Source organism: Rhizobium sp. ZW T2_16, from assembly GCF_044987325.1.
GTDB lineage: Bacteria > Pseudomonadota > Alphaproteobacteria > Rhizobiales > Rhizobiaceae > Neorhizobium > Neorhizobium cellulosilyticum.
Map to the genome: position 1 here is coordinate 1 of NZ_JBJDRG010000021.1, position 57,027 is coordinate 57,027.

Below are 57,027 nucleotides of genomic sequence, written 5' to 3' on the forward strand. Positions count from 1 at the left end.
CTTCTAAACAGACCGTCCCTAAACCATAAAGCTCAAGAACCGTCCGCGAAAACCCGCCGACCACGTTTCTCTTTCTTCTCATATTCAATTGTCAAATAACCGACGATCCAAAACCCGAAAGCCTAAATCGTCACAAAAAACAGAGCCAAACCGTAACCCGGTCCTAATCAGTATTTGCTGATTATTGGATGTTTCCAAAGCGACAATCAGCTTGCTTGCCGATGCCCCGCTTCAGTGGTGCGGCTTATAAGGGCGAGGCCGCGGCGCCGTCAATGGGGAAAAGTGCGAATGTTGAGAATAAATTTATAAGAGATTGATTTGAAAAGATAATGTCCGTTCCGCCGTGTGAGGGTGATAATTTCGGCCATTTGCAAGCGCCATTCCAGGCACTTGGTCTATGCGAATGCAGTCGAAACTTTTGTATGAAAGGAAGCCCGTTTTCAGTCTTCCCTAAGCCGCGTTGAATTCGCATGAATGTCGACCACGCGATGGCTGGAATGGCAGGGCTCGAACCTGCGACCGGGCGATTAACAGTCGCCTGCTCTACCAACTGAGCTACATTCCAATGCACTTTCCTGACGCAAATGCTCGTGCCTCAGTGTTGGGACGCGCTGTCTACATGCACATCGTTTGACAATCAAGCGTCGATTTTCCCCTCGGCGTGTAGGTGTGACCATATGGGTGGAGTTGGAGGTAACGTCTGAGTTCGGGGAGAAGCACACTAGCCTGAGGCTTCGCGACGACGCGATCCCTCTCAATTGCGCAGGCAGCCGGCCAACAGTTAAAAACTCAGCGGAAGGTTCATATGAGATGCTGTCCCTCATCACATGCTGCAGCGCACGATCCAGTCTGGACAAACCCCTAGGTCCATTCTATAGGGCCATCTGTCACCACTTAGATGGTGACGCGGGTGATTAGCTCAGTTGGTAGAGCAGCTGACTCTTAATCAGCGGGTCGTAGGTTCGAGCCCTACATCACCCACCAGTCTTATTCTTTTCATCGACGTTTCAATGTTTCACGTTCTGACCGCCACGGAAACTCCAGTTCCCTGCGAACCAACCTTTGGGATCAGAGCACGAAGAGCAAAGACCTTGCGAAAGCCCGGGGGGACACTTGGGTCTCGGGTCACTTGTTACGCTCTTGATGGGACTAGAACCTCCAGCCCTCTAAAACTACATGGACATTACACCTCGTAGGACGAAAGAATACGCTTCAAGGCCGTAACGGCGCCTGGCTGGCCGTCGTCCGAATAAACGCCCAACAACACAACATCCCGGATGCCGCGTCGGACTATATCCTCCAGCACCGCAAGAAATGCAGCATGGCTCTCGTTGAACACCCGCGTGGATGCTATCGTGTCTTCGAAGGTGCGAAGGGCAATGTCGCCACTACCCTCCTCTATCCATCCATAGCCGCCGTAGAGATCATGGAGATGAACATCGGCAACGACTCCAATCTGCATCAGGCGGCAACTCCATTCATGTCACCGCGGGCAGCATCGAACAGGTCGGGACGGTCGAGATTGATGTAATCGACGCCGGCGGAAGCGATCTCGCGGTGAACAGCAATGTCATCGCCCCCGTAATAGACCATGATGTCCAGACCGGCCTTGCGGCTTGCCTCGATGATGGCAGGGCGGCGCATTTGCTCGGGTGTGATCTCGATGATCAATGCATGATGCGCTGCACCGACCAGAGAGGGAGACTTGGCGATGTTGAGCGTCATAATCTTTATTAATTCCGGTGCAATGATTTGCAGGTCGCGGCGCATTTCCTCGGAGAAGGAGAAATAGAATGTGTCGCGCACCATGCCGAGATCGCGCACCAGTGCCACGACCTGGCCGGGTCGCAATATTTCAGTTCGATATAGACACCGGCGCCACCGCGCAGATGCTCGAGATAGACATCGAGCCGCGGAAGTTGGCACCCTTGAATTGGTCATCAAACCAGCTGCCTGCATCGAGCGTGTCGATTTCGCCTGATAGATATGGCCGACCGGACTTTTGGCGTTGGTGGTGCGGTCCAGCGCTTCGTCATAGATGACATAGAGGACACCATCGGCGCTTTCGCGCACGTCGAGTTCAATATAATCGGCCCCTTGCTCCAACGCGAGATTGGCCGCAGCAAAGGTGTTTTCAGGCGCAAACTTATTTGCGCCTCGATGCGATACGATTTTGCTCACTGAAGATTCCTCTCAGTTTGCGGGTTCGAGCACGCGGGCGCGACCTGCGGCATGGTGTAAAAAATCGGCATTGAGATCGGCGATGCGATTGCCGGACGCATCGAACACGAGCGTCAGTTCGGACTTGGCTGTAATGCCCACCTTGGTGTCCGGCGCATGCCGAACCGCTTCACCATATTCAAGCGCGTGGATAATGCCTGCTGGCGTGTCGATCGTGTAAAAGACTTCACTGCCCATCGGCTCGACAGTGACTATCTCTCCATGAAATAGCGCTATCTCAGCCGACGTTAGCGTGATGTCTTCCGGGCGAAGACCGAAGGTTACGGCGCCGGAGCATTGCGCGTTGAGATCAAACGAGGCATTGGCGACCTGAAGGCGACGGCCATCAGCATTGCCCTTCAGGAGGTTCATCGGCGGTGTGCCGATAAAGCCTGCCACGAACAGGTTGTTGGAACGGCGATACAGATCGTCCGGCGTGCCGATTTGGGCATTCTCGCCATTGTTCATGCAGATGATCCGATCCGCCATGGTGATCGCCTCGATCTGGTCGTGGGTAACGATCAGCGTGGTGAAACCGAGGCGTCTGGATGCTTTTCAACTCCGCCCACATGGTGATGCGCAGCGTGGCATCGAGGTTAGAGAGCGGTTCATCGAGCAGAAGAATGTTCGGCTCCTTCACCAGCGCGCGGGCAAGAGCTACGCGCTGCTGCTGGCCGCCGGAAAGACGCCGGCAAGCATAAAAAAATTTCCCACAGTGGTTGCTGACAGTATGCGCGCTTTTAAGCCCGGCGGCAGTCTTCGCTTCAGGGGCCTACGCCATGAATTTGGCAGTCCCATCACTACTCCCGATCTGGTATTTCCAGGAAAGTTAAACCGACGGCAACGAGATACGCAAACCCAGAGCGGAAGCGAACGTGAGCGCGGCATGCGCGAGCACCTTGCTCACAGCATCAAGCTGCTGGTTGCTATGGGAAACTCTCAGAAACAGTATGCCATCCTGCAGAGATCTGCCCGAAATTAGGTGCGTCGCATGGGCCAAATATGGTGTGAAAGGTGTCTTCACCAAACAAACAAGAAAACATAGCGAGCCTCACCGAGATCCGTGCGCTACTGACTTTCCGATGGTAAGGACATGACCCCGTGTATAACGGCTCCGAATTCAAGCATAAGAAATTCTGCCCTACCGGCGCCAGATCGCAAACCGGCAGGAGGACCTCCGCAACCTCGACTATCGAACTCTTGCTCCCGCCCAAATTGCCACCCCTTGAGCCATACGGCAAACCCGTGCCGTATGGCGTTCCGTCAACGGGTACATCCTGCAGGCAAGAGTCAGGCCGGGAGCGCTCCGGATTTTTTCGCCACCCATGTCGCGACATAATCCATCAGGCCGGGCGAAAGGCAGTCATAGGGCTCTAGTCCCAGCTCCTTGAGCCGGGCCCTGACACCGTCCATACGCTCCGGATTGACTCCGGATTCGATGATCGATGATACGAAAGCAGCAAACCCCGGAGGTGCCCAACCGTTTTCCTGGAACCGCTCCGGATGGATGAAATCCAGTCCCTTGAATGCGTGGTCCCGCTCGACCGGACCATACATATGAACACCGCATTGTTTGCAGGCATGTCTCTGGATGAGCGCGCTGGGATCAACCACCGCGAGCTTGTCGCCGTTTTCAAGCACCGTCACCTTATTGTGAGGCACAACGGCGACGATCGAAAAGTCGGCGCCCTTCGGCTTCCAGCATTTGGTGCAACCGCACGCGTGGTTATGTGCCACCTGCCCTTCGATCTTCACCTTCACCGGTCTGTCGGTGCACTCGCACACCAATGTGCCGCCGGAAAAGCCGGCGCCGGCGGGTTTCACGCCGCCATCCACCGCGGGATGGATGCGAACTTGAACTGCACTGTCCATTGCAAGTCTCCTCCTCTGTTTAAAATCCTGTGCCGGTTACCGGCGTCTGCCCGAAGTCTCTTCGTCTTGTGGCAAAGAACCGCTCAATAGATGACCACGCCGCGGATGCTTTCGCCCTTATGCATCAGCTCGAAGCCCTTGTTGATGTCTTCGAGCGGCATTGTGTGAGTGATCATCGGGTCGATCTGAATCTTTCCCTCCATGTACCAGTCGACGATCTTCGGCACGTCGGTGCGGCCGCGTGCGCCGCCGAAGGCAGTACCCATCCAGTTGCGGCCGGTGACCAGCTGGAACGGGCGCGTCGAGATCTCCTGGCCGGCGCCGGCAACGCCGATGATCACCGACTTGCCCCAGCCGCGATGCGACGATTCCAGCGCCTGGCGCATCACCTTCGTGTTGCCGGTGCAGTCGAACGTGTAGTCGGCACCGCCGATCAGGTCGCCATGACGCTTGGTCATGTTGACCAGATAAGGAACGATATCCTCACCGACTTCCTTCGGATTGACGAAGTGGGTCATGCCGAACTTCTCGCCCCATTCCTTGCGGTCGGGGTTGATGTCGACGCCGATGATCATGTCGGCGCCGGCAAGGCGCAGGCCCTGCAATACGTTCAGGCCAATGCCGCCGAGGCCGAAGACGATCGCGGTGGAGCCGATCTCGACCTTTGCCGTGTTGATGACGGCACCAATGCCGGTGGTCACGCCGCAGCCGATATAGCAGACCTTGTCGAAAGGTGCGTCGGGATTGATCTTGGCAAGCGCGATCTCCGGCAGAACGGTGAAGTTCGCGAAGGTCGAGCAGCCCATATAGTGGTGGATCTTGTCCTTGCCGATCGAGAAGCGCGAGGTGCCGTCCGGCATCACGCCCTGGCCCTGGGTGGAGCGGATCGAGGTGCAGAGATTGGTCTTGCGCGAGGTGCAGGAATAGCACTCGCGGCATTCCGGCGTGTAGAGCGGAATGACGTGATCGCCCTTCTTCAACGAAGTGACGCCGGGGCCGACATCGACGACGATGCCGGCGCCTTCATGGCCGAGAATGGCCGGAAACAGGCCTTCCGGGTCCGCGCCCGAGAGGGTGAAATCGTCGGTGTGGCAGATCCCGGTGGCCTTGATCTCGACCAGCACTTCGCCGGCCTTCGGGCCGTCGAGCTGAACCGTCATCACTTCCAGCGGTTTACCTGCCTGAACGGCAACAGCGGCGCGGACATCCATCTTTCCCTCACTCCCCTTTGACTGTCCCTGGAACAGGCCGTTTTTCCCGGCCTCAAGCCTGCTCATGGCTTCACTGGGTAATCCTCTGATCCCGTTCGTCGAGCAGCGGCACGCCATAATCCAGCAGCAGCTTGTCGATTTTTGCCTGGTTTTCCTTGATGAACGTATTGAGTGTGCGCTTCCAGCTCTGGTCGGAGGGGCGAACTCCCATGGTGATCCGGTAGATCATGCGCTGGCCGCCCTTTTCATGGATAAGCGGCACGAGTGTCATCTGGGCACCGGATCGAGAGGCATAATAACCGGCCATCGGCCCCCAAAGGACTGCGGCGTCGATTGCCCCTGACTGCATGTCACGCATCGCCAGCTCTGCCATGGAGGGCATGGCACGCGTATCGACCATCAGCGGATAGACCTTTGCCTTCCCCATCAGCTTAGCCTTGGCCATGTTAGCCGTCGGCGGCGTACCCTCGACAACCCCGATGCGCTTGTCTTTAAGCTTCGGGTCGGCGAGCGTTTCGACCCCCGACAGATCGCCGCCCTTCCGATAGACCAGCACATAGGACGAGCGGTAATAGGCATTGGTGTTCTGCACCAACTCATCACCCTGTGCGTATCCCATGATGACATCGCAACGGTTGGCCCCGAGCGTGTTGCGTACGAAACCATTGATCGAGGGAAACCACGTATACGCGACCGATTTTCGTCCCGTCCCCTCTGCAACAATCTGTGCCAACTTGTCCTCGAAACCCTCGCCGCTTTGATCGGAAAAGGGCATGTTGGACGGATCGGCACAGACGCGCAGAACATCCGGATCGACAAGTTCTCCCGCCGCGCCAAGACCAGCCCCTTGAGCAAGAACCTGATGTGTCATGACACTCATCACTGCTGCGAAAATCGCCATCATCCATCCGCCGTGAGCGAGATTCCGCACTACCGGAAAGATGCCGGGCAGGACACCATGCTTCATCTCAGCCTCCCATACAGGAGGTTTCGTAGTCTTTCGCCCCTTGTGGTTTATCGGCCTTTTTCGGCGGACGACCGCGGGGGGCTGCACCGACCGCACGCGCCCGCAGATAGACGTAGATGTCGTCGAGATAACAGTAGACATTCTTGTTATCGCCAAAAGCCGGCATGACGTTCTCCTTGCCGCCACCGACATTTTTGCGCCCTTCCGCCACGATCGACAGGAAACTCGCATAATCCAGCCGCTTTAAGCTGTCTGCCAAGGCCGGAGCATAACTGGACCCGACGCCGTCTGGCCCATGACAGACATGACAGTCGGAATGATATCGGCGGTAGCCGCTGAACGTATACCAATCGACCGTACCGTCCGCCTGAATCTTGAAGGTTGGATTTCCGTCCTTGTCGAGAAACTTGCCATCCTCCTCGGTCACCGCCGCCGCCTTTTCCTTGTCATCATCGGCGAAGGTCATTCCGGGTGTTAGAAACGACAATGTCACGATGCCAAATGCGATAGCTGCATTGCAAAAAGCCATTGATGAACCTCACATGTGAAACATTTCGGGAGCGATGAAAAAGCCCCGCCTTAAAGCTTCCAACCAAGTGAAGAAGCCTGCCCGCACAGTCATTTCGGATAATCATTCGATGCCCAGAGGGAACCTTGAGGGCCGCGCCACGCGAGCGCGACCCTTCGACGGAGGATTATTTCCGTGGTCAGTTGTCCGGGAGGCCGAATACTGTCAGCTGGCCGCCAAGCGTGGTGTAGTCGGCAAGCGCCGCATAACCGCCGACAGCACCGAGACCCGCCGTTCCGACGACGGCAGCCTCATCCTGTCCGCCGCGCCCCTGATCCACTGCACCATGCCATGCCGCAGCGTTTTCAGGAGACAGAAGACCACCGGCAAGACCGATGCCGGCCCAGCCGCCAACGCCCGAAAGCACGGCGATATACTGTTTTCCGCCATGTTCGAACGTGTTGATATTGCCGATAATGCCGGAAGGCGTCTTGAACCTGTAAAGTTCCTTGCCCTTCAGATCGACAGCCTTGATATAGCCTTCCAGCGTGCCGTAGAAGACCACGTCTCCGGCGGTTGCCAGCGCCCCGGACCAGACGGAGAACTGTTCGGGTATAGACCAAACGATCTCACCCTTGGCGGCATCCCAGGCAATGAAATTGCCCATGCCGCCATGGCTTTCCGGCGCCGGATACATCGATACGGTCGCTCCGACATAAGGCTGGCCGGCCGTATAGCTCACCTTGTAAGGCTCGTAATCCATGCAGACATGGTTGGTCGGCACGTAGAACAGCCCTGTTTTCGGTGAATAGGTCGCCGGCTGCTGATCTTTCGACCCGAGTGCTGCGGGACAAATGCCGGTAGCGTTGACGTCCTCACCATTCTGCTGCGTCGAATATTTCGCGACCACCTGTGGCCGGCCATATTGCTCGCTCTTCGGATCCATCACGACTTCCGTCGCCCAGTTGACCTTCGGATCGTATTTCTTGGCCACCAGCAACTCGCCGCTCACCCGATCCAGCGTATAGCCGAAGCCGTTTCGGTCGAGATGCACCAGAACGTCATGTTTCTTGCCCTTGACCTCCATGCCGTCGACGAGAATGTTCTCGTTGACGCCGTCATAATCCCACTCGTCATGCGGGGTCATCTGATAGAGCCATTTGGCTTTGCCCGTATCGGCATCGCGCGCCATCAAGGTCATCGACCAGCGATTGTCGCCAGGCCTTTGAACCGGGTTCCAGGTCGAGGGATTGCCGGTGCCGTAATAGATGAGGTTGGACTTCGCATCGTAGGAGAACCAGCCCCAGGTCGTACCGCCGCCGGTCTTCCACTGATCGCCTTCCCAGGTATTGATGCCGGAATCCTTACCGACCGGCTTGCCCAGATGGGTCGTTTTTTCCGGGTCGATCAGCGTTTCGGCATCAGGCCCGGTCGAATAGGCTTTCCACGCGAGCGAACCGTCCTTCAGGTTATAGGCCGCAGTCCAGCCGCGAACGCCGAATTCGGCGCCGGAAATGCCGATCAGCACCTTGTCCTTGACCACAAGCGGCGCAGCCGTGCCGGATTCGCCCTTGCCGCCATCGATCTGATCGCCATTCTTCACCGACCACACGACCTTGCCGGTCTTGGCATCGAGCGCCACAACCGTCGTATCGGCCTGGTTCAGAATGATCTTGCCGTCACCATAGGCGACCCCGCGGTTGACGGTGTCGCAGCACATGATGCCGATGACGTTCGGGTCCTGCTTGGGTTCGTATTTCCAGAGGATCTTGCCGTCATTCTTCAGGTCCAGCGCATAGACGATATTCGGGAATGGCGTGTGAATATACATCACGTCGCCGATGACCAGCGGTCCACCCTCATGGCCTCTGAGGACGCCGGTGGAAAAGGTCCATTTCACCTGTAGGTTCTTGACGTTGCCCGCAGTGATCTCCTTGAGTTCCGAATAACGATGGTTGCCATAGTTGCCGGTCGGCATCGCCCAGTTTTTCGGGTCTTTGGCAAGCTTGGTCAGGTCGTCGTTGGCGAAAGCCGCCCCGGAAAACCCCGTGGCCAGAACGCCCGCGGTCGCCAGTGGTAGAAATAGATTTCGTGCAATGTTGGAATTGACAGGTATCCGCATGTGAAATCCTCCCGATGCTTATTATCCACGCACGGCTCGTCGTCGCGAACCGTCGCATGCTCCAGCGCAGCCAAGTGATTTTCTCAATGTGCGGGAAACGTTTCCGTCAGCGTGTCACGGCAAAAGGATGGGCCAAGGGCACCTTTACTGCCCACCCGATAGGCCTGCGGATCTTGCCTCTCCCAAAAACAAGACCTTGAAGCCGGAAACCGTTTAAAAGATAGGGTATTACATTAATCGCGGCAAGTGTATTATTTGCGCTGACTTGATCTATAATTGAATTTGCTGCTCTGCGACATATTTTACTGCAAATGCTCAGGAGTATTACTTAGATAAAACAAATGATAATTTGAAGATGATTGCGGAATTATCTTTGAGCATTGGGAGTACAACGCCATGAACAAGGAAGGTTTTTGATGTTTATCAGAATTTTTCAGCTCTCAATCTTCTTCGTTGCACTCTGCTTCACCACAATCTCCCTGGCGCGGGACGATTACCCGACGGTTGCAATAGTCGATTATGTCCACGGTTGCATGAAAGCGAACGGCGAAACGCGAAACGCACTCCAAAGTTGTTCTTGCTCAATCGATGTCATCTCGTCGATCGTACCCTATGAGCGTTACGAGGCGGCCGAGACTTTTATGAGCCTGGGCCTGCAGACGGGCGAGCGAGGTGTACTTTTCCGACAGGGAGCTGTGGCGAAATCGGCCGTTTCCGAGCTGCGACGCGCTCAGGCGGAGGCGGACGTTCGCTGTTTCTGACCGTGTTGACAATTCGCTAGCGGCTGGAAAATCAGACCTTGCGACCCTTATCCGGAAAGGCGCATTTCCAGCGTACAATTCTTACCGCAGGGTGCTGTCCCGACCATTTCGCGATTTCCGCCGGCGCCAGGATCATGCATTGGAACAGCGAACCGCGGCTCTCGAAAAGCAGATGCTCATTGCGGCAATCGCTGAGATTGGCCAACAGACACACCGTCAGGACAAGATCGACTATGTTCATCGCAAGCCCCTCTCCTGCATCATGTGGACCGCGATTTTGTCGGCCTGCAGGGGCCGTCAGCAGGCTACAGAATACGCTTACCCGAAAAAGCCGTCAATCAGACATGCCGAACGTACGAAATCTCTAATGCAACCTTATTTTGCATACGACCTGATTTCGGGATGTTGACTTAGCGTTATGACTAACTACCCTTGCGTGTGCAGGCGTGGTGTCGAACCAAGTTACCCGTCACCGCTCATGCTTTTGGGAGGAACTCTATGCGTGCCATCTGTTATATTGGCGCCATCGGCCTTGTGTTGCCGATGGCGGGCTATGCCTTTGGCCAGGATGCGGCTGCGGGTGAAAAGGTATTTGCGAAATGCAAGGCCTGTCATGTCTCCGATACCGATCAGAACAAGATAGGCCCTTCTCTGAAAGGGCTGCTCGGACGAACGGCAGGATCCCATGAGGGCTTCAAATATTCGGCGGCCATGAGCGATGCCGGCAAGGGCGGCATGGTGTGGGATGAAGCGACACTCACCACCTATCTTCATGACCCTAAAGGCGTCGTCAAAGGCACCAAGATGGCGTTCGTCGGGCTGAAGGCGGACAAGGACGTGGCCGATGTCATCGCATATCTGAAGCAATTTTCGCCGTGACATCTGGTGTTGGCGGCCCGACCCGCTTCACTGAGCGAGCGAGGCCTCGGCAAGCGTTTTGACCAGCGCATACAGCCGCTGCTCTATCAACGTCGGCACCTCGCAGACATAAGTGAGCGACTGGACGCGTTCCTGGAAGATGCGCGTCTGGAACATCAACTGGTCGCTGCGCAGCGTCACCTGGTTCTGGTCCACATCCGGCTTTGCCCGCATGGCATCAAGCGCAGAGCCTTCCCGACGAAGGCTGGCCGCCAAATCACGCTGGCGTTGCGCATAACGGGCGATGCCGGAGATGACATGGCTGCGCTCGCCATTCATCTTGTCGAACAGCCCCTGTATCAGCATGGCAATATGTTGTGGCCGCTCGTCTGTCGGCAGCATGTTGCGATAGGCTTTGATCTTCTCCTGCGCTTCCGGCAGCGGAAGGCGCCGTGCAGCGAGATCATCCACCAGTTCCGACACCACCTCGTCCTTCGACCAGTCTGCGGCCTGTGGCGGCAGCTCTGGGCCGGTCCAGATCTGGCCGATTGACAGTTCGGGCACCTTGCGCTGGATGCAGGGCCAGTCCGGATCGTCTCCTTGAGCGGAGAAAGCCGGCGATGACAATGCTGCATACCCCAAGGTCACAGCAGCGATCGGAACACGTATGATCGGCAGCATCAGCCATTACCTCCTGTATCCCTTTTGCGGCTCAACAGTCCTTTGGCAGGATCATAGGCGAGGATGGCGCCGCCGAGAAAAAGCACCGTGAAACCGCAGACGACCGCGAGCGACGTCCAGTCGATCCGGCCGTAAAGCGCGAAGCGGATCAGTTCCACCGCATAGGTAAAAGGGTTCGCCTGGCAGATATGGAAGAGAGGTGGGCTGGATTCCTGAATTCGCCAGAGCGGATAGAGCGCCGAGGATGCAAAATACATCGGAAAGATCACGAAATTCATGATGCCCGCAAAGTTTTCCAGCTGGCGGATCATCGAGGATAGCAGCATGCCGAGCGAACACAGCATCATACCGGCCAGAACCAATGCCGGCAGAACCAGCAGGTAACCGATCACCGGCGGCTTGACGCTCCAGAACCAGGCGATGGCGAGAAACACATAGACCTGCAACACCGAGACGGCGACACCAGCGAGAAGTTTCGAGACCAGCAGAAACCAGCGCGGAAACGGGCTGACGAGCAGGGTGCGCATGTTGCCCATCTCGCGATCATAGACCATGGAAAGCGACGACTGCATGCCGGAAAACAACAGGATCATGCCGCAGAGCCCCGGCGTGATATAGACCTCATAGAGAACATAGGTTTTGTAAGGCGGGATGATCGATACCCCCAGAACCTGGCGAAAGCCGGCGGCAAAGACGAACAGCCACAGAAGCGGCCGCACCAGCGAGGAGACGAAACGTTCGCGCTGATTGAGGAAACGCAGGCCCTCGCGAAGCATGATGCCGGTGAGGCAGGCGGCGTATTGAGCGAAGCCAAAGCCGCGTGATGAGCCGCCGGAAAAGGTGTCGGTTTGGGCCGGAATGCTCATCGCACCACTCCGACCAACGGAGCCATCGCTTCAACCTCGCCGTTTGCGGCAAGGTCGCTCTTCCCCTCAATCGCCGCTGCGGTAACCACGCTCAACCCGGAACGCGAAGCTCCACTCGTCAAACCCGCGAAAGCACCGCCGATATCCCTCGCCCCCGACTGACGCACCACATCCGCAACCGCCCCCGCCACCAGCACGCGTCCCTTGTCGAGGATCACCACATCGTCGGCCCGATCAACCTCGTCGATCAGATGCGTTGCCCAAAATACGCTCAAACCGGTCTGCTTCACCAGCACCCGGATTGCCGCCAGGATGTCGGAGCGCGATCGGATATCCAGGCCAACCGTCGCCTCGTCAAGCAGGAGCAGGGATGGCCGATGCAACAGCGCACGCACGATTTCCACACGCCGCATCTGTCCGCCGGAAAGGTTGCGTGCTTTGTCATGCAGCCGGTCAGCCATGTCGACCTGCGCCAGAAGCTCCCTGATCCGCACCATTGCATCCCGCCTGCCGATGCCATGCAGCGCCGCGTGATAGGCGAGGTTCTGGCCGACGGAGAGGTCGAGATCGAGCGTGCGCGCCTGAAAGACGATGCCAAGCCGGCGCAGGGCTTCGCCCGGTTCGCGCCTGATATCCCGGCCAAATACGCGGATCGATCCGTGACGGGTGTCGTAAAGGTGGCTGACCAGCGAAAACAACGTTGTCTTGCCGGCACCATTCAGACCCAGCAGAACGGTAAAGCTACCTGCGGGAAGGGAGAAGGAGACGGCATCGAGCGCTTTCTTCTGCCCATAGGAATGGCTGACCATGGCAACCTCCAGCGCCATGGCTTGTGCTAGGCCGCCCTCGTCTTTGATACCGTGCATCATGTTTCCTCCCACGCTCGCTGCTGCGCCGGCCTGACGCCACACAAACTCATTTTCCTATTTGATAGTAATCGTCCCCTTCATTCCCTTGTCGGCGAGATCCGGCACTGACCATGTGTAACTGCCGGGACGAACAGCGGTGAATTGCACCTGCATCGTGCCTTCGCTGTCGAATTCGAGCCACGCCGGCGCGCCGTTCATATGGACCTCTAGATCGTTGATGACGATCTGGTTCATCCAGACATTGCGGAACAGGTCGGTGACGAATTTGTACTCAAGGCCCGCCGCAGAAGTGATCTTCCAGCGATAGCCCTGCCCCGCCACCAGCTCGAAATCCTTGCGGTTGACGGCAAAACTGTCCTTTGCCGAGCCGAGGATCAGTTCCGGAACATCCTTGCTCGCCCGCGTCACCTTTTCCGTCGAAGCCGCCTTGGCAGTCGTCTTGGCAGTCGTCTTGTCGTCGTCATCATCATCCTTGTCCTGCGCAAAGCCGACGCCCACAGACAGAAACACAGCCGCCAAGGCGACCAACCCCAATGTCCGATAATCCAGCATACTTTCCTCCTCCCGTTATCCCGATTTCCTAATTTGGCGAAACCACCACGCCCCACGGCATCGCTCCCACCGTCACCGATTGCACCGGTTCGTCGCTCGCCACGTCGATGAAAGTAATGTCGTTGGAAACGCCATTGGTGCTGATGATCGTCTTCTGGTCCGGTGTGAAAGCGAGCTGCCACACGCGCTGGCCGACCAGCACATATTTCTTCACCTTGTAGGTGGCCGTATCGACCACCGCGACGCGGTTGGCCGGTCCCAGCGCCACATAGGCTTTCTTGCCATCGGCGGTGATGCGCACGCCGACCGGCTGGATCGCTTCGGAGCGCAGGCCGGCGATCTCGAAAGTGATCTTCTGCTTCACTTCCCGGCTGGCATTGTCGATGACCGAAACCGTACCGCCGATCTCCGCACTCACCCACACTTCCGATCCGTCCGGTTTGAATTCGGCGAAACGCGGCCGCGCATCCACCAGCACGTTATGGGTGATCTCATGGCTGTCGGTATCGATGAAATGCGCCATGTTCGTCGTCTCCGACGTGTTGACCATGGTCTTGCCGTCGGGACTGATGCCCATGCCCTCCGGCTCCACGCCGACGGGGATTTCCGCCAGCACATTGCGGCTTTCGATGTCGATGACGGTGACCAGATTGTCGTCCTCGTTAGCGACATAAAGCGTTTTGCCATCCGGCGAGAGAACGAACAGTTCCGGGTCCGGCCCGGAGGGAAGCGTGTCGACGATCTGGAGCGTCTCGGTATCGATCACCTCGATCGTGTCGTCATCGCTGGCGCAGAGATAGATGAACCTGCCGTCGTGCGAGATGGTGATGCCGCGCGGCCGCTGCCCGACGGGAAGTGTTTTCACCACAGTCCCGGTTGCCGTGTCGACAACGGTCACCGTATTGTCCTTCTCGTTCGACACATAGGCCATGAAGGCTTCGGCCGGCTGTGCGCCCATCAGTCCGCCGCATAGCAGCGAAGCAAACGTAATGGCGACTGAAGTCGGTCTTTTCTGCATATCAGCCCCTCCCAAGGCTCCTCTGTTGTCACCTCATTTCAGCACGCACCTCGTCTCCGGCTTATCGACGCCCAATGTATCGAGTTCGGAGAACTGATGCAGAAATCCCTCCTGCGGTGAGGTCGACACCACCGATCGTCCATCGCCGAGGAAGATTGGCTGCCTCAACTGCCAATTCCAGCGCCGAAAGGTCAGCTTCTGCCCCTTGAAGGCTGCAATGGAGAATTCGTCGGAACGGATAAAACCGACGATCTCGGCCGGATCGGCACTGCGCGTACGCGTTGCCGCCTCGCCGACGATGCGTGCTGCCGTCCAAGCAGACATATCCTTCGATAGCATCCGCCGTCCCGTGGCCTTGAGAAAACGATTCTGGATTTGTGTGCCGCCCCATTGCTCGCTGGCCGGATGCCAGGCGGAAGGCATCAGCCCTGCGGTGCCGGCCACCGGTCGTGGCTGCCAGGTGCGAAACGGCACATAGGTGCCGAAAACCTCGCTTTCATCGGCGACCAGCAGAACATCATGCTCGGCCAGCCCCTGCGTAAACACCGGCATTTGCCGCTGGATCTGCACCACGCCGCTATCGGTTCGTCGCGCCGTACCGGTATCGGCAAATTCTTTTTCCGCGACAATCTCCGCGCCGAACCGCTCGGCCGCCCGGCGCAAAGCGTCGACAAACAGCCGGTCACCTTCATGCGAACCATAAATCAGCGCCCAGCGCCGCCATTGTTTCCAGATCAGGTATTGCGCCAGTCCGTCTGCCAGCATGCTGCGCGTCGGTGCCGTATGAAAGACGTTTGCGCGGCAATCCTCTTCCCGCAACCGGTCGTCCGTGGCGCCGACATTGAAGACGATTATTCCTTTGGCCTGGGCTGCATCCGCCAGCGCCAGAAGCTGCCCTGCGGAAAGATCTGCAAGAATTGTCGAGATCCCCTTGCCCACCATCGCGTCGAAAACGGCAAGCACGTCTGAATCCGGCTTCACCTCGACCACATCGAGCGAGAATTTCTGTCCCAGAAAACGACCTGTCGTGTTGTTGTCGGATATGGCGACGCTCGCGCCCGCCACCCCTTCGTCGCGCGGTGGTACATCGAGAACTGACAGCGCCAGTTGCGGCGCATAGGCGCGAATGTAGCCGAGCCTGACTTTGTATACCTCAGGTTCAGGCAGCACCTGACCTGCTGTTCCGGGTTTGGATGAAGCTTGTGCGCGAACCTCTGCGAGAGGCAAAACCGCAAGAAAAATTGAAATGAGTAAAAAGACGAAAACAGCCACCACACATCCTATATGCTCGCAAAAGAACACACATCTCCGATACTGTTCGGATCTGCCATGGATTATCGGTGCCTTGGTCAGATTAGCGCAGACGCATCGGATTACAACCTGTAAATGTGAAGCTGTCTCTAAACTTCGCATTCATCTACAGTTGTACATCGCAGGATTGCGCGTATGATGATCTTGGCCGAAGAGGCCCTTTATGAGGAGGAGAAACTTATGAAGAAGATCTGGAAGAAACCGACGATGTGCACCGTCCCCGTCGGAATGGAAATGTCACGATACTTTCCCGCACAACTTCCGTCGAAAAAATAAGCAGTTAAAGCAGCCTCATCCGGAGCCCGGATGGGGCGTCTTTCAGATATGATATTGAGCCGTGGCGAGATTTCGTCAGGGGAAGGGTTTCATGTACCTGAAGGTTGTGGGGTCCGCCGCCGGAGGTGGCTTCCCCCAGTGGAACTGTAATTTTCATTTGAGCCGCGATGCCCGAAAAGGCGTGGAAAACATCCGCCCCAGAACCCAATCGAGTCTTGCCGCTAGCGCCGACGAAGCGCGGTGGGTGCTGTTCAACGCGTCGCCGGATATCCGACAGCAGATTGCAGCGACGCCGGAACTGCAGCCGGCCGAAAACGCCCCACCGCGTTCCACCCCAATCTCCGCCGTGGTGCTGACGAATGCGGATGTCGATCATATTGCCGGTCTGCTCAACCTGCGGGAGCGGGAGCGGTTCGTCATCTATGCCACGGCACGCGTTCTTGCGGTGCTGGAGCAGAATGCGATCTTCAACGTGGTCGATCCGGCCTTGGTCGAGCGTCGTGAACTGAAGTTGCATGAAATCTCTCCCATTCTGGACTGGCAGAACAGGCCAACCGGCATTTCGGTGGAAGCATTCGCGGTGCCCGGCAAGATTGCCCTTTTTCTGGAAGATCAGGCCAAGGCCGAACAAGGTTTCGGGACCGAAGAGGGCGATACGATCGGCCTGAAGATCACGTCTGGAAACGCCGTGTCGGCCGTCTTTTACATTCCTAGCTGCGCCCGTATCGACGGCGACCTCAGACAGCGCCTGGATCAGGCCTCATGCCTTCTCTTCGATGGAACAGTTTACACCGATGACGAGATGCTGACCTCCGGGGTCGGCTCGAAAACCGGACAACGCATGGGCCACCTGCATATTTCCGGCGATGACGGCTCGATGCATGCTCTGTCCGATCTTGCGATCGGACGGCGGATCTATGTGCATATCAACAACACCAATCCCATCCTGGACAATCGTTCGCCCGAAGCGGCGGCAGTGCACAAAGGCGGCTGGGAAATTGGATACGACGGAATGGAGATCCGCCTGTGAACGAGTTCGCCGATGCCGCACACAATGGACTGACAGCGGATGAACTTGAGGGCATCCTGCGCGAAATCGGCCTTTCCCGTTATCACAACCGCCACCCGCTGCATCACAAGATGACCTCGGGCCAGCTTTCGAAGGGGCAGTTACGGGCCTGGGCGCTAAACCGCTATTGTTATCAGGCTGTTATCCCCCGCAAGGACGCGATGATCCTGTCGCATGCGGAAGATCCCGCGTTTCGGGCCGAATGGCGAAAGCGGATAGAGGATCACGACGGCAGTGACGGCTGGAATGGCGGCATTGCCCGATGGCTCAAACTTGCAACTGGGCTCGGACTTGATCGGGATTTTGTGGCGAGCCAGCAGGGCGCACTGCCGGCCACCCGCTTCGCCGTCGGCGCATATCTGTCCTTCTGTACCGATAAAAGCCTACTGGAGGCGGTGGCGTCTTCCCTGACCGAGCTTTTTTCACCCGTCATCATCGGCGAGCGGGTTCCCGCCATGCTCGCGAAGTATGATTACGTCACCGAGGATATTCTCGAATATTTCAAGCCGAGGCCGGTGCAGGCTTCGCGTGATGCCGATTATGCGCTCGCCTATGTGCGACAACATGCTCATACGCCCGAAAAACAGCAGGCGGTGATCAATGCGCTCGTCTTCAAATGCGATCTACTCTGGGCCATGCTCGACGCATTGGAACAGGCTTACGGCGATCACGGCCACATTCCGCCGGGCGCCTTTGATCCGAAACAGCCATGATGAGACCGCAAAGGCAGCGCATCGTACTTTCTTCCGGGTCGACACCGACGCTGAAGCCGCATGTGCGGCTGCAATATGACACGGTACGGCAGGCTTGGGCTTTGCTGTCGCCGGAAAAGGTGTTCTGGCCGGATGAGGTGAGCCTCGATATTCTCAACCTCTGTGACGGCACGCATTCGGTGACCCAGATCCTGGAGGAACTGTCGATGCAATATGACGCATCCATCGAAGACATAACTTCCGACGTCCAAACCTTTCTGCAGGACTGGTCGGACCGTTCGCTGGTGACGTTATGACCGAAGCGGTTCTTCCCCCGATCGGCATGCTGGCCGAGTTGACGCATCGATGTCCGCTTCAATGCGCCTATTGTTCGAACCCGCTCGAACTTCTGAAGGCAAACCGTGAAATGGCAACGGAAGACTGGCTGTCCCTGTTCGACCAGGCTACCGATCTCGGCGTGCTCCAGATCCATCTGTCAGGAGGTGAACCGACCCTACGGCCGGATCTCGAAACTCTGGTCCGCCGCCTGAGCGATCGCGGCGTCTATACAAACCTGATCACCGCCGGCGTCGGTATTCGTGAAGGACGGATCGACGATCTGGCGAAAGCCGGGCTGGATCATGTCCAGATCAGTTTTCAAGGCGCTGTCGCCGCCACCACCGAAAAGATCGGCAATTATCGCGATGCGCATGTCAAGAAGATCGGGACAGCCGAACAGGTGCGTGCAGCTGGCCTGCCCTTGACGATCAATGCTCCTATCCACCGCCACAATATCGATGAGATCCCGGCCTTCATCGAACTGGCGCTCGAACTTGACGCCGAGAGGCTGGAGATCGCCAATGTTCAATATGCCGGCTGGGCGCTTCTCAACCGCAATACCCTGATGCCGGACCGTGCCGCCGTGGAACACCAGGTGAATGTCGTGCAGGAAGCGCAGGAACGGCTTCACGGCATTCTCGCTATCGATTTCGTCACACCCGATTATTTTGCGGTTTACCCCAAGCCCTGCATGGGCGGCTGGGCACACGACGCCTTCATGGTGGCGCCGGACGGCACTGTTCTTCCGTGTCATGCGGCTGGCACCATACCCGGTCTCGTTTTCGACCGTTTCGGCGAAAAAAGCCTGACCGACATCTGGCACGGTTCCCCGGCATTCAACGCCTTTCGAGGCACGGACTGGATGGCAGAGCCTTGCCGCACCTGCGACCGCAAGGAAATAGACTGGGGCGGCTGTCGCTGTCAGGCGATGGCGATTGCAGGAAACGCTGCCGCCACCGATCCCGCCTGCATCAAATCTCCATTGCACGCGCGCATGGCAGCCTTGATCGAGGAAGCAACGGCGCCCGGAGGGGATGCCTTCCACTATCGCCGGATAGGACGCGGTATGGCTGACCACGCACCCGACTCCACCGAGGCAGTAGGCACCGAACTGAGATACTAGCCCTCTGCATGTAAATTGAGGTGCACAGGAATTTTGGGCCAGCGGAAGCTGAACTTTTGCGAGATTGTTAGGGCAGACGTGCCTGCGGAAAGGCAGGAGAGTACATAATATTTTTCGCTCCGGATGGCGCCGATCGGGCTTTCGCGAGGAGGATCGATCTTATTCCGGGAATATTGTTTGCGGAGGCAGGCTTCGACCTCTGCCATAAGACCGGGTTGCCTTTGTGTTCCCTCGGCTCTGGGGGTAAGGACGATTTCCCTGATGAGTGAGCGGAGAGCTTCCGCCGCCTGCCTGCCGCCGTCCGGGTCGCTGAGAATGTCGGACTGACGCTCAACGCGGCGGCAGTAGAAGTCGGCGAGATTAAGGTTAATATCCGGCATGTCCGCCGGCACTCGCCCAAGGCGGGCGACGATCTCCGCCTTCTATCGCTCAAGGTCGTCCATGCGGGCTTTCAAGGACGGCTGGTCACGCCGTCCTCGATGGCCGCAATGATGCCGGCGATGGCCTTCTCGACCTTGGCGAGCGACTTCCGATCGTTCTGCGCCTGCGCGCGGCGATCCCGGATCAGCCGGTTCATTTCCTCCGTGTATGCTTTGACGGCCTCCGGAAAACTCGCTGCGGGTCAGAGCGTAATTAAGCCATTAAGGAGATACGAACTTTTGACCATACCTTTCAGGCAGCAAACCGCTGTGTTGGATGAAATCATGCGGCGTGAATTCTTATCCATGGAAGTTATCTTACAAGCTCGCGCGACCATCACCCAGCCATGCGGAATTGATAAATCAAATGCGCGGTCATCCCAATGAATTTGGAATGAGCTCATGATTCAGCATTATCTGCTGTGAAGTATTCGCCATTCGCAACATCGTACGATTCCGAGATGAGACACTCTGTCCTACCGGACGATTTTTATAATCCTGCACCGGGCTTCAATGCTCTGCACACGCAACAATGTTTCCGAGAGATTACGTTTGTCTGTCGGAGATAATCCGCGATGCATTTTCTTGAAAAATATAAAAAGGGAACATGTAAAATGTGGTTCAAGACAACTCTGGTCGCCATATCTTTCGCAGTCGCCGCGCATACAGCTCAGGCGCAGACGGTCTATAAGGTCGGGTCGACACCGACGGGTACTCCCTTCACCTTCCTCGATGCTAAAACCAATACCATCCAGGGAGTGATGGTGGATGTCATCGAGGGGATCGCCAAGGACGGCGGATTCAAGATCGAGATCCAGCCGATGCAGTTCTCGGCGCTGATCGCCGCGCTGACCTCCGGCAAGATCGATATCATTTCGGCGGCCATGTATGGCTCGCCCGAGCGCGCCAAAGTCGTCGACTTCAGCCAGGATGTTTACGCCTATGGCGAAGGCCTGGTCGTATCTGACAAGGACACGACCGATTACACCAGCGTCCAGGATCTCAAGGGCAAGAAGCTCGGGGCTCAGGTCGGCACCCGCTACATCGATTACATGAAATCATCCGGCGCGCCGTCTGAGGTAAACGCGTATGAATCTCTGCCCGACATCCTACGCGATGTCACCAATGGTCGCCTCGACGGCGGCGTCGGCGACTATCCGATTCTCGCCTATAACATTGCTCAGGGACGTTTCCCGGGACTTCGCCTCGTTCAATCCTACAAGCCGGCTGTCGTCGGTCCGATCAATATCGCGGTCACCAAGGGCAATGCCGAGCTTCTGGAAAAGATCAATACCGGGCTTGCCAAGATGAAAGAGGACGGCCGCTTCGACGCGATAAAGAAGAAGTGGGGCCTCTAAGACTCGGCAACAAAGATCATGTCTCATTTCTTCGAGCAGGCGCCCGGCTATCTGCCGATCCTGATGCAGGGCGTCTATCTGACCGTGCTCGTGACCATTGGAGCATTTGTACTTGCGACCGTGCTCGGTCTGGTCTGGGCCTCGATGCGGGTGAGCGGCATTGTGCCGCTTGCCTTTACCGCCAGTACGATCATCATCATCGTCCGCGGCATCCCCGGAATGGTGATCCTGTTCTACATCTACTTCGTCATGCCGGATCTCGGCCTGTCGCTGACGGCCGTTCAGTCAGCCATAATCGGCCTGGGCATAGCCTATTCGCCTTACATGGCGGAGGTCTTCCGCTCAGGCATAGAAGCCATCGACCGGGGCCAGACGGAAGCGGCGCTTTCGATCGGCATGGGCTGGGGCCTGCTGATGCGACGGATCATCCTGCCCCAGGCGATCCGTGTTGCATTACCACCCTACGGCAGCACGATGATCATGCTGCTCAAAGATTCCTCGCTCGCTTCAACGATCACCGTCGCGGAGCTGTCGCTGCAAGGAAAGTTGCTTGCGTCCTCGACCTTCGAGAACACGATCATCTTCACACTTGTCGCATTCATCTATCTTGCCATGAGCCTGCCGCTGACGGCTTTCAATTCATGGCTTGAACGACGTCTGGGGAAATCGCGATGAGCATCATCGAACTGAAGAACATCCGCAAGAGTTTCGGCACGATCGAAGTCATCCACGACATTTCCTTCTCGGTGAAAAAGGGCGAGGTCGTCTGCATCATCGGCCCTTCGGGATCCGGCAAATCGACCTTGCTTCGCTGCATCAACGGGCTTGAGACCTATCAGGGCGGCGAGATCAGGGTTCATGGCGATCGCGTCGATACCGCCAGCAAAAGTATCAAGCGCATCCGCACCCGGGTGGCCATGGTGTTTCAGCGCTTCAACCTCTTCCCTCATATGACGGCGCTCGAGAATGTCGCGGAAGGGCCGATCTACGTTAAGAACGAACCGCGCGAGAAAGCGCTTGAGCACGCTCGCGAATTGCTGACACGCGTCGGGCTTGCGGCGAAGGCAGACAGCTATCCGCCCCAACTGTCGGGTGGCCAGCAGCAGCGTGTCGCCATCGCCAGGGCGCTCGGAATGCAGCCGGACGCCATTCTGTTCGACGAACCGACATCCGCGCTCGATCCCGAACTCGTCGGTGAGGTTCTTGCCGTCATGCGATCATTGGCCGCGGAAGGCATGACCATGGTTGTCGTTACGCATGAGATGGGCTTTGCACGGGAAGTTGCCGATCGCGTGCTCTTTCTCGACGGTGGCGTCCTGGTCGAACAGGGTCCTCCCGAAGAAGTGCTGAGCCGTCCGCAAAACCCGCGCACGCAGGATTTCCTGCGACGCGTTCTAGAAGCGTAACGGCCATGACGAAGCTGAAAAGCCGCTTTTTCACCCATGATGCCGTTAATGAACCCTATTGGTGGGAGGATGCGAAACCGACAGCAACCCTGGAAGCGGATCTGCCTTCCCATAGCGAGGTGGTCATTATCGGGGGCGGCTTCACCGGCCTCAATGCGGCCCTTACGCTTGCCAGAGCAGGCCGACAGGTTACCGTATTGGACGCCGAAGCCCCCGGCTGGGGCGCCTCTTCACGAAACGGAGGCATGCTGGGACCGGGCTGGGCAACATTCGACACGGCCATGGCCTATGGTGCCGACAAGGCAAGGGCAATCGTCACCGAGAGCTTTCAGGCTCTGCAGCACGTAACGGATGTCGTCGGCCGGGAGAAAATCGATTGCGATCTGGCAGTCGTCGGATATTTCCGCGGCGCTGTTACACCGCGTGCTTACGATGCGATGGGCGCGCAGCTGGAGCGCATCCGCAAGGTCATGCCCTGTGATGCTTATCTCGTGCCACGTGCGGAACAACACGGCGAGATAGGCACAGACTTCTATCACGGAGGCCTCGCCATTCCCGGCTATGCCGGGTTACATCCGGCCCGATACGTTGCAGGCCTGGCACAGGCTGTCAAACGAGCGGGCGTGAAAATCGTTGCTGGCGTGCGCGTGACGGCACTCGAATGGCAATCGACAGGCTTCAGGGTGTCGGACGGCAAGAGGCAGATCGAAGCAAAGCAGGTTCTGCTCGCCACGAACGGTTATACCGGCCCGCTCTATCCTTTCCTGCAGCGCCGTATCATCCCGATCCGCAGTGCAATCATAGCAACCGAACCTCTGCCATCCGCCGTCATGAGCCAATTGATGCCGAAGCGGCGCATGCTTGCCGGAAGCCAGCGTGTCGTCACCTATTTCCGGCCATCGCCGGACGGGACGCGCATCCTCTTTGGCGGCCGGGTGCTCAAGGTTACCGGTGAGGACGTAGTGGAAACGAATGCCGCGCATCTGCGTAAACAGATGCTGCAGGTTTTTCCCGAACTGGCGGACGCAGGGATTTCCCACTATTGGCACGGCCAGACCGGTTTCACCTTCGACAAGCTGCCGCATCTCGGTCAACATGAAGGCGTTTATTATGCCTGTGGTTATAACGGGACCGGCATCGCGCGCGCCAGCTGGTTAGGCCACAAGATAGCCCAACGCATGCTGGGTATCGAAGATGAACCGAGTGCCTACGCAGATCTGCCCTTCCGCAGCCGTCATCTCTATTACGGCAAGCCTTGGTTTTTGCCCCTCGCCGTTCTCTATTACGAGATGCGTGACCGCTGGGACCAGCGGTAACGCAGGCCCGAATGCTTCCATCAGGCAGTTCCGCTAACGCGCATCTTCAGCCGAAGGATTGCGAAGCCAACCCATAAACAATTGGCCGGCCGCCGTCGCTTTCGCCATAACTCGCAGCCTCGGATGTCACCATCGTTTTGACCGTGTCGTAGACGGACATGCCGGACTGCTGGACAAAATTCGCAAAGTCGCCGGTCTCGAAACGAAGGTCGATCCGCAGGAAACTCCCGACATGCGCAACGATTTGCGGACGTGTCACGACGATGGCATCCGCATCGCAGGACGCGACGATCGGGCCGATCACATGCCCGCGCCCGAACCGGCGTCTCATCGAATAGGCAATCAACCGGTCGCCGTCATAAAGACCGTAGCAGATCGAGCTTTCAAGCAGACGGATGAGATGAACCCGTCGCTCCGCACCGAAGGCGGGCGTATCGAGCGCAATCACCGCTTCAATATCGGCGCGATCCAGGCGTCTGAGCGTCAGTCCGTCGGCGATTGCGGCGGTTTCTGGCGGCGCAACGGCCTCGCCCTGACATTGAAATATCGTCCGTTGCGGGCGAAAGCCGAACGAGACGTAAAGGCGGCGTGCCTCACGGGTCGAGTTGAGACGAATATGCCGGCCGGAACAATCCGCAAGCACACGTTCCATCAGCCATCTCGCAGCGCCGTTCGCCTGCAGTCGAGGGGCGGTAATCAGCATGCCGAAAGTGGCGAACTGATCTCCATGAGGAAACCACATGGTGGATGCGGATATTCGCCCGATCTCGTCAAGCGCGACGAAGCCGTGGCCGACATCGCGTGCGTGCTGCCAATCGGGCGCCCGATGCGGCCATCCGACGGAAATCGACAATGCCTGAAGTTGTGAAAGCTCAACATCCGCGATGTCAGCCGTACGCATCTCGAACGCATCGACGTGCAATGTCTGTGGTATCTTCGTATTCATCCTTCACCCAGCCGCGACAGGACTTTCTTGCAGGCCCGGTAAAAAGCCCATCACTCCCAGTGATTATGTTAGCCCGCTCCCGGCGAAACATTTCACTGCGAAGATGAGTTTCGGCACAAGATTGCACCGTATCCCTTCGACTTTCAGCAGCCATCCCTTTTCCCGACGACTAACCTTGGTCTTCAAATCGGGGAGATGCCGCCATTACGGCACATAACAACTGGGCATGACGGCAAGATCGATGCGCACCTACGAGATTCTGGAAAAACTGGTTGGTTTCCCTTCAGTTGTCGGCACGCCCAACAACGATATCGTTGAATGGATCGCGGCTTATCTCTCCTCGTTCGGCATCAAGTCGCATATGCTTGCAGGCCCCGAGGGTGACCGCGCCAATCTTTTCGCCACGATCGGCCCGGCCGACAGGTCCGGCTATATTCTATCAGGTCACATGGATGTGGTGCCGGCCGGCGAGGCTGGATGGAACAGCGATCCTTTCGCATTGAGAGCCGATGGCGAAAAGCTGTATGGCCGCGGCACCAGCGACATGAAAGGTTTTCTGGCAGCTGTTCTGGCAGCCGTTCCCGCGCTGGTCGCTGCCCCCCTTGCACGCCCGATCCATCTTGCTTTCTCCTATGACGAGGAAGCCGGTTGCCGGGGTGTGCCGCATCTGCTTGCCCGGCTGCCGGACCTTTGCCTGGCCCCGCTCGGCGCCATCATCGGAGAACCGAGCGGCATGCAGGCGATCCTTGCGCACAAGGGAAAAGCTGCAGCCCGGCTCACGATCACGGGGCGAACGGGACATTCCTCGAGGCCCGATCTCGGCCTCAATGCTATTCATGCGATGACCGAAGTATTGCAGGCCTCCGTCGCTGCGACAGCGGAGCTGACAAACGGTCCGTTCGAAAGAGAATTCGAGCCGCCCTATTCCTCCATTTCCGTCGGAACGATCCGCGGTGGCCAGGCCGTCAACGTCATTCCGGACCACTGCTCGCTTGAGATAGAGGCACGAGCCATTTCGTCCGCGGAACCGCAGACACTGCTTGCTCCCGTGCGAACGGCAGCAGCAGCACTCACCGCCAGAGGTTTCGAAGTCGACTGGCAATTGCTCAGCGCCTACCCTGCCCTTCTGCTTGCCTCCTCGTCACCGCTCGCGGCCCTTCTAGAAGACCTAACCGGCATCGAGCCGCTCGCCGCGGTCAGCTATGGCACGGAGGCAGGTCTCTATCAGCAGGCAGGCATCGACGCGATCGTCTGCGGGCCGGGGGATATCGCCCGCGCCCATAAGCCGAACGAATTCATCCTGACGAGCGAACTGGCTGCTTGCCAGACGATGATCGAGATGCACGGCCAGATATGCTGCCGGCAAACTTGAGATGGGAACAGCATCATGACCTTCCTTTTCCACTCAGACGCCGTGCGCGGCCAGATTTTCCGGGACGCCTTTGCCCGGGACCTTCCTGACCTGCCCTATTCCATGGATCCTTCGACCGTCGATCCCGACGCCGTTCGTTACCTCATCACCTGGACTGTTCCGGAAAACCTTGCACGTTACCGCAACCTCGAAGTGCTGTTTTCCACTGGCGCCGGCATAGACCAGTTCAGCGCGGCCTCGGTGCCAGAGCATGTGAAGATCGTGCGGATGGTCGAAGAAGGCATCGTGCGGATGATGCAGGAATATGTGCTGCTCGGCGTGCTCGCGCTTCACCGCAACCTTCCCGCCTATCTGCTGCAGCAGAAGGCCGAAGCGTGGAAAGTATTGCCGCAACCACAGGCCGGCGAACGCCGTATCGGCGTCCTCGGCCTCGGCAATCTCGGCCAGGCCGTGCTCGATCGCCTGAAGCCCTTTGGCTTTCCTCTTGCCGGCTGGAACAGGTCGGAGCGCAGCATCGATGGAGTTCGCTGCTACAGCGGCGCGGATGGTCTGAAGGCCATGTTGTCCGAAACCGACATTCTCATCTGTCTGCTTCCCCTGACCGACGAGACACGCGGCTTCCTGAACTCCGATATCTTCAACGCGATGCCCAAGGGTGCAGGCCTCGTGCATGTCGGACGCGGCCCACAACTCGATCATGATGCATTGCTGTCCGCCCTTGATAACGGCCAGCTTTCGGCAGCCGTGATCGACGTGACAGACCCGGAGCCGCTCCCGGCCGGCCATCCATTCTGGCGGCATGAGAAAATCCTGCTCACGCCGCATATCGCCAGCATCACCCAACCCCATACGGCCGCGCGTGCCGTGATCGACAATATCAAGAGGCTTCGCGCCGGACTGGATCCGGTCGGCCTCGTCGACAGACAGCGCGGATATTGAAACCTCGACATCGAAAGGACAACCATGTCGCTCCTCAAGACCATCGAAACCAACCCGTCCTTCGCCCCGCGTGAAGGACGCCCCACGCCTGAAAGGTTGATTTCCGGCGACCCGCAGTTCAAGACATGGGCGCAGGATGAAGCACATGGCGAGCTTATCCACACCGGTGTCTGGGAAGCGACCCCCGGTCTCACCCACTCGATCAAGGGCGAGACCTTCGAGTTCTGCCACATCATTTCCGGCATCGTCGAAATCACCCCCGAGGATGGCGAGCCGGTCGTCTACAAGGCCGGCGATAGCTTTGTCATGAAGCCGGGTTTCGTCGGTGTCTGGAAGACCATCGAAACAGTTCGCAAGATCTATATCACGGTCACGCCCTGACACGAATGCAGGCGGCGCGGTTTGATGGTCAAGCCGCGCCGCATTCGGCCATGTGCCGAGACCCCATGGACAAGCATTGCGCAAACGACGGTATTGTCGTCACGTAACCGGAGGCATAGCGATGAGCCTGAGTTTCGATCCCGACAGCCTGACCTTGCCTGTGGGGCATTTTATCGGTGATCGGCTTATCTCGGCCGAGGGCATGATCCCGATGCAACGGCCATCTGACGGGAAAAACTATGCCGGCTGCCCGGTTGCCGACGCCGATGTCGTTGATCAGGCAGTCCAGACCGCGAAATCGGCGCTGAAAACCAGCAATTGGGGCGGCCTCCGCCCGCGCGAGCGACTGAACCTCCTGCATCGCTGGGCCGATCTCATCGAGCAGGAGGCGGAAAGGCTGGCCCGGCTGGAGGCCATATCCTCCACCCGCCCAGTCGGTCAGCTGGTCTCGGGCGATATCGCGGTCTCCGCCGAGCAGATCCGCTTCTTCGCCGAATTCGCCGACAAGGAAGGCGGCGAGCTGGTGCCGACCGACGATGGCAATCTCGGCATGATCATGACGGAACCCTATGGAGTGGTCGGTGCCATCACCCCATGGAATTTCCCGATCAACATGGCGGCGTGGAAACTCGGCCCGGCACTTGCCGCCGGCAATGCCGTTGTCCTGAAGCCGTCCGAGATGACACCCTTTTCGACGCTCTATCTTGCTGAACTCGCAGTTCGGGCCGGCATACCGGCGGGCCTGATCAACATCGTGCTCGGCGACGGAATGACCACCGGCAACGCCATTACCGGGCACCCCAACATTGCCAAGGTAAGTTTTACCGGCTCGACGCGCGCCGGCTCGGCGATAATGGAGAATATCGCCCGCACCGGCATAAAGCCGATGACCCTTGAGCTTGGCGGCAAGAGCCCGCAGATCGTCTTTGCAGATGCAGATATCGAGAAGGCGGCTGCGGCGGTGACGGCAAGCATCACCAGCAATGCCGGACAGGCCTGTGTTGCAGGATCCCGGCTGATCGTCGAAAAGAACGCCTCCGCTCGGCTTATCGAAGCCATCCTGAAACGGATGAAGACCATTGTTCCAGGCCCGACCTGGGATGCGGCAAGCCAGTATTCACCGATCATCTCCGACAGGCAGCGCCAGCGCATCGATGACATCGTCACCGCCTCGGTCGCAGCCGGCGCGGAACGGCTGACGGGCGGCAGTTCCATGGATTTACCCGGTTATTTCTACGCGCCAACGCTCCTGACCGGCATCGACCAGACGTCTCCGGCGGTGGTCGAGGAGATCTTCGGGCCTGTTTTGACCATACAGACATTCGAAGAGGAGGAAGAAGCCATGGCGCTTGCCGATCACCCGAGCTATGGGCTGGCCGCCGGCCTCTTCACCAGCGATCTTTCGCGCGCAATCCGGCTCACCCGCCGCCTGCAGGCCGGCACGATCTGGGTCAACCGCTACGGCCGTTCGCGCGACCATATTTTGCCGACAGGCGGCTACAAGCAGTCAGGTATCGGCAAGGATCTCGGCCGGGAAGCATTCCAGGCCAATCGAAAAAGCAAGAGCGTCCTGATCAGCCTCTGAGGATGAAGAACATGAAGACACACACGATAGCCCTGATCCCCGGCGACGGCATTGGCCGCGACATGACTGCAGCCGCCTGGTCGGTGCTGCAAAAGGCCGCCGGCAAGCACGGTTTTGGCCTGAAGGGCTCCGAGTTCCCCTGGTCCTGCGCCTTTTACAAGGAGACCGGTGCGATGATGCCGGCCAACGGCATCGAGATCCTGCGCGGCTTCGACGCCATCCTGCTCGGTGCTGTCGGTTGGCCCGCAGAGGTTCCGGATTCGGTTTCGCTGCACGGGCTGCTTCTGCCGATCCGCAAGAGCTTTGTGCAATATGCCAATATCCGCCCGCATCGCCTGCTGCCGGGCGTGGAAGGCCCGCTCAAAGCGACGCAATTCGATATCCTTTGCATCCGCGAGAATACCGAGGGCGAATATTCGGGTGCTGGCGGACGCATCCACCAGGGCAGTTCCGACGAAGTCGCCGTCGAGACATCGATCTTCACCCGTAGAGGCGTGGAACGTATCCTTCGTTTTGCCTTCGAACAAGCACGCAGCCGTCGCGGCAAGCTTGCATCCGTCACCAAATCGAACGCCCAGAAATATTCGATGGTGTTCTGGGACGACGTGACGAAAGAACTTTCCGCCGAATATCCGGATGTCGAGGTCACCAGCTATCATATCGACGCCATGGCAGCACGCATGGTGATGGCGCCTGAAAGCCTCGACGTCGTGGTTGCCTCCAACCTGTTCGGCGATATCCTGACCGATCTTGGCGCTGCCATCCAGGGCGGACTTGGCTTTGCCGCTTCCGCCAATATCAATCCCGAGCGCAACGCCCCGTCAATGTTCGAGCCGGTACACGGCTCCGCTCCCGATATCGCCCATCTCGGCATCGCCAATCCGATCGCCACGGTCTGGTCCGGCGCCATGATGCTCGACCATTTGGGAGAAAAGGAAGCCGCCACCACGATCATGAAGGCGGTCGAGGCTACCACCGCAAGCGGCATCGGTAGCGTCCCCGGCAAGGACGGGACGGACGCCATCACCAGCGCGCTGCATGCCGCGATCTAACATTACCGAGGACCGGACCAATGCAGAATTTGAACCTCTCGTCCCTGTTTCGGCAGGAAGGCCTGATCGGCGGAACATGGGTCTCTGCCCGATCAGGCAAGACGGTCGACGTCACCGACCCGGCCAGCCAGACGGTCGTCGGCACTGTTCCGGATATGGGCGGTAACGAAACGCGTGCGGCGATCGAAGCGGCCAACAAGGCCTATCCGGCATGGAAGAAGAAAACCCATGCCGAGCGTGCAGCGCTGCTCGAAGCCTGGTATGGCCTGATGATCGAGCATATCGAGGATCTGGCACTGATCCTCACCACCGAACAGGGCAAACCTCTCGATGAGGCGCGCGGCGAAATCCGCTACGGCGCATCCTTCGTCAAATGGTTCGCGGAAGAAGCCCGCCGCATCGGCGGCCAGACCATCCCGTCGCCGACACCGGATCGCCGCATCATCGTCTTGAAGGAAGCCGTCGGTGTCTGCGGCATCATCACGCCGTGGAATTTCCCGAATGCGATGATTACCCGCAAGATTGCCCCGGCGCTCGCCGCCGGCTGCACGGTCGTCGTAAAACCATCCGAATTCACCCCCTACTCGGCGCTGGCGCTGGGCGTGCTCGCCGAAATGGCGGGAATTCCGGCCGGCGTGGTCAATATCGTTACCGGCATGCCGAAGGAAATCGGCAACGAGATCATGGCCAATCAGACGGTGCGCAAGATCTCCTTTACCGGCTCCACTCCTGTCGGCTCGCTCCTGATGCGCGGCGCCGCCGACAGCGTCAAACGCCTGTCTTTGGAACTCGGCGGCAACGCGCCTTTCATCGTGTTCGACGATGCCGATCTCGATCTTGCCGTCGAAGGCGCGATCATCTCGAAATTCCGCAATGGCGGGCAGACCTGCGTCTGTGCCAACAGGATCCTGGTACAGTCCGGCGTCTACGAACGCTTCGCCGAAAAACTCACGGCACGGGTCAATGCCATGAAGGTCGGCCCCGGCACGGAGAAAGGCGTTTCGATCGGCCCGATGATCAACCAGGCGGCCATCGCCAAGATCAATCGCCATGTCGAGGACGCGCTCGCCAAGGGCGCAACGATCATCTCCGACAAACCTGAACTGCCGGCAAGCGGGCAGTATACCGCTCCGATCGTATTGACCGGCGCAACGACGGACATGCAGCTTGCAAACGAAGAGACCTTCGGTCCCGTTGCTCCCCTCTTCCGCTTCGAGACGGAAGACGAGGCGATCGCCATTGCCAATGGCACGCCCTTCGGTCTCGCCGCCTATTTCTACACCGAAAGTCTCCGGCGGGCATGGCGGGTCGGCGAGGCGCTCGAATTCGGCATGGTCGGATTGAATACCGGCGCGATATCGACGGAGGTCGCCCCATTCGGCGGCGTCAAGCAATCCGGCCTCGGTCGTGAGGGATCACAGCTCGGTATCGATGAATATCTGGAAGTGAAGACCTTCCATATCGGCGGGCTCGCCTGAGCCCGACCTCAAGGTGTCACGAAAAAGAGTGGAGTTGCACGCAACCCCACTCTTTTTTGTTTTTACGACTGATGACGGAACCAGCGTTGGCCTACTGGATCTTGTCGAGCATCTTGAAATACAGGCCGACAAACGGCAGGAACCAGGGCTTGCCAAAGTGACCGGGCACGGCCGGCCAATCGAGATCCTTCACCGGGTTTCTGTCCGGTCTGCCAAGGATCGCGTCAGCCATCGCCATGCCGAGATGAGTGGAAAGCTGGGCGCCATGGCCCGAATAGCCCATCGCGTACCACAGGCCGTCATGGTAACCGGCACGCGGATAACGGTCCTTGGTGACATCGACGAGACCGCCCCAGCAATAGTCGATTTCGACCTTTGCCAGCTGCGGAAAGATCTTGCCCAGGCTTTCGCGCAGGATTTCCCCGCTCTTGGCGTCCGAACGCTGATCGGATGTGGCGGAAAATCGCGCCCTGCCACCGAAGATCAGCCGGTTATCCGGCGACAAGCGCCAGTAATTGCCGATGTTCATCGTGTTCACGCAGGTGCGGTTACCGGGCATGGTGGCAGCCACTTCCGCATCGGTGAGCGGCCGTGTCGCGATGATGAAACTGCCGACCGCCATGATGCGGCGGCGGAAATAGCCGAAGTTTGGCGTCGTATAGGCACCTGTCGCCACAAGCACGTTGTCGGCCGTCACGACACCCTTTGCGGTTTTGAGGATATGACGCCCACGGGCCTGCGAATGCTCCGTCACCAAGGCATTTTCGACGATCGTTGCACCGCGTCGCGCCGCGGCCTCGGCAAGGCCCACGGCATAACGTCCCATATGCATCATGGCGCTTTTCTTTGACAGCATTGCGCCATGGAAGGGAGAGCCGACTTCGCCTTTCAGATCAGCGGGAGACAGAAGTGCCGTGTCCGGATCGACTTCCGCATGCACCGCCTCGAAGTTCTTCGCCAGGCCTGTGAAATGCTGCGGCTTGGAAGCGAGTTTCAGCTTCCCGGCACGACGAAAATTGCAGTCTATGCCTTCCTCGGCAATGATTGCCTCAAGCGTGTCGATGGAATCGTCGAGCGCCTTGTAAAGTGCAATCGCCCGCTCCTTGCCCAGTTCCTGCTTGGCGGCAAGGTAACTATGCGCCAGACCGTTGTTCAGATGGCCGCCATTGCGCCCCGAGGCACCGAAACCGACGGTATCTCGCTCGAGTACGACGACCTTGGCGCCTGCCATCGCAAGCTGCCGCGCAGCGCCAAGCCCCGTAAATCCTCCGCCGATGACGGCAACGTCGTAATGACCCTCGACGGATCCCTGAACGGCTCCCGCGAAGCGGGATGCCGTATCATGCCAATAAGAGACGTATTTCATCAGCCTCGGCCCTTCCTAGAGCCCGACAACGCCGGCCAGGCCGGAGATATCGGCGATTTCCGTATAGCCGTAATAGGGGTTGGCCGGCTCATGGCGACGATTGACCCAGACCTTGTTCTTGATGCCGAGATCATGGGCCGACATCAGATCGTAGCGGAAGGAAGAGGAGCAATGAAGAATATCTTCCGGGCCGCAGCCGAGCATGTCGAACATATATTCGAAGGCCTGGAAGCGCGGCTTGTAGGCATTGGCCTGTTCGGCCGTATAAACGGCATGGAATGGAGCACCGAGCTTGGCGACGTTGGAAGGGATCTGGTCGTTCATGGCGTTGGAGAGAATGACCAGCGGAATTTCCTTGGCAACCTTGGCAAGCCCTGCTGGCACATCCGCATGCGGCCCCCAGGTCGGGACGCGCTCATAGACCATCTTGGCATCCTCGTCCGTGAAGGTCACGCCGTTGCGCTTGCAGGACCGTTCCAGCGAATTATAGACAACCTCGGCATAGGGCTTCCAGGCGCCCATGATCTCATCAAACCGATAGCCTGCAAAATTCTTGATTAACTCCAGCATGGCCGGCTCATCGAGACGGTCGCCATAAAGGTCGCGCGCCGCTTCCGCCATCTGGAAGTTGATCAGGGTACCATGGCAATCGAAGGTGATGTATTTCGGGCGGAAGGTGGTCATGCGCTTCATCCTTGCATGGGGCCTTTGGGAAGGCCTGGCTGGCCTTTCGGGTGATGATCGATAATAGAGCTGCTTCCCGCGCGTATGCCGACTGATTTCCCCTCTTTCGAAGCAGAAAGTTCCGTATCCTACCTTCGCTTTGGCATTTGCTTGCAGAAACAAGGCCTGAGGCCCGGCCAAAACCACCCTGAAACGCAGCGGCAAGATCAAGGCGCGGCATAAGATGCGGCAACGAGCCGCCGCTTTGGCGGAAGATATCGTTACAGCCACCGCCTTCGGATAATCGTCCGGCCTATTGCCCCCGAAACTCAGATGCAGAAAAGGGAGCATCGTCCATGCAGATGGGTGACATCGAGATCAAGGCCTTTGCCGCCGAACACCTTGCGTCGGCCGTTCGTCTCTCGCAGGAGGCCGGCTGGCCGCACCGTTCGGAAGACTGGCTGGTCGCTCAGCAATTGAGCGAGGGCGTGGTTGCTGTAGAAGAGAACGGCAACGTGGTCGGCACAGCTCTCGTCACACCCTATGGTTCGGATTGTGCGACGATCAATATGGTCATCGTCGATTCCGCCATGCGTGGCCACGGCCTCGGTCGCCGGCTGATGGATGCGGCCTTGGCTATCGGTGGCGCACGGCCTCTTCGCCTGATCGCCACCAGCGACGGGCTTCCTCTTTATGAAAAGCTCGGGTTTCGGCAGACCGGCACGATCCTCCAGCACCAAGGGATTGTCGCCTCGGCACGATCTTCGGCCAATACGCAGGCCGTAACCGCTGGTGACCTGCCCGCGATAACGGCACTCGACAGACAGGCCTTTGGCGCAGACCGCACATCGCTCATGCGCAAGCTCTTCGAGATCGGCGAGTTTGCCGTCATCCGCAATGACAGTGAAATCACCGGCTTTGCCTGCATCCGTGTTTTCGGTCGCGGCGAGGTCATCGGACCGGTGGTCGCCGGCAATCTTAAGGACGCGCAATCACTGGTGTCTCATTTCCTGGCTCAGCGGATCGGCAGTTTCGTTCGGGTCGATACCATCGCTGCTGCCGGCCTCGCTCCCTGGCTTTCGGAGCACGCTCTTTCCCATGTCGGCGGCGGCATCGCCATGTCGCGGCCTCTTTCCATTCAATCCGCCGCCTCTACGGCGACAACCTTTGCCCTTGCCAATCAGGCCCTTGGCTGATCCGGAGAACATCATGCTCAGTAATTCGCTCATCGAACTCGATCGCGCCCATCTGGTCCATCCGGTCGCATCCTATCGCGGCCATGAACAGCAGGGCGTGCGGGTGCTTGCATCAGCCAAGGGCGCTACCGTCACGGATGCCCGCGGTCATCAGCTGATCGACGGTTTTGCCGGGCTCTGGTGCGTCAATGCCGGTTACGGACATGACTCGATCGTCGAAGCCGCGGCACGCCAGATGCGTGAACTGCCCTATGCGACAGCCTATTTCGGACTGGGTTCAGAAGCCCCCATCCGCCTCGCAGCGGAACTGGCCGATCGCGCGCCCGGCGATCTTAAGCATATCTATTTCACGCTTGGCGGTTCTGATGCCGTCGACAGCACAATCCGCTTCATCCGCTACTACTGGATTGCCAGGGGTCAGCCGCAGCGTGACCAGTTCATCTCCATCGAACAGGGTTATCACGGCTCCTCGACAGTCGGCGCAGGCCTTACCGCGCTTACCAATTTCCACACGGGCTTCGGCATTCCCTTCGAATGGCAGCACAAGATCCCGTCGCCCTATCCCTACCGCAATCCTGTCGGCCAGGATCCTCAGGCGATCATCGATGCCTCGCTTGCCCAGTTGAAGGACAAGATCGAGACGATCGGTCCGGATCGGGTTGCGGCATTCTATGCCGAACCTATCCAGGGCTCCGGCGGCGTCATCGTGCCGCCCAAGGGATGGCTGAAGGCAATGCGCAATCTCTGCAAGGAATACGGCATCCTGTTCGTCGCAGATGAAGTCATAACCGGCTTCGGTCGCACCGGGCCACTCTTCGCCTGCACCGAAGACGAAATCGTTCCCGATTTCATGACGACCGCCAAGGGCCTGACATCCGGATATGTTCCCATGGGTGCCGTGTTCATGGCGGACCACGTCTATCAGGTGATCGCCGATGGTGCGGGTGCCTCGGCAGTCGGCCACGGCTACACATATTCGGCTCATCCGGTCAGTGCGGCAGTCGGTCTCGAAGTCTTGAAACTCTACGAAGAAGGCGGCCTGCTGGAAAACGGCGTCAAAGCTGGCGCACGGCTGATGGCCGGCCTCGAAGGCCTCAGAGATCATCCTCTGGTCGGGGATGTTCGCGGACGCGGCATGCTGGCCGCCGTCGAACTCGTGACCGACAAGGTCGCCAAGACCCCGCTTCCCGTAGAGGCGGCTCCGGCACGGCGGGTCTTCGATCGCGCCTGGGATAATGGCCTTGTGATCCGCGCCTTCGCCAATGGCGTTCTCGGTTATGCTCCACCGCTCTGCTGCACGGATGACGAGATCGATGCGATCATCGAGCGTACGGCAAATACCCTTGATCAGACGCTGGAAGATCCCGATGTCCGCCGAGCCATGAAGGATTGAGGCTGGATCACGTACCGGGCCTTGTACCGCCAACGGGCAAATTTCAGAATTATGTGCCGCACTACCCCGCCAATTCGGAGAAAATGGCGGGGCCGAACTGTCAAACTTCAATCTAACAAAGGCCCAAAACCCCATAAAACCTGCAAAGGGCGGGGGAAAACAACAGGGCACGGAACAGCATAATCTTTGGCACTCGGCTGCACAGCGCGCCAATTGCCCATAAAACGGGATGCTAACGTGACGAAATCTCTGAAAACATTCATATATCTGTCCTTCGACGTCGTTGGCACGCTGATCGATTTTGAAGGCGGATTGACCTCCTGCCTCAAGGAAATAGGTACCGAAAACGGTGTAGAGGTCGATGGCGAAGAAGCACTGGCGCTCTACCGCGCAGCCCGCTATTCGGACGCGACAGACCTTTTCCCGGATGATCTTGTTCGCGTTTATCTCCTGATCGCGCCGAAACTCGGCCTGCCTGCCGAACAGGCCCATGGCGAACGCCTGCGCGACTCTGCAAAGACCTGGAAGGCCTTCCCGGACAGCGTAAAGGCCCTGGCCGACTTGAAGCAGCATTATCGCCTGATCGCGATGACCAATGCGCGTCGCTGGGCATTCGAGTTTTTCTCCAAGGAGCTCGGCAATCCATTCCATGCCGCCTTCACTGCCGATGATACCGGCACCGAGAAACCCGACCCGGCCTTCTTCCATCAGGTCTTCGACTTCGTCTCCTCAGAGGGCGCTAGCAAGGACGACATCCTCCACGTCGCCCAGAGCCAATATCATGACATCGGCATCTCCCGTCAGCTCGGCATGACCAATTGCTGGATCCAGCGCCGGCATGCCCAGAAAGGTTATGGCGGCACTATCGAGCCTGCCGAATTCACCAAGCCTGACTACCACTTCACTTCGATGGCCGAACTGGCCGAAGCCGTGAGGATTGCCAACGAGAACTGACCATCAACGATCTTCGTAACATCGGGCCAAGCCGGCTGAAGACCGGCCGCCCGCCAACGGTGAAAAGGGGAATGACATGCATAACAAGATCACCAATTGGACCGCGTCCGACGACGCAATGGTCGAGAATGCCATTCGCCGAGGAGCCACACGGCGCGAACTGCTCAGCATGATGCTTGCAGGCGGCGTCGCAATGTCCGCCGGAGGCATGATCCTCGGCCGGGCGTCCGATGCCCTCGCTGCCACCCCGAAAAGCGGCGGCAACCTCAAGGCGGCCGGCTGGTCGTCCTCTACAGCCGACACGCTCGACCCGGCGAAAGCCTCTCTTTCCACCGATTACGTCCGCTGCTGCGCGCTTTACAACCGCCTTACCTTCCTCGATCAGGCGGGCCTCGTGCAGATGGAACTGGCCGAGAAGGTCGAAAGCGCAGATGCCAAGACCTGGACCGTCAAGCTACGCTCGGGCGTTACCTTCCATGACGGCAAGTCGCTGACCTCCGCCGACGTTGTCTTCTCGCTGAAGCGTCACCTCGATCCGGCCGTAGGCTCCAAGGTCAACGCGATCGCCAAGCAGATCACCGACGTCAAGGCGGTTGACCCGACAACGGTCGAGATCGCGCTCGCCAACCCCAATGCCGACCTTCCGACCATCCTGTCGATGCACCATTTCATGATCGTGCAGGACGGCACGACTGATTTCTCCAAGGGCATCGGCACCGGCGCCTTCAAGCTCGAGACTTTCGAACCGGGCGTGAAGTCGATTCTCGCCAAGAACCCGAACTACTTCAAGTCGGGCGGCGCTCATGTGGACTCGTTCGAATTCTTCGCTATCTCGGACGACAACGCCCGCGTGAATGCGCTTCTTTCCGGCGACATCCATCTTGCTGCCTCGATCAAGCCGCGCTCCATGCGTCTGGTCGAAAGCCAGCCCGGCTTCGTCCTCTCCAAGACCACATCCGGCAACTATACCGACCTCAATATCCGCCTTGACATGACACCGGGCGACAAGGCCGACTTCGTTAAGGGCATGAAGTACATCACCAACCGCGAACAGATCCAGAAGTCGGTTCTGCGTGGCTTGGCCGACGTCGCCAACGACCAGCCGGTTTCCCCTGCCAGCATCTATCACAATGCGGAACTCAAGCCGAAGGCCTTCGATCCGGACAAGGCGAAATTCCACTTCGAAAAAGCCGGCGTGCTCGGCCAGAAGATCCCGATCATCACCTCCGACGCTGCCACCTCGGCCGTCGAAATGGCGACGATCGTACAGCAGTCGGCGGCCGAAATCGGCATGAACCTCGATGTCCAGCGTGTGCCGAATGACGGCTATTGGTCCAACTACTGGCTGAAGGCACCAATCCATTTCGGCAACATCAACCCGCGCCCGACGCCTGATATCCTGTTCTCGCTCCTCTACGCGTCCAATGCGCCGTGGAACGAAAGCCAGTACAAGTCCGAGAAGTTCGACAGCATGCTGGTCGAAGCACGCGGCCTTCTTGATGAAGCCAAGCGCAAGGAAATCTACGGCCAGATGCAGGTCATGGTCGCAGAAGAAGCCGGCACTATCATTCCGGTCTACATCTCGAATGTCGATGCGATCACCGAAAAGCTGAAGGGCCTTCAGGCCAACCCGCTTGGCGGCATGATGGGCTACGCGTTTGCCGAATACGTCTGGATCGACGCCTGAGGCTCATGCATGATGGCAGGAGACATCCGTCTCCTGCCATTCGTGCCGCATGTTCCGGCATATTCCGCTCCAGACGGGAGCCTGCCGGCAATTGGAACTTCTCAAAACCAGGGAGCCGATCTTGAGGACATTCGTACTCAATCTCATAGTGCACCGGCTTCTCATCGCAGGTCTGACGCTGCTGATCGTCTCGTTCGCGGTGTTTTTCGCAACGGCCATGCTGCCCGGCGATACCGCCAGCATCCTGCTCGGGCAGGCGGCCACGCCCGAAGCCGTGGCCGGTCTTCGCGCCGCCATGCATCTCGACGAACCTGCCGTGTTCCGTTTCTTCCGCTGGCTCGCCGGTTTGGCCCAAGGCGATCTCGGCACGTCTTACGTCAACAATGTCGCGGTGGCGGATCTGATCGGCGGACGTTTCGTCAACACGATGCGCCTTGCCGGCATCACGACGCTGATCGCCGTACCCGTTGCCCTGACGCTCGGCATCACCTCGGCCATGTTCCGCGGTTCCATCTATGACCGCATCGTCACCATCCTGACGATCGGTGTGATCTCCGTGCCCGAATTCATGATCGCCACGTCTGCGGTCCTCGTCTTTTCCGTCTATCTGAAGTGGCTGCCCGCACTTTCCTTTGCCAACGAGGTGACCTCCTTCTGGCAGGTGCTGAAAGTCTATGCCATGCCGGTCATCACCCTTGCTTTCGTCGTCTCGGCACAGATGATCCGCATGACCCGCGCAGCCGTCATCGACACGATCAACACGCCCTATGTGGAAGCAGCCCTTCTGAAAGGCGCTTCGCGTCCGCGCGCCGTGCTCTACCATGCGCTGCCCAACGCGGTCGGCCCCATCGCCAACGCGATCGCGCTGTCGCTTTCCTATCTCGTCGGCGGCGTCATCATCGTCGAAACCATCTTCAACTATCCGGGTGTTGCCAAGCTTATGGTCGATGGCGTCTCGACGCGCGACCTGCCACTCATCCAATCCTGCGCTATCATCTTCTGCATCGGCTATCTCGCCCTGATCACGCTTGCAGATATCGTTGCCATTCTTGCCAACCCGAGGCTGCGCTGACATGAACCTATCCACGCCCTTGTCGAGCAAATTCAGCTACAGCTTCAGCTGGATCGGAATGGTCGGGCTTGCGATCATCGTCTTCTGGGCAGTTATCGCGCTAGCGGCCCCGTACATCATTCCCTACCCGATCGGAGAAATCGTCGACGAGGATTATTTCGGCCCAATGAGCAGCAAGCTGCTTCTCGGTTCTGATTATCTCGGCCGTGACATGCTCTCAAGGTTGATGATGGGTGCGCGTTACACCGTCGGCATCTCGCTCGCAGCGGTCTGCATCGCCTGTTTCACCGGGACGGCGCTTGGTATGGCCGCAGCCGTCATCGGCGGCTGGTTCGATACGATCCTCAGCCGCTTTCTCGACGCGCTCAACTCCATTCCCAGCAAGCTTTCCGGCCTGGTCGTTGCTGCCGCGATCGGTTCCTCGATCAATGTCCTGATTGTCATGCTGGCGGTGATCTACACCCCCGGCGCCTATCGCTTCGCCCGCGCGCTTGCCGTCAACGTCAACACGATGGACTACATCACTGTCGCGCGTACCCGTGGCGAAAGCATCCTTTACATCATCTTTTCCGAGATCCTGCCAAACATCATCGGGCCGTTGCTGGCGGATTTCGGCATTCGTTTCGTCTTCATCACGCTGCTTCTGTCCGGCCTCTCCTTCCTCGGCCTCGGTGTACAGCCGCCCTATGCCGATTGGGGCGCTTTGGTTCACGAAAACATCAGCGGCCTGCCTTTCGGCGCACCGGCTGTCATCGTGCCCTCACTTGCGATTGCCAGCCTCACGATCAGCGTCAACCTGCTGATCGACAATCTGCCCAAGAAGATCCGCGACCGGAGTGCGTGAATGGAAAAACTGGTAGAAATTCGCGGACTGAAGGTCGAAGCGACAACCGATTCCGGCCGACGTCTGGACATCATCAAGGGCGTCGATCTCGATATAGCACCGGGGGAGATCGTCGCGCTGATCGGCGAAAGCGGCTCCGGCAAGACCACCATTGCCCTCACCCTCATGGGCTATACCCGCACCGGCTGCCGCATATCCGGCGGCAGCATCAGTGTCGCCGGCAAGGACATGGTGACGCTGAGCGAGCGGCAGCGGGCGTTGATCCGGGGTCGGGAAATATCCTACGTGCCGCAATCGGCCGCCGCGGCCTTCAATCCGACGAAGCGCATCATAGATCAGGTCGTCGAGGTCACCCATATCCATATGCTCCTGCCACCGGCCGAGGCCAAGCAGAAGGCTATCTCTCTGTTCAAGGCACTTTCCCTGCCCAATCCAGATCAGATCGGCGAGCGTTACCCCCACCAAGTTTCCGGTGGTCAGCTGCAGCGCCTCGCCGCCGCGATGGCGCTGATCAGCGATCCGAAACTCGTGATTTTCGACGAGCCTACGACGGCATTGGATGTGACGACCCAGATCGAGGTTCTGCGCGCCTTCAAGTCCGTCATGAAGAAGAGCGGAATTGCCGGTGTCTACGTGTCCCACGATCTGGCTGTCGTCGCCCAAATTGCCGACCGCATTCTCGTGCTGCGCAATGGCGAAGTACAGGAAGTCGGTTCCACCGAAACCATTCTCAACGATGCCAAGCATCCTTACACGCGCGAACTTCTGTCGGCATTCGAACCCAAGCCGCGTGGCGATCACCTGGACCTCGCTACCGAAGCAAAACCGCTGCTTGAGATCAATGCCCTGACTGCAGGCTACGGACCGGTTCAGGAAGACGGCCTGCCACTGGTGCGCGCCGTTCAGGAAGCCAGCATCACGGTACAAAAGGGACGCAATCTTGGCATCATCGGTGAATCGGGCTGCGGCAAATCCACGCTTGCCCGTTCGATCGCCGGCATCCTGCCAGCTTCATCCGGCAAGCTGACCCTCGACGGGCGCCAACTGGCACCCTCGGCACGACAGAGAAGCCGCGGGCAGCTTCGCGAATTGCAGATCGTCTTCCAGCACGCCGATACGTCTCTCAATCCGGCAAAATCGATCGAAGACATTCTCGGCCGCCCCCTCACCTTCTATCACGGCATGAAGGGCAGCCAGCGCAGCGCCCGCATCGATCAATTGCTCGACATGGTGCATCTGCCGAAAGCATTGCGCAGCAGAACGCCGGCAGAACTTTCCGGCGGCCAGAAACAGCGCGTCAATTTCGCACGCGCGCTCGCCGCCGAGCCGAAGATCATCCTCTGCGACGAGATCACCTCAGCACTCGATACGGTCGTTGCCGCTGCAGTCATTGAGCTTCTGAAGGAATTGCAGCGCGAGCTTGCACTTTCCTACATCTTCATCAGTCATGACCTGTCGGTGGTGGAAGCCATCTGCGACGAGATCGTCGTCATGTACCACGGGAAAAAGGTCGAGCAGATCACACCGGCCATCTCCAAGGTTCCGCAGCATCCCTATTCGCAACTGCTGTTTTCGTCGGTGCCCAAGCTAGACCCCAATTGGCTCGATAGCCTCGAGCGCGATCCCGAACTGGTGAAGGCTTACGGACATGCCTGAACGCCGGTATCACCGGCATTGCGAATGCCGGTGATCCCTCTGACAAGAAATGGAATGCGCTAAACGAGGAACAGGCTGGTGAGCGGCATGTGCGCCTTCACGATCGGCGATTTCAGCACCACGAAGCTGAAATATTTGTCGATGCCGATATCCATGTCCGTCAGGCGTTCCATGATCGTCTGGTATTCGCCGATACCAGCGGTGACGAATTTCAGCAGATAGTCATAGCCGCCGGAAACGAGATGGCATTCGATGACCTGATCGACTTTCTCGACCGCCGCAAGGAAACGGGCAAAGTCGATCTGCCGATGGTTCTTGAGCGTGATCTCGGTGAATACGGTCAGGGTCTGGCCAAGTTTGCCGATATTGATCTGGGCCGAGTATCCGTCGATATAGCCCTCCTGCTGCAATTTCTTCACCCGCATCAGGCATGGGCTGGGGGAAAGATTGACCAGTTCGGCAAGCTCGACATTGGTGATGCGGCCATTCTTCTGGAGTTCGTAGAGAATCTTGATGTCGATACGGTCGAGCTTCATCTGCGATCTCTCCTTGCGACCAGCACTCGGCAGCATTTTATTCTGCCGTTTTCTGGAAACCAGCTTAACACTATGAAGACGCTTGTCTATTCCATTGTGCCGCAAGCGCTACGGCAGGAAAATCTGCTTATCCCGGATCATGCAGCATTTAATGCCGTCCGCGCCATCTGTCCGGTAACCGATGGATGGTTCGTCTCGCTATGCTTGCGGCGACAAGGAGAAGAAATGCCATGCCAGCGCCGCTCACGCTCGTCCCGACGTCCCACGATCTCCCGCAGTCTGCCGACGCTGTCGTTATCGGCGCCGGCATTGTCGGTGTCTTTACCGCTTACTATCTGGCGACGCGCGGCCTGAAGGTTGCGCTGGTTGAAAAGGGCTTTGTCGGCGCCGAACAATCGAGCCGCAACTGGGGCTGGTGCCGCCAGCAGAACCGCGATGCCCGCGAACTCCCAATGGCAACGAAAAGCCTCGATCTGTGGGAGCGTTTTGCCGCAGAAACTGGAGAAGACACGGGCTTCCGACGCTGCGGTCTCCTTTATCTGAGCGACAACGAGGAAGAGATCGCCGGCTGGGCCAAATGGCGGGATTTCGCCAGGACCGTAGGCGTCACAACGCATATGCTGGACAATGCTGCAGCCGGAGAACGCGGCAAGGCGACCGGCCGCTCATGGAAGGGCGGCGTATTTTCGCCAACGGACGGCACGGCCGATCCCGCCAATGCCGCACCCGCGGTCGCCCGTGCGATCATCAGGCTGGGCAGTTCCGTACACCAGAACTGTGCAGCCCGTGGTGTAGAGATGGAAGGCGGCAGGCTTTCGGCCGTCGTCACCGAACACGGAACGATCAGGACGAAGGTGGCGATCCTGTCCGGCGGCGCATGGACTTCGTCCTTCTGCCGCCAGCTCGGCATCCGCTTCCCGCAGGCTTCAATCCGCTCAACCATCCTCTCCGTCGGCCCGGGCCAGGGCGATCTTCCGGATGCGCTCCATACGGCGCGAGTATCGGTCACCCGACGCGGCGACGGCGGACACACGCTGGCAATCAGCGGACGCGGCCGTGTCGACCCGACAGCGCAGAACATGCGTTTCGCAGCCCAGTTTCTCCCCATGTTCATGCGGCGCTGGCGCAGCCTCTCTCCCGGTGGATTGGAAGGCATTCGCAGCGGCCATGAAAGCCTGAAGACGTGGCGCCTCGATCGGCCGACGCCGATGGAAGAGATGCGCATCCTCGATCCCGTAGTCGATCGCCACACGGTCAAGCTGACGCATGAGCGGGCCACCGAACTTCTGCCCGACTTCAAGGGGCGTCCGGTCACGGCAGCATGGGCTGGATATATCGATTCCACGCCGGATGGCGTACCCGCCATCGGCGAGACTGCAGTCGTAACCGGCCTCGTACTTGCTGCGGGCTTCAGCGGCCACGGCTTCGGCATTGGTCCGGGCGCCGGCCACCTGATCGCCGATATCATTACCGGCGCGCAGCCCATCGTCGATCCTGTCCCTTACCGTCTCGAGCGCTTCGAGCGGTCTTCATGGGGCAAGGTCGCCGACTTCTGACCGATTGCCCTTTGATGTAAGCTGAGACTGGCAACCAACGGACACGGAAAAACGCATGCAGGCACGCCAACTGGAAGTTTTCTGCATGCTGATGCGCTGCGGGACTGTGACCGGCGCCGCCGCCATGCTCAACATATCGCAGCCCGCTCTCAGCCAGATCCTGCTTCATGCGGAAGACCAGCTGGGCTTCAAGCTGTTCAATCGAGTTCGCGGCAAGCTGGTCCCGACCCGCGAAGCCGAGGAGCTTTATCCCGAATGTGAGAGAATTTTCTCGGAACTCGGCGCATTGAAGCGGCATACGACCGACATGCGCTTCGGCCGCACTGGCATCATCCGGGTTGCGGCCTCCGCACCACCGGCCATGTCGATCGTGCCGAAGGCGCTCGCATCGTTTCGCGAAGCCCATCCGCATGTCGTGATCCGCTCACTCATCGCACCGCTGGTCAATGTCGTCGACATGATCCGCAACGGCGATGCCGCACTCGGGCTTGTGATGAACAATATGGCGAGACCAGGCATCGAGGTCGAGACGCTCGGCCATACCGAGCTGATCTGCATCCTGCCCGAAGGACACCGGCTGGCGGATCGCGAACATATCAATTTCGCCGACTTGCAGGAAGAAACGCTGATCTCCTACAGGGCCGGCACCTATCCCGGCCGCATACTTTTGAGTGCGGCGGCGGCCGAAAAGCATATGTTCAATCCGGCAATCGAGATCGACATCTCGCTGACTGCCCTGCCCTTTGTCCGTGACGGTTATGGTGTCGCCGTGGTCGATGGATTGCTTCCATGGGATCAGTTTCCCGGCCTTATCCGCAAACCGCTGTCTCACAAGGCGATGGTACCGATCGCGCTGCTCACCAGCCGAGACCGCCCGCTCACGGGAAGCCACCTGGCGATGCGCGATAATATTCGCGACGCCTGCGCCTCGGTCTTGGCCAAGGCGGAAGATCTCAATCGTTAGAGCCTTTCAGGCATCCCGGACCCATGCTCCGATCGGAGCAGGCCTGACCGGCGCCTGTTCCCGCAGACGCCCGGCGTCGCTGACGGAAATCCCGGCCTTTGCTGCAATCAGTTCGGCACCGGCCAATTGGCAATAACGCCCCTGGCAGCGGCCCATGCAGACCCGCGCGAGCGACTTCACCCGATTGGCTTCCGCACCGCCGTAATCGACACCGTCGCGCAACTGACCGGCAGTGATCCCCTCACAGCGGCAAACCACCGTCTCGTCGGGCGTCCTGCGAACCATGTCAGCCGGCCAGGGAAAGGCACGCGCCATGCCACGGGCAAAACGCTCATACCGTCTGAGCCGCCGCAGATCCGCAGAACTGTCGGGCGCAGCCAGGCCCATATCGGAGAGACAGGCATGCGCGGCCAGGCGACCGGCGACTTCCGCCCCGTCGGCTCCGAGAATGCGCAAGCCGTCACCGGCAAGATAGAGCCGTTCTGCAGCCCTTCCCATGCGGTCGGTGCGCGGAAGCCATTGCGCCCAGCCGGCATCATAATCGAACTGGCAACCGGCAAGCCCGGCAAGCTGTGTTTCTGCCCGCAAATGCCATCCGATACCGACCATGTCGCAATCGCTTTTCCGCATTGCGCCACGCGCATCCTGCCAGCGGATGCTCACCGGGCCGCATTCGTCGGAATCGATACCGAGTATCTTCACGCCAGCATGATAAAGCCGTCCCAGCTTGGCGCGCATCATCATCCCGCGCAGGATAAGCCCCGGTCTTGCCAGCATGCCGGGAAGTCCCGTCATCTGCGTCACGAATGACGAAGTGTCGAGAACGGCCGCAATCTCGGCCCCGGTCTTCAGCAATTGCGTTGCGACCAGTGTCAGCAGCGGCCCCGAGCCGGCAAGCACGATCTTCTGCCCGAGCGCGACACCCTGAGCCTTGAGAGCGATCTGGGTTGCGCCGAGACTGTAGACAGCGGGTGACTGCCACCCTGGCACGGGTGCGAGGCGATCGGTGGCGCCTGTCGCAAGGATCAGCCGGTCATAGCTGAATTCGCGCCGCCCCGAAGGGGTCAACGCATGCAGGCTTCGGTTGGCGCAGGCAAGGACGGAACTCTGCGGATGGTAATCTACCTGCCCCTCGGCCACCATCTGGTCGAACCGACCATGCAATGCGACCGCCTTGTCGGCTTCGGTTCCGTAGAGTTGCCGCGCAGATCGGGTAAAACCATCCGGCGGCCGGCGATAGATCTGGCCGCCGGCCCTCATTCCCTCGTCAATGACTACGGGCTTTATACCCGCCGATACCAGCATCTCGGCGGCACGAATGCCTGCCGGCCCCGCGCCGACGATGACGACCTTTTCAGCATCCGAACTCATGACGGCCATCCGGCAGGTGCTTCGGTCAGCAGTTGCATGCCGTCCATGACCGGCGTCGAACAGGCACGAAGCCTTCCCCCATCTGCCTGCCAGATCCAGCAATCCTGACAGGCGCCCATCAGGCAGAAACCTGCCCGCCTCTCCGGCCCGAATTCCGATTGCCGCAGGTGATGGGAAGAGGACAACACCGCTGTCAGCACCGTATCACCCGCAAGAGCCTCGCAGGGCGAGCCATCCAGATGAAAATGCACCCGCGGTCTTGCCGTTTCCGACAAACGGACAATTCGCCCGGTTCGCGGGTGCGGCTTCATTCAGCAGCCTCCTTGGCCTCGATCGCAGGCTCCGGCATTTCCCTGAAGCGCGCCCGGACATCCGCCAGGGCCTCGGATACGCCTTCCGGTCCGACACGGCCCTTCATCCGGCGGAAGATTTCCGTCTTGGTGAAGAAGCGCCAATGGATCGGCAGACCGGCAAGAATGTCGGTGAGGAGATCATAGGCGGCCGGCGTCCATTGCGCCTCATAACCCTCGCGCTCGGGACCGTAGTGGAAGTGGCCGGCAGATGCGGAGCGTGATGCCCTGAGGCTTTCGGTCGCTTCCTCATCCGCACCACCATCACGAATGACGACCCCATAGTCGCGCTCTGCGGCCTCTGCAGAGACATATCCGCGCTCGACATCGCGAACCACGCGCCAGACCTCACGTTCCAGCGGATTGCCGCGTCCGCCACCGCCTGCCGAACGGATTTCCAGCACGTCGCCGGGCTGCAGGATGGCGGTATCGATATTGCCGAGCCGGCGATAGTCATCCCGACCGGGGTTGAGCACCATGTCGGACAGGCCCGCAGCCTTGCCGCCGAGCAGACCCCAGGGCCGGAAGAAGCTGCGGTCGCGGTTGCGCGCGGTAATCCGGCTGCCCGGGCTGAACACCCGGAACGCCATCTCGGTCGCAAGACCGCCGCGCCAGCGGCCCGCACCGCCACTGTCCTTCGCCAACCCGTATTTGACGAATTCGATCGGCACTTCGGTCTCGGTAATCTCGATCGGCGTGTTCTTGAGGTAAGCGGCATCAGCCCCGGAGCCGTTGGTGCCATCGCGATGCGGCATGCCACCACCTCCGCCAACGACCGGATTGACGGCCGCGATGACAGTACGACCTCGCTCGTCGGTGGTCATAACGTTGACGATGCAGTTGTTGCCAGCAGGTGCTGCCGGAAGCCTTTCAGGCACAGCCTGGCAGAAGGCGCCGAAGATCACCGAACGCAGGCGGGCGCAGGTAAGCGACCGCATGCCGACAGCAGCCGGCGAAATCGGGTTGAGCACGCTGCCCTGCGGCGCAATGCAGGTAAACGGGCGTGTCAGGCCGGTATTCAGCAGGATCTTCGGATTGATCGTGTAGAGCACATAATAGACGCCGACGAGCAGCATCGTATGCCGCGGATCGCCGCCCGAGGGAACATTGAGCGAAGACCCGAGCTGCGGATCGGAACCGGTGAAATCGAGGATCGCCTCGTCGCCCTTGATCGTCAGCGTCAGTTTCAGCCGGCATGGATTGGCTGCGACAGAATCCTCGTCCGCGTAATCAACGAAGACATAGGTACCGTCCGGCATGGAGCGCAGAATGTCACGCGCCTGCGCTTCGGCATGATCGAGCAGCACTTCCGCGCCTTCGAGAAAGGCCTCTTTCCCGAATTTCTCGACCATTGCGAGGATCTTGCGCTCGCCGGTATTGAGCGCACCCACCAGCGCCTTGATATCCCCGATGTTGAGATCGGGCTTGCGAACATTGGTGGTCATGATCTTCAGAATGTCCTCGTCGAAGACACCTTCATTGACCAGCTTCATCGGGGGAAAGCGGATGCCTTCCTGATGGATTTCGGTCAGGGCGCGCGAAAGAGACGCCGGCACGGCGCCGCCCATGTCGGTATTGTGGATGTGGCCGCCGGTCCAGGCGATGATCTCACCCTCGTAGAACACCGGCTTCCAGAGATGCGTGTCGGGTGCGTGGGTTGCGACGAAGCAGGAATAGGGATCGTTGGTGAAGGCAACATCGCCGGGCTTGTAGTCGGCGACCATGTCGATTGCCCGCGTATAGGTCAGCCCTGGATACCATGTGGCACCGAGCCCCATCGGCACGCCGAACGTGTCGCCATTGCGGTTTATCAGCATCACCGTGAAATCCTCCGTCTCCTTGACGAAGGCGGAATGTGCGGTCCGCTGCAGCGTATAGGCCATGTTCTCGGCAGCCGCGCGGGTGTGATTGGCAAAGACCTGAAGGTTCAATGGGTCAAACATGGCGGGTTACTCCGAGAAGGTCAGATGCAGGTTCAGGTGGCGGTCGACATCGACCGTGGCGCCGGCCGGAATGGCAAAGGTCGTATCTTCCTGCGCGACCACCGCCGGGCCTGAGAACCGGCCGCCCGGATGCAGAAGATCTCGCCGGTAAAGGCCGATCCATTCGAACTCCTTGCCGGTGAAGACGGGGATCTCCCGCTCCGGCACCGCGGCAACACCGCCATGTTCGGCCTCGACCGGAAGCTCCAGAGCCGGACCGGCACCGATCGCCGAAAGGCGCAGGTTGACGATCTCGATCTCTCCGTCCGGATCGTCGAAATCGTAGAGCTTCGCATGCATGGCATGGAAGGCGTCTTTGATGGGGCTGAGCTTGCCCTCGGCGATCCATGCTGCCTGAACCGGCACCTCGATCTCGAAGCTCTGGCCGACATAGCGCATGTCGGCGGAAACATACAGCGTCGCCGGCCCCTGATGTCCCTGCTTCGAAAGCCACGCCAGCCCCTCGGCCGACAGCGAATCCAGCGCCTTGCGCAACAGCGGTGTCGCCTCGGCGGAAATATGCGTGAAGACAGTGCGGATGAAGTCGCCGCGAAGATCGGCCACCAGGCCGCCCAGCGCCGAGACGACGCCCGGACGCGGTGGCCCGATGACCTTCGCCATCTTGAACTCCCGCGCCAGGAAAGCGCCGAGCATCGGCCCGCCGCCGCCGAACGGCATCAAGGTGAATTCCCGCAAATCGACGCCTGCACGCGAGGCAAGCTTCTCGACCTCCACGAACATTTCGGAAATGGCGATATCGAGAATGGCCTGCGCTGCTTCCTCGGCCGTACGGCCGATCTGGTCGGCGAGCTTGGAGACTGCCGCGCGAGCCAGGCCGACATTGATCTGCAACTGGCCGTAAGCCATCTGGCTATGGCCGAGCCAGCCGCAGACCGCCATCGCATCCGTCACGGTCGCCTGAGTGCCACCACGCCCATAGCACGCCGGTCCCGGCGTCGATCCGGCCGATTCCGGTCCGACACGCAAGACGGCCTGCGCATCGACGCTTGCAATAGAACCGCCCCCGATGCCGATGGAACTGACCGAGACCGATGGAATATGCAGCGGAAACTCGCCAATCAGTTCGCCCGTACCGAATTGCGGCTCGCCTTCGATGATCAGCGCGAAATCGGCCGAAGTACCGCCGATATCGAGCGTCAGGATATGCTTTTCACCGGCGCGGCGAGCAAGCCAGGCGGCGCCGATGACGCCGGATGCGGTACCGGAAAGTAGCATCTGCACGCAGGAGCGCTTGCCCTCCGCCGCATTCATGACCCCGCCATTCGACTTGGTCAGCAGCGCCGGAGCCGTTACTCCACGGGAAACCAGTTTGTCCTCCAGCGCCGTCAGATATCCGGAAACACGCGGATGGACGTAGCCGTTGAGGATGGCTGTGGTGGTGCGCTCGTATTCGCGAATGACCGGCCAGACTTCCGAGGATGTGAAGACGAACAGATCGGGAGCCGACTGTGCAATCTGGGCCTTGACCGCCGCTTCCTGGGCATCGTTGCGCCAGGAATGGAGGAAGGAGATGATGATGCCCGATGCACCCTTTGCCTTGGCGGTTGTAACGGCTTCGACGACGGCCTGCATGTCCGGCGCCTGCGCTTCGCTGCCGTCGGCTCTCAGTCGCGCCGGAATGCCGAAGACCATGTCACGCGAAATGAGCTGGTCGGGACGCGAGCAGAAGAGCGAATAGACGTCCGGCATTCTCAGGCGCGCCAGTTCGATCACGTCCTCGAAGCCGGCATTGGTCATCAGCGCCAGCGACACGCCGCGCCTCTGGATGACGGTGTTGATGCCGACCGTCGTACCATGCACGAAGCGGCTGATCGAAGTCGGATCGAGCCCTTCGCGCTCAGCGAGAAGCGAAAGCCCGGTCATCAGTTCCGCGCCCGGATCGTCCGGCGTGGTCAGAACCTTCAAGGAGGCGACCCTGCCTGAGCGCGTTTCAAGAGCGCAGAAGTCGATGAAGGTTCCGCCGATATCGACGCCGACCTTCCAATCCTGTTCCTTGAGATGGTCTTTGCCGGGCGCTGGCGCATTGTCCATATTGGATCCCTTTCCGTCTGGTTATGCAAAGCTGGCACGATGGAACCACGTCGGTCCAAGACGGAAAGGGCGATATCCCATAAGCAGAACTTATGCCCTCGAACGGACCAACCCATAGGTCCGACTTATGGGAGTGCCCAAAGCTCGACTTTGACTTGACCATGCCGGATCGGTCACTCTTCATGCGATTTTCAGGATGACGAGGAAGCCGGATGGATGTGATTGTTGTCGGTGGTGGCCTGATGGGCGCAGCCTCGACCTTTTTCCTGGCGCGCCGCGGACTGCGTGTCACGCTTATCGAGCGAAACCGTGTCGGCAGTGGTGCGACCGTCGCATCCTTCGGGAATATCCGCAGAAGCGGCAGATATCTGCCCCAACTCCCCCTCGCCCACCGGTCGCTGGCCCTTTGGAAAGAAGCGGAAAAGCTGCTTGGGCGCGATGTCGAGTTTCGCGCCACCGGCCATCTTCGTCTCATCTTTACAGAGAAGGGGCTGAATGAGATGCGGAGCTTCTCCGAGGCGGCGCGGCCCTGGGGGTTGGATCTGGAGGAACTCGGCCCGAAAGAGGTGCAGAACCGTTTTCCGGGCCTCGGCCCGACCGCAATCGGCGCCTCCTTTTCCCCGCAGGACGGCAGCGGCAATCCTCGCCTTATTGCGCCCGCCTTTGCCGATGCCGCGCGCCGGCTCGGCGCGGAAATCGTCGAGGAAACCACTGTCGAGAGCATAGGGAAAACGCCACACGGTTTCGAAGTTCGAACCTCGAAAGGTCTTTATTCGTCGCCGATACTCCTCAATACGGCCGGCGCCTGGGGCGCACGGATTGCCGAGCAATTTTCCGAACCGGTACCGATCGTCGCCAAAGGTCCGCAAATGGGCGTCACCGAACCGCTTCCACATCGGGTTCTGCCGGTCGTCGGCGTCTGGGGCCATGAACATGGCGGCGGTTATCTTCGCCAGGTCGAACGCGGCAATATCGTGTTTGGGGGCGGAGCGGAACGCACCGATGTCTCGCTGGACAGCGGCCATGCCAAGGCCGATCCCGCCCGCCTACCGGGACAGCTAAGGGCACTTCTGCCCTTGCTGCCAGCGCTTGCGAACGTCTCGGTGATCCGCACCTGGTCGGGCTGTGAAGGTTATGTCGCCGATGGCCTGCCCGTCATGGGACAATCCGCGACGACTGAAGGCCTTTACCACGCCTTCGGCTTTTGTGGACACGGGTTCCAGCTTGGACCCGGAGTGGGTGACGTCATGGCGGAGTTTATCGCGACGGGCCAAACGCAAATACCCCTGAAAGATTTCCGGATTGGGCGGTTTTCGCCGGTGGGACAGGCAAGTTCTTGAGCAGATAAAGATCACCGATCTCGGCATCGAAATGGTGACTTTTGAAAGTGCATGTGGCTGAAATTTCGAGAACACTCTGGCCGTATCCGAGCGCTCTTGAGCTGGTTGATCAATTATCAACCGCATGGCTCTTCATGCGGAAGAAACTAGGCTTTGATCCCTTGATTCAGAGGATAATAAAAACTCTCCGGCCAGTCCAAGACGCAGCTGGCAATCCAAGGTCTCTCTGGTTATCAGCTATCCCGCCACAGAACCCTCACCGCCATCGTCGCTGCGGAGGTTCGCTTCTCGACGGAAAGCTTGTTGAAGATTTGCTCCAGGTGCTTGTTGACGGTGCGCGGCGACATTTCCAGGATGTCAGCAATCTCCTTGTTCGCCTTGCCGTGCGCAATCCAGAGCAGCACCTCCGCTTCCCGCAACGTCAATGCAAAGGCTTTTGCGAGTGGCTCCTCATCCGTTCCACGGTGCCGGTCGACAAGCCGCAACAGCAATTCGTCATTCCCGTCATCGGACAATATGCGGAATTCCAGATCCTGTCCGTTGCGTGAATAACGAAGCGCCTGGCCAAGCGCGGCGGATGGCAACTGCTCGGCGGCAAGGCCAACCAGTTCCACGATCTCCCACGGCAGGTAGGCGCCCTGGTCGGACCGGATCCCGGCGCGTTGCATCAGGTCGGCGGCCTGTTGTGTCGACCAGTGGATTCGTCCGTTCCTGTCGCAGGCGACGATCCAGCGCCCGGTGGAATCCAGCGCACGCCGCGCAGAACGAGCCCTTCGCGCATTGCCCAGATGGACGCGCATGCGCGCGAACAGCTCGTTCAGTTCGATCGGCTTGCTGATGAAGTCGACCCCTCCCGCGGCCAGTGCCCGCACGACATGTTCGCTCTCGTTGAAGCCGGTCATGAATATGATCGGGATGTCCTCAAAGCCGCGCTCCGCTTTCAGGATCTGGCATGTCTGGAAACCGTCAAGGCCGGGCATCACCGCGTCCATCAGAACGATGTCCGGCGAACCGCTGTTTGCCAGCGAAATTGCCTGCCGGCCACTATTGCAAGTCAGCACATCCATGCGTTCGAGCGTCAGGGCGTCCGACAGCATGAAAAGCGCGTCAGGTGAATCGTCGACCGAGGACGCGGTTGGCGGCGGCAAGGTCAGACATTCTTCACCTCCTCAAGGACGGCCAGAAAATCGCGAAGCCGATAGTTCGCGACGAGGAACCGCATATGGCGACAGAACCGTGCCGTCCCTGGCGAGGATGTCTCGATATCGTTCAGCATGGCTTCTATCGAACGGACGAAGCCCCTCTCCCCCAATGTACGCAATTGCTTGAGCTTGCGGGGCTCGGGCAGTTCCGCCGAAGCGAAGTTCGGCTGCAAATCAGCCTCTACTGTCTCTTCGCCCGCATGCATCCAGGTCAGCGGCACTGCGATCTTGCCCTGATGCGCCGGATCGACGAGCTGCATCTCGAATATCCGTTCGCGGGAAGTCGGATGTTGCAAGGGCTTTTGAGAGGAGAAGGGTTGAATGCCGGGCGGCTCCATGTTGCTACGCTGATGAAGAAGATGGGCATCGAGGCGATCTATCGCCGCCCGAACACCTCCAAACCAGCGCCAGGTCACAAAATTTATCCCTATCTTCTGCGCAAGCTGGCGGTTACCCGGCCCAATCAGGTATGGGCGATGGACCTGACCTAAATCCCCATGGCGCGTGGTTTTGTCTACCTCTGCGCCGTTGTGGACTGTTTCAGTCGTCGGGTTCTGTCGTGGCGAATTTCGATCACGATGGAGGCGGACTGATCGTGTCCCATGCCGTGGTGTAGCTCGGTTCATCATCGAGCCTTCCGGCCAAGGCCGGGAATGGGTCAACTTGCGGCGGGCAAGTTGATAATCTGATCATCGCTCATTGTGGCGATGGTTTCCAGCGTCATGTAGCGCGAGCGCTGAACCGCCCACTCGTCATTTTGCTCGAGTAGCAGGGCGCCGACGAGTCTGACGATGGCGTCGTCATTGGGAAAGATGCCCACGACCTCCGTCCTTCGCTTGATCTCACCGTTAAACCGCTCGATTGGGTTCGTGCTGTGGAGCTTGGTCCAGTGCTGCTTTGGAAAGGTCATGTAGGCTAGGACGTCCTCTTCGGCGCTATCCATGAGGCCTGCGAGTTTTGGCACCTTTGGCCTTATCTGATCGGCAACGCTGCGCCACTGTTGGCTGGCAGCTTCGGGTGTGTCCTGGGCAAAGGCCGTTGCGATGAAGGCTGAGACGACGCGCCGGCCGCTCTTTCCAGCATGCGCCAATGCATTGCGCATGAAGTGGACTCGGCATCTTTGCCAGGTCGCCGATAGGACCTTGGAAACGGCGGCTTTGATGCCCTCGTGGGCATCGGATACGACGAGCTTAACACCGCGCAGGCCGCGGCGGGTGAGCTTGCGCAGGAATTCCGTCCAGATCGGTTCTGCCTCGGAGGTGCCGATTTCCATGCCGAGAACATCGCGCCGTCCATCAGTGTTAACGCCGATTGCGATAATGACAGCGACGGAGACGACGCGGCCACCGCGCCGGACCTTGAGGTAGGTGGGATGAGTAGGCGATACGCGCCTTACCGCATTACGGCGGCAGGTCTCGCATCGCCTCTCGCCGAACCGGACGGGCGCCTTTCGTTACGCGTCCGGCTCTCCAGAAGACATGGCAAAGTCAGGCATATCCATCCATGCAAGACGGTATCGCCCGACAGGCGTCCAGCTGAGCACATGTTGCTCAATGGACCCTTCTTTCCAGACCCGTCTCGTTGCCCGGCGCCTGCTCGGCTGTTTTGAGCCCCACAGTTCACTCGCCGTTGCCTTTGGGCGCTTATTACGTAGCCAGCAGTACAGACGCAGACCGATGTACCAGTCGAGTGCGACAAACACCCGGCCGGCGCCTACACAGTGGCGGTAATAATTCGCCCATCCGCTGGTGATGGAATTTACCCTCCGGAGCTTTTCGCCAAGACTGACGGAGATGCTGTCGCGTTGCGTCAGTTGCTTGACTTTGTGACGCAGGTTGGCTGCCTTCGCCTTTGGTATTTCCACGCGTGGGCCGTAGCCGTAGCGTTTATCCCAATAGGCGCCGAAGCGGAATCCGAGAAACTCGAAGCCCTCTGTCATGGCTGTAACCTTCGTCTTTTCCGGCGACAGCGTTAGCCCTGTGGTCTTGATCAGGTAGTCGGCGAGTGCAGATTTCTCCGCCGTCGCGTCCTCCAGCGAACCAGACACAAGAACCACGAAGTCGTCAGCGTAACGCACAGGCAGAAACACACAGCGTCCTGCTATGCGATCACTGTCCCGGGCGCTTGCCGCTGCTGCCACCCCGTTGCTTTTGCGACGGGCTTGGGTCTTTCGACGGTGATACTTCCACCTTTCGTAGCGCTCTTCAATCGCGCTCAACGCGATGTTTGCGAGCAACGGTGAGATTATCCCGCCTTGAGGGGTACCGGCATCCGTCCGCAGGAACTGATCCTCCGCCAAGACACCTGCTTTCAAAAACGATCCGACCAATCGCACCACCCGGCGATCCCTGATGCGCTTGCGCACGCGATCGAGTAGGTGATGATGATTGATATTGTCAAAGCATCCTTTGATGTCCCCCTCAATGACCCAAGGGTATGGCAGCCGGTTTCGTCGGGTGTCCTTATCCCGTTTCTGGGGCAAGGCTGCCCGACGAATGTACTCCAAGGCGCCATGCGTGTTTCTACCGGGTCGGAACCCATAAGAGACATGCCAGAATTGCGCCTCGAAGATCGGCTCCAGAAGAATCTTGACCGCGCCTTGTACAACGCGATCTCTGATGGTGGGGATGCCCAGGGGCCGGAATTGCCCCGGTTTTCCAGCCTTCGGAATGAGCTTGCGTCTTGCCGGACTTGGCCGATAGGCGCCACTGCGCAGATCAGCCTGAAGATCGGTCAAAAAGCGAACTTCACTCCTATTCCGGATGCGTTCCACCGTCATCCCGTCGACCCCGGCCGTGCGTCCTCCTTTGTTGGAGGCAACACGATGCCAGGCATGGCGGAGCACTCTGAGGTTGGTCAACCAACCCCACATGTCCCGCCATTGATCGTCGGGATTCGCCTTACTCCACTGATAGAGCTTGCTTTGAATGCCGAGTACCCAGACTTTGTCTGCCTGAAGATCCATGTCCACGGATCACTCCTCCGTCTCTACAATCCTATCGTCTTCCTGCTTCCCTTCGCCCTGTATGCGGCTTTCCCGCACTCCGACTACTACGAAAGCTCCGCCCTCGGTGTCGTCCCTATCTGGCCGTCGCAGCGAGCCCGGCTTCCGACCGGGCAGACGATCCAAGTTCCCGTGTTCCGATTCCCAACCTTGTGCCATTAGGCGGTGAGCTCTACCCCGTGCAATGCGGGAGATGGGGCATAGGAGCCAGTCCCATCTCGGGTCTCCAAGAGAGATCCCGGCAGTAAGGATAGACGAGCCTTATCGCCTCT

At 59.1% G+C, this 57,027-nt stretch carries 52 protein-coding genes, 2 tRNA genes and 4 pseudogenes; 28 read left to right on the forward strand and 30 right to left on the reverse strand.

The features are described 5' to 3' along the window. Window positions 1-489 precede the first annotated feature (489 nt). Window positions 490-565 (reverse strand) — tRNA-Asn (locus ACI3K0_RS26350). A 343-nt stretch (window positions 566-908) separates the two neighbouring features. On the opposite strand from ACI3K0_RS26350, the gene ACI3K0_RS26355 reads away from it, so the two are divergent. After that, window positions 909-984 (forward strand) — tRNA-Lys (locus ACI3K0_RS26355). Window positions 985-1,183: 199 nt separating this feature from the next. Here the strand turns inward: ACI3K0_RS26355 and ACI3K0_RS26360 are convergent. The 8 genes and pseudogenes from ACI3K0_RS26360 to ACI3K0_RS26395 form a co-directional block, all read right to left on the reverse strand. Then, on the reverse strand, window positions 1,184-1,462 hold the full coding sequence (locus ACI3K0_RS26360; protein WP_286195101.1) for a hypothetical protein: 279 nt from the start codon (window positions 1,460-1,462) through the stop codon (window positions 1,184-1,186). Continuing rightward, window positions 1,462-2,181: pseudogene (ugpQ, locus tag ACI3K0_RS26365) on the reverse strand (glycerophosphodiester phosphodiesterase). Before ugpQ ends, ACI3K0_RS26360 begins: the two are co-directional and overlap by 1 nt. Window positions 2,182-2,193: 12 nt before the next feature. Continuing rightward, window positions 2,194-2,908 (reverse strand): annotated as a pseudogene (locus ACI3K0_RS26370) (ABC transporter ATP-binding protein); the annotation flags it as partial. 602 nt (window positions 2,909-3,510) lie between these two features. Further along, on the reverse strand, window positions 3,511-4,092 hold the full coding sequence (gfa, locus tag ACI3K0_RS26375) for an S-(hydroxymethyl)glutathione synthase (RefSeq protein WP_206828968.1): 582 nt from the start codon (window positions 4,090-4,092) through the stop codon (window positions 3,511-3,513). Window positions 4,093-4,175: 83 nt separating this feature from the next. Further along, window positions 4,176-5,303, reverse strand: coding sequence for an S-(hydroxymethyl)glutathione dehydrogenase/class III alcohol dehydrogenase (locus tag ACI3K0_RS26380; protein ID WP_404946560.1), 1,128 nt, complete (start codon window positions 5,301-5,303; stop codon window positions 4,176-4,178). Between the two features lie 70 nt (window positions 5,304-5,373). Next, entirely contained in the window at window positions 5,374-6,207 is an 834-nt protein-coding gene (locus tag ACI3K0_RS26385; RefSeq protein ID WP_206829006.1) for a substrate-binding domain-containing protein, read from the reverse strand. A gap of 64 nt (window positions 6,208-6,271) precedes the next feature. Beyond that, the gene (locus ACI3K0_RS26390; RefSeq protein WP_404946548.1) at window positions 6,272-6,799 is read right to left on the reverse strand and encodes a c-type cytochrome, methanol metabolism-related; all 528 of its coding nucleotides are present in this window, start codon (window positions 6,797-6,799) and stop codon (window positions 6,272-6,274) included. A 178-nt stretch (window positions 6,800-6,977) separates the two neighbouring features. Further along, entirely contained in the window at window positions 6,978-8,900 is a 1,923-nt protein-coding gene (locus ACI3K0_RS26395) for a methanol/ethanol family PQQ-dependent dehydrogenase (RefSeq protein ID WP_206828970.1), read from the reverse strand. A gap of 416 nt (window positions 8,901-9,316) precedes the next feature. On the opposite strand from ACI3K0_RS26395, the gene ACI3K0_RS26400 reads away from it, so the two are divergent. Then, window positions 9,317-9,661, forward strand: coding sequence for a hypothetical protein (locus tag ACI3K0_RS26400; protein WP_286195103.1), 345 nt, complete (start codon window positions 9,317-9,319; stop codon window positions 9,659-9,661). 31 nt (window positions 9,662-9,692) lie between these two features. On the opposite strand, the gene ACI3K0_RS26405 is transcribed toward ACI3K0_RS26400, so the two are convergent. Continuing rightward, window positions 9,693-9,902, reverse strand: a complete 210-nt coding sequence (locus tag ACI3K0_RS26405) for a hypothetical protein (RefSeq protein WP_206828971.1) — start codon at window positions 9,900-9,902, stop codon at window positions 9,693-9,695. Window positions 9,903-10,159: 257 nt separating this feature from the next. Here ACI3K0_RS26405 and ACI3K0_RS26410 point away from each other — a divergent pair, with 257 nt between their 5' ends. Then, window positions 10,160-10,540, forward strand: a complete 381-nt coding sequence (locus ACI3K0_RS26410; protein ID WP_183827948.1) for a cytochrome c family protein — start codon at window positions 10,160-10,162, stop codon at window positions 10,538-10,540. Window positions 10,541-10,567: 27 nt separating this feature from the next. On the opposite strand, the gene ACI3K0_RS26415 is transcribed toward ACI3K0_RS26410, so the two are convergent. Genes ACI3K0_RS26415 through ACI3K0_RS26440 form a run of 6 tightly spaced genes read right to left on the reverse strand, consistent with a single transcriptional unit; the run spans window position 10,568 to window position 15,675 of the window. Continuing rightward, a complete protein-coding gene (locus ACI3K0_RS26415; protein ID WP_206828972.1) occupies window positions 10,568-11,200 on the reverse strand; it encodes a hypothetical protein in 633 nt (210 codons plus the stop codon). Beyond that, window positions 11,200-12,066 (reverse strand): ABC transporter permease, encoded by an 867-nt coding sequence (locus tag ACI3K0_RS26420; RefSeq protein WP_206828973.1) that lies wholly within the window; start codon window positions 12,064-12,066, stop codon window positions 11,200-11,202. The genes ACI3K0_RS26415 and ACI3K0_RS26420 overlap by 1 nt, the downstream gene beginning before the upstream one ends. Then, window positions 12,063-12,935 (reverse strand): ATP-binding cassette domain-containing protein, encoded by an 873-nt coding sequence (locus ACI3K0_RS26425; RefSeq protein ID WP_404946549.1) that lies wholly within the window; start codon window positions 12,933-12,935, stop codon window positions 12,063-12,065. Before ACI3K0_RS26425 ends, ACI3K0_RS26420 begins: the two co-directional genes overlap by 4 nt. Window positions 12,936-12,989: 54 nt before the next feature. Beyond that, a complete protein-coding gene (locus ACI3K0_RS26430) occupies window positions 12,990-13,487 on the reverse strand; it encodes a hypothetical protein (RefSeq protein WP_206828974.1) in 498 nt (165 codons plus the stop codon). A gap of 28 nt (window positions 13,488-13,515) precedes the next feature. Next, window positions 13,516-14,505: a YVTN family beta-propeller repeat protein gene (locus tag ACI3K0_RS26435; RefSeq protein ID WP_206828975.1), complete on the reverse strand. Its 990-nt coding sequence runs from the start codon at window positions 14,503-14,505 to the stop codon at window positions 13,516-13,518. A 33-nt stretch (window positions 14,506-14,538) separates the two neighbouring features. Next, window positions 14,539-15,675: an ABC transporter substrate-binding protein gene (locus ACI3K0_RS26440; protein ID WP_404946550.1), complete on the reverse strand. Its 1,137-nt coding sequence runs from the start codon at window positions 15,673-15,675 to the stop codon at window positions 14,539-14,541. Window positions 15,676-16,183: 508 nt separating this feature from the next. On the opposite strand from ACI3K0_RS26440, the gene pqqB reads away from it, so the two are divergent. The 4 genes from pqqB to pqqE are packed head-to-tail and all read left to right on the forward strand — an operon-like array spanning window position 16,184 to window position 19,315. Continuing rightward, window positions 16,184-17,122, forward strand: coding sequence for a pyrroloquinoline quinone biosynthesis protein PqqB (gene pqqB / locus ACI3K0_RS26445; protein ID WP_206828977.1), 939 nt, complete (start codon window positions 16,184-16,186; stop codon window positions 17,120-17,122). Further along, on the forward strand, window positions 17,119-17,874 hold the full coding sequence (gene pqqC / locus ACI3K0_RS26450; protein ID WP_404946551.1) for a pyrroloquinoline-quinone synthase PqqC: 756 nt from the start codon (window positions 17,119-17,121) through the stop codon (window positions 17,872-17,874). Before pqqB ends, pqqC begins: the two co-directional genes overlap by 4 nt. Then, window positions 17,871-18,170 carry a pyrroloquinoline quinone biosynthesis peptide chaperone PqqD gene (gene pqqD, locus ACI3K0_RS26455; protein WP_286195106.1) on the forward strand — a complete coding sequence of 100 codons (300 nt, stop codon included), beginning with the start codon at window positions 17,871-17,873 and terminating at the stop codon, window positions 18,168-18,170. The genes pqqC and pqqD overlap by 4 nt, the downstream gene beginning before the upstream one ends. Continuing rightward, a complete protein-coding gene (pqqE, locus tag ACI3K0_RS26460) occupies window positions 18,167-19,315 on the forward strand; it encodes a pyrroloquinoline quinone biosynthesis protein PqqE (RefSeq protein WP_404946552.1) in 1,149 nt (382 codons plus the stop codon). The genes pqqD and pqqE overlap by 4 nt, the downstream gene beginning before the upstream one ends. Here the strand turns inward: pqqE and ACI3K0_RS26465 are convergent. Further along, window positions 19,312-19,695, reverse strand: a complete 384-nt coding sequence (locus tag ACI3K0_RS26465; RefSeq protein ID WP_404946553.1) for a hypothetical protein — start codon at window positions 19,693-19,695, stop codon at window positions 19,312-19,314. The genes pqqE and ACI3K0_RS26465 overlap by 4 nt on opposite strands. 71 nt (window positions 19,696-19,766) lie before the next feature. Then, window positions 19,767-19,892: a hypothetical protein gene (locus ACI3K0_RS26470; RefSeq protein ID WP_286195109.1), complete on the reverse strand. Its 126-nt coding sequence runs from the start codon at window positions 19,890-19,892 to the stop codon at window positions 19,767-19,769. Between the two features lie 456 nt (window positions 19,893-20,348). Between ACI3K0_RS26470 and ACI3K0_RS26475 the strand changes: the two genes are divergently transcribed. From ACI3K0_RS26475 to ACI3K0_RS26490, 4 genes are read left to right on the forward strand one after another with little or no spacing between them, the layout of a single operon-like run. Further along, complete coding sequence (locus ACI3K0_RS26475; protein ID WP_206828981.1) at window positions 20,349-21,092, forward strand: ABC transporter substrate-binding protein; 744 nt, start codon at window positions 20,349-20,351, stop codon at window positions 21,090-21,092. Window positions 21,093-21,110: 18 nt separating this feature from the next. Further along, window positions 21,111-21,767, forward strand: coding sequence for an amino acid ABC transporter permease (locus tag ACI3K0_RS26480; RefSeq protein ID WP_206828982.1), 657 nt, complete (start codon window positions 21,111-21,113; stop codon window positions 21,765-21,767). A 2-nt stretch (window positions 21,768-21,769) separates the two neighbouring features. Continuing rightward, a complete protein-coding gene (locus ACI3K0_RS26485; protein WP_206829010.1) occupies window positions 21,770-22,498 on the forward strand; it encodes an ATP-binding cassette domain-containing protein in 729 nt (242 codons plus the stop codon). 5 nt (window positions 22,499-22,503) lie between these two features. Continuing rightward, a complete protein-coding gene (locus ACI3K0_RS26490) occupies window positions 22,504-23,814 on the forward strand; it encodes an NAD(P)/FAD-dependent oxidoreductase (RefSeq protein ID WP_404946554.1) in 1,311 nt (436 codons plus the stop codon). A gap of 46 nt (window positions 23,815-23,860) precedes the next feature. Here the strand turns inward: ACI3K0_RS26490 and ACI3K0_RS26495 are convergent, their stop codons facing one another. Next, entirely contained in the window at window positions 23,861-24,760 is a 900-nt protein-coding gene (locus ACI3K0_RS26495; RefSeq protein WP_206828983.1) for a GNAT family N-acetyltransferase, read from the reverse strand. A 241-nt stretch (window positions 24,761-25,001) separates the two neighbouring features. Between ACI3K0_RS26495 and argE the strand changes: the two genes are divergently transcribed. The 6 genes from argE (at window position 25,002) to ACI3K0_RS26525 (ending at window position 31,567) form a co-directional block, all read left to right on the forward strand. Continuing rightward, complete coding sequence (argE, locus tag ACI3K0_RS26500) at window positions 25,002-26,132, forward strand: acetylornithine deacetylase (protein WP_206828984.1); 1,131 nt, start codon at window positions 25,002-25,004, stop codon at window positions 26,130-26,132. A gap of 15 nt (window positions 26,133-26,147) precedes the next feature. Continuing rightward, window positions 26,148-27,071, forward strand: coding sequence for a glyoxylate/hydroxypyruvate reductase A (locus ACI3K0_RS26505; protein WP_206828985.1), 924 nt, complete (start codon window positions 26,148-26,150; stop codon window positions 27,069-27,071). 24 nt (window positions 27,072-27,095) lie between these two features. Next, complete coding sequence (locus ACI3K0_RS26510; RefSeq protein WP_206828986.1) at window positions 27,096-27,452, forward strand: cupin domain-containing protein; 357 nt, start codon at window positions 27,096-27,098, stop codon at window positions 27,450-27,452. A gap of 121 nt (window positions 27,453-27,573) precedes the next feature. Further along, entirely contained in the window at window positions 27,574-29,037 is a 1,464-nt protein-coding gene (locus ACI3K0_RS26515) for an aldehyde dehydrogenase (protein ID WP_206828987.1), read from the forward strand. Between the two features lie 11 nt (window positions 29,038-29,048). Continuing rightward, on the forward strand, window positions 29,049-30,089 hold the full coding sequence (locus tag ACI3K0_RS26520; RefSeq protein WP_404946555.1) for a tartrate dehydrogenase: 1,041 nt from the start codon (window positions 29,049-29,051) through the stop codon (window positions 30,087-30,089). Between the two features lie 20 nt (window positions 30,090-30,109). After that, window positions 30,110-31,567, forward strand: a complete 1,458-nt coding sequence (locus tag ACI3K0_RS26525) for an NAD-dependent succinate-semialdehyde dehydrogenase (protein ID WP_206828989.1) — start codon at window positions 30,110-30,112, stop codon at window positions 31,565-31,567. 91 nt (window positions 31,568-31,658) lie between these two features. On the opposite strand, the gene ACI3K0_RS26530 is transcribed toward ACI3K0_RS26525, so the two are convergent. Further along, window positions 31,659-32,933, reverse strand: a complete 1,275-nt coding sequence (locus ACI3K0_RS26530) for an FAD-binding oxidoreductase (RefSeq protein ID WP_206828990.1) — start codon at window positions 32,931-32,933, stop codon at window positions 31,659-31,661. Between the two features lie 15 nt (window positions 32,934-32,948). Continuing rightward, window positions 32,949-33,617, reverse strand: a complete 669-nt coding sequence (locus ACI3K0_RS26535) for a haloacid dehalogenase type II (protein WP_404946556.1) — start codon at window positions 33,615-33,617, stop codon at window positions 32,949-32,951. Window positions 33,618-33,952: 335 nt separating this feature from the next. Between ACI3K0_RS26535 and ACI3K0_RS26540 the strand changes: the two genes are divergently transcribed. The 7 genes from ACI3K0_RS26540 to ACI3K0_RS26570 all read left to right on the forward strand — a co-directional run bounded on the left by ACI3K0_RS26540 (window position 33,953) and on the right by ACI3K0_RS26570 (window position 42,398). After that, window positions 33,953-34,792, forward strand: a complete 840-nt coding sequence (locus tag ACI3K0_RS26540) for a GNAT family N-acetyltransferase (RefSeq protein ID WP_206828991.1) — start codon at window positions 33,953-33,955, stop codon at window positions 34,790-34,792. 13 nt (window positions 34,793-34,805) lie between these two features. After that, window positions 34,806-36,185, forward strand: a complete 1,380-nt coding sequence (locus tag ACI3K0_RS26545) for an aspartate aminotransferase family protein (protein ID WP_206828992.1) — start codon at window positions 34,806-34,808, stop codon at window positions 36,183-36,185. A 237-nt stretch (window positions 36,186-36,422) separates the two neighbouring features. Next, on the forward strand, window positions 36,423-37,139 hold the full coding sequence (locus tag ACI3K0_RS26550) for an HAD-IA family hydrolase (protein WP_353654270.1): 717 nt from the start codon (window positions 36,423-36,425) through the stop codon (window positions 37,137-37,139). A 76-nt stretch (window positions 37,140-37,215) separates the two neighbouring features. After that, on the forward strand, window positions 37,216-38,826 hold the full coding sequence (locus ACI3K0_RS26555) for an ABC transporter substrate-binding protein (protein WP_206828993.1): 1,611 nt from the start codon (window positions 37,216-37,218) through the stop codon (window positions 38,824-38,826). A 121-nt stretch (window positions 38,827-38,947) separates the two neighbouring features. Next, window positions 38,948-39,898, forward strand: a complete 951-nt coding sequence (locus ACI3K0_RS26560) for an ABC transporter permease (RefSeq protein WP_206828994.1) — start codon at window positions 38,948-38,950, stop codon at window positions 39,896-39,898. Window positions 39,899-39,956: 58 nt separating this feature from the next. After that, window positions 39,957-40,742, forward strand: coding sequence for an ABC transporter permease (locus ACI3K0_RS26565; RefSeq protein WP_404946561.1), 786 nt, complete (start codon window positions 39,957-39,959; stop codon window positions 40,740-40,742). Further along, window positions 40,743-42,398 carry an ABC transporter ATP-binding protein gene (locus ACI3K0_RS26570; protein WP_206828996.1) on the forward strand — a complete coding sequence of 552 codons (1,656 nt, stop codon included), beginning with the start codon at window positions 40,743-40,745 and terminating at the stop codon, window positions 42,396-42,398. It begins immediately after the preceding gene. Window positions 42,399-42,457: 59 nt separating this feature from the next. On the opposite strand, the gene ACI3K0_RS26575 is transcribed toward ACI3K0_RS26570, so the two are convergent. Further along, complete coding sequence (locus tag ACI3K0_RS26575; protein ID WP_112509010.1) at window positions 42,458-42,934, reverse strand: Lrp/AsnC family transcriptional regulator; 477 nt, start codon at window positions 42,932-42,934, stop codon at window positions 42,458-42,460. Between the two features lie 230 nt (window positions 42,935-43,164). On the opposite strand from ACI3K0_RS26575, the gene ACI3K0_RS26580 reads away from it, so the two are divergent. Beyond that, window positions 43,165-44,490: an FAD-binding oxidoreductase gene (locus ACI3K0_RS26580; protein WP_206828997.1), complete on the forward strand. Its 1,326-nt coding sequence runs from the start codon at window positions 43,165-43,167 to the stop codon at window positions 44,488-44,490. A gap of 55 nt (window positions 44,491-44,545) precedes the next feature. After that, window positions 44,546-45,454, forward strand: a complete 909-nt coding sequence (locus ACI3K0_RS26585; RefSeq protein ID WP_404946557.1) for a LysR family transcriptional regulator — start codon at window positions 44,546-44,548, stop codon at window positions 45,452-45,454. A gap of 6 nt (window positions 45,455-45,460) precedes the next feature. On the opposite strand, the gene ACI3K0_RS26590 is transcribed toward ACI3K0_RS26585, so the two are convergent. The 4 genes from ACI3K0_RS26590 to ACI3K0_RS26605 are packed head-to-tail and all read right to left on the reverse strand — an operon-like array spanning window position 45,461 to window position 51,209. Continuing rightward, window positions 45,461-46,825, reverse strand: coding sequence for an NAD(P)/FAD-dependent oxidoreductase (locus ACI3K0_RS26590; protein ID WP_206828998.1), 1,365 nt, complete (start codon window positions 46,823-46,825; stop codon window positions 45,461-45,463). Continuing rightward, complete coding sequence (locus ACI3K0_RS26595; protein WP_206828999.1) at window positions 46,822-47,136, reverse strand: (2Fe-2S)-binding protein; 315 nt, start codon at window positions 47,134-47,136, stop codon at window positions 46,822-46,824. Before ACI3K0_RS26595 ends, ACI3K0_RS26590 begins: the two co-directional genes overlap by 4 nt. Next, window positions 47,133-49,118, reverse strand: a complete 1,986-nt coding sequence (locus tag ACI3K0_RS26600) for a hydantoinase B/oxoprolinase family protein (RefSeq protein ID WP_404946558.1) — start codon at window positions 49,116-49,118, stop codon at window positions 47,133-47,135. The genes ACI3K0_RS26595 and ACI3K0_RS26600 overlap by 4 nt, the downstream gene beginning before the upstream one ends. 6 nt (window positions 49,119-49,124) lie before the next feature. Continuing rightward, the gene (locus ACI3K0_RS26605) at window positions 49,125-51,209 is read right to left on the reverse strand and encodes a hydantoinase/oxoprolinase family protein (protein WP_206829001.1); all 2,085 of its coding nucleotides are present in this window, start codon (window positions 51,207-51,209) and stop codon (window positions 49,125-49,127) included. A gap of 212 nt (window positions 51,210-51,421) precedes the next feature. On the opposite strand from ACI3K0_RS26605, the gene ACI3K0_RS26610 reads away from it, so the two are divergent. Continuing rightward, entirely contained in the window at window positions 51,422-52,549 is a 1,128-nt protein-coding gene (locus tag ACI3K0_RS26610; RefSeq protein WP_206829002.1) for an FAD-binding oxidoreductase, read from the forward strand. Between the two features lie 233 nt (window positions 52,550-52,782). Here ACI3K0_RS26610 and ACI3K0_RS26615 read toward each other — a convergent pair whose 3' ends face one another. Both ACI3K0_RS26615 and ACI3K0_RS26620 read right to left on the reverse strand, forming a co-directional pair. Beyond that, window positions 52,783-53,697: a response regulator gene (locus ACI3K0_RS26615; RefSeq protein WP_404946559.1), complete on the reverse strand. Its 915-nt coding sequence runs from the start codon at window positions 53,695-53,697 to the stop codon at window positions 52,783-52,785. Between the two features lie 2 nt (window positions 53,698-53,699). Continuing rightward, the gene (locus tag ACI3K0_RS26620) at window positions 53,700-54,011 is read right to left on the reverse strand and encodes a hypothetical protein (RefSeq protein WP_404946563.1); all 312 of its coding nucleotides are present in this window, start codon (window positions 54,009-54,011) and stop codon (window positions 53,700-53,702) included. On the opposite strand from ACI3K0_RS26620, the pseudogene ACI3K0_RS26625 reads away from it, so the two are divergent. Then, window positions 53,976-54,338, forward strand: a pseudogene (locus ACI3K0_RS26625) (IS3 family transposase); the annotation flags it as partial. The gene ACI3K0_RS26620 and the pseudogene ACI3K0_RS26625 overlap by 36 nt on opposite strands. Before the next feature lie 71 nt (window positions 54,339-54,409). Here ACI3K0_RS26625 and ACI3K0_RS26630 read toward each other — a convergent pair. Together ACI3K0_RS26630 and ltrA are read right to left on the reverse strand one after the other, a co-directional pair. Then, window positions 54,410-55,120, reverse strand: a pseudogene (locus tag ACI3K0_RS26630) (IS256 family transposase); the annotation flags it as partial. 84 nt (window positions 55,121-55,204) lie between these two features. After that, window positions 55,205-56,716, reverse strand: a complete 1,512-nt coding sequence (gene ltrA, locus ACI3K0_RS26635; protein ID WP_404946562.1) for a group II intron reverse transcriptase/maturase — start codon at window positions 56,714-56,716, stop codon at window positions 55,205-55,207. Window positions 56,717-57,027: the final 311 nt, after the last annotated feature.

Coding starts and splice junctions, on each gene's coding strand:
- ACI3K0_RS26360 (WP_286195101.1), bottom strand. CDS start 1,462: ATGCAGATTGGAGTCGTTGCCGATGTTCATCTCCATGATCTCTACGGC.
- gfa (WP_206828968.1), bottom strand. CDS start 4,092: ATGGACAGTGCAGTTCAAGTTCGCATCCATCCCGCGGTGGATGGCGGC.
- ACI3K0_RS26380 (WP_404946560.1), bottom strand. CDS start 5,303: ATGGATGTCCGCGCCGCTGTTGCCGTTCAGGCAGGTAAACCGCTGGAA.
- ACI3K0_RS26385 (WP_206829006.1), bottom strand. CDS start 6,207: ATGATGGCGATTTTCGCAGCAGTGATGAGTGTCATGACACATCAGGTT.
- ACI3K0_RS26390 (WP_404946548.1), bottom strand. CDS start 6,799: ATGGCTTTTTGCAATGCAGCTATCGCATTTGGCATCGTGACATTGTCG.
- ACI3K0_RS26395 (WP_206828970.1), bottom strand. CDS start 8,900: ATGCGGATACCTGTCAATTCCAACATTGCACGAAATCTATTTCTACCA.
- ACI3K0_RS26400 (WP_286195103.1), top strand. CDS start 9,317: ATGTTTATCAGAATTTTTCAGCTCTCAATCTTCTTCGTTGCACTCTGC.
- ACI3K0_RS26405 (WP_206828971.1), bottom strand. CDS start 9,902: ATGAACATAGTCGATCTTGTCCTGACGGTGTGTCTGTTGGCCAATCTC.
- ACI3K0_RS26410 (WP_183827948.1), top strand. CDS start 10,160: ATGCGTGCCATCTGTTATATTGGCGCCATCGGCCTTGTGTTGCCGATG.
- ACI3K0_RS26415 (WP_206828972.1), bottom strand. CDS start 11,200: ATGCTGCCGATCATACGTGTTCCGATCGCTGCTGTGACCTTGGGGTAT.
- ACI3K0_RS26420 (WP_206828973.1), bottom strand. CDS start 12,066: ATGAGCATTCCGGCCCAAACCGACACCTTTTCCGGCGGCTCATCACGC.
- ACI3K0_RS26425 (WP_404946549.1), bottom strand. CDS start 12,935: ATGATGCACGGTATCAAAGACGAGGGCGGCCTAGCACAAGCCATGGCG.
- ACI3K0_RS26430 (WP_206828974.1), bottom strand. CDS start 13,487: ATGCTGGATTATCGGACATTGGGGTTGGTCGCCTTGGCGGCTGTGTTT.
- ACI3K0_RS26435 (WP_206828975.1), bottom strand. CDS start 14,505: ATGCAGAAAAGACCGACTTCAGTCGCCATTACGTTTGCTTCGCTGCTA.
- pqqB (WP_206828977.1), top strand. CDS start 16,184: ATGTACCTGAAGGTTGTGGGGTCCGCCGCCGGAGGTGGCTTCCCCCAG.
- pqqD (WP_286195106.1), top strand. CDS start 17,871: ATGATGAGACCGCAAAGGCAGCGCATCGTACTTTCTTCCGGGTCGACA.
- pqqE (WP_404946552.1), top strand. CDS start 18,167: ATGACCGAAGCGGTTCTTCCCCCGATCGGCATGCTGGCCGAGTTGACG.
- ACI3K0_RS26465 (WP_404946553.1), bottom strand. CDS start 19,695: ATGCCGGATATTAACCTTAATCTCGCCGACTTCTACTGCCGCCGCGTT.
- ACI3K0_RS26470 (WP_286195109.1), bottom strand. CDS start 19,892: ATGAACCGGCTGATCCGGGATCGCCGCGCGCAGGCGCAGAACGATCGG.
- ACI3K0_RS26475 (WP_206828981.1), top strand. CDS start 20,349: ATGTGGTTCAAGACAACTCTGGTCGCCATATCTTTCGCAGTCGCCGCG.
- ACI3K0_RS26480 (WP_206828982.1), top strand. CDS start 21,111: ATGTCTCATTTCTTCGAGCAGGCGCCCGGCTATCTGCCGATCCTGATG.
- ACI3K0_RS26490 (WP_404946554.1), top strand. CDS start 22,504: ATGACGAAGCTGAAAAGCCGCTTTTTCACCCATGATGCCGTTAATGAA.
- ACI3K0_RS26495 (WP_206828983.1), bottom strand. CDS start 24,760: ATGAATACGAAGATACCACAGACATTGCACGTCGATGCGTTCGAGATG.
- argE (WP_206828984.1), top strand. CDS start 25,002: ATGCGCACCTACGAGATTCTGGAAAAACTGGTTGGTTTCCCTTCAGTT.
- ACI3K0_RS26505 (WP_206828985.1), top strand. CDS start 26,148: ATGACCTTCCTTTTCCACTCAGACGCCGTGCGCGGCCAGATTTTCCGG.
- ACI3K0_RS26510 (WP_206828986.1), top strand. CDS start 27,096: ATGTCGCTCCTCAAGACCATCGAAACCAACCCGTCCTTCGCCCCGCGT.
- ACI3K0_RS26515 (WP_206828987.1), top strand. CDS start 27,574: ATGAGCCTGAGTTTCGATCCCGACAGCCTGACCTTGCCTGTGGGGCAT.
- ACI3K0_RS26520 (WP_404946555.1), top strand. CDS start 29,049: ATGAAGACACACACGATAGCCCTGATCCCCGGCGACGGCATTGGCCGC.
- ACI3K0_RS26525 (WP_206828989.1), top strand. CDS start 30,110: ATGCAGAATTTGAACCTCTCGTCCCTGTTTCGGCAGGAAGGCCTGATC.
- ACI3K0_RS26530 (WP_206828990.1), bottom strand. CDS start 32,933: ATGAAATACGTCTCTTATTGGCATGATACGGCATCCCGCTTCGCGGGA.
- ACI3K0_RS26535 (WP_404946556.1), bottom strand. CDS start 33,617: ATGACCACCTTCCGCCCGAAATACATCACCTTCGATTGCCATGGTACC.
- ACI3K0_RS26540 (WP_206828991.1), top strand. CDS start 33,953: ATGCAGATGGGTGACATCGAGATCAAGGCCTTTGCCGCCGAACACCTT.
- ACI3K0_RS26545 (WP_206828992.1), top strand. CDS start 34,806: ATGCTCAGTAATTCGCTCATCGAACTCGATCGCGCCCATCTGGTCCAT.
- ACI3K0_RS26555 (WP_206828993.1), top strand. CDS start 37,216: ATGCATAACAAGATCACCAATTGGACCGCGTCCGACGACGCAATGGTC.
- ACI3K0_RS26565 (WP_404946561.1), top strand. CDS start 39,957: ATGGTCGGGCTTGCGATCATCGTCTTCTGGGCAGTTATCGCGCTAGCG.
- ACI3K0_RS26570 (WP_206828996.1), top strand. CDS start 40,743: ATGGAAAAACTGGTAGAAATTCGCGGACTGAAGGTCGAAGCGACAACC.
- ACI3K0_RS26575 (WP_112509010.1), bottom strand. CDS start 42,934: ATGAAGCTCGACCGTATCGACATCAAGATTCTCTACGAACTCCAGAAG.
- ACI3K0_RS26580 (WP_206828997.1), top strand. CDS start 43,165: ATGCCAGCGCCGCTCACGCTCGTCCCGACGTCCCACGATCTCCCGCAG.
- ACI3K0_RS26585 (WP_404946557.1), top strand. CDS start 44,546: ATGCAGGCACGCCAACTGGAAGTTTTCTGCATGCTGATGCGCTGCGGG.
- ACI3K0_RS26590 (WP_206828998.1), bottom strand. CDS start 46,825: ATGAGTTCGGATGCTGAAAAGGTCGTCATCGTCGGCGCGGGGCCGGCA.
- ACI3K0_RS26595 (WP_206828999.1), bottom strand. CDS start 47,136: ATGAAGCCGCACCCGCGAACCGGGCGAATTGTCCGTTTGTCGGAAACG.
- ACI3K0_RS26600 (WP_404946558.1), bottom strand. CDS start 49,118: ATGTTTGACCCATTGAACCTTCAGGTCTTTGCCAATCACACCCGCGCG.
- ACI3K0_RS26605 (WP_206829001.1), bottom strand. CDS start 51,209: ATGGACAATGCGCCAGCGCCCGGCAAAGACCATCTCAAGGAACAGGAT.
- ACI3K0_RS26610 (WP_206829002.1), top strand. CDS start 51,422: ATGGATGTGATTGTTGTCGGTGGTGGCCTGATGGGCGCAGCCTCGACC.
- ACI3K0_RS26620 (WP_404946563.1), bottom strand. CDS start 54,011: ATGCAGCTCGTCGATCCGGCGCATCAGGGCAAGATCGCAGTGCCGCTG.
- ltrA (WP_404946562.1), bottom strand. CDS start 56,716: ATGGATCTTCAGGCAGACAAAGTCTGGGTACTCGGCATTCAAAGCAAG.